The organism is Flavobacterium sp. P21, from assembly GCF_050632225.1.
Classification (GTDB): Bacteria; Bacteroidota; Bacteroidia; order Flavobacteriales; family Flavobacteriaceae; genus Flavobacterium.
Genome location: NZ_CP192585.1, coordinates 1557131 through 1612974, shown reverse-complemented (window position 1 = coordinate 1612974; position 55844 = coordinate 1557131). Strand labels below are relative to the sequence as shown.

Here is a 55844-nt window from a genome sequence, read left to right as displayed (position 1 = left end):
ATCAAAACACTATACTAAACTCTATCAATTCAACTAATTACTTTGCACTGCTTTTCTTTTATTACAATGCAATTTTATCTTATTTTTACCACAAAAACGCAGTAAAAAAATGCAGTAAAAATGATTATCAGTGACGTATATTAAACTCTAAAAATTTAACCTATAACCCCTAACCTAAAACTAATGTATTACATGAATAATAAAAATCTGATACCAATTTTTATATTATTGTTTTTCTTGTCCTGTAAAATTCAGGCACAAAGAGCTGATAAAAACGCAAAGGATAGTTTAATGCTGTACAATAAAATGCTTTCGGTAAAACAAATACAGCAGGATCTTAAAATACTCTTTGCTATAAACGAAAAAGCAAATTCCGGATTGTACCAATACCGTTCTAAAAAACAAGTAGACAGTATTTACAATACAACTATTAAAAGTATAAAAAAGCCTATAAGCGTTACGGAGTTTTACAAAATAATGCTCCATCTGGCAGATTTTGAGGGAAGTGTACACAATTATACTATTCCTGATCTCGACTTAATAAAATTTCTGAACAGGCAAAAATCTTTTTCCCTTATCCTCTTCTTTACATTGGCGGCCAAATTATCTTCGACGGTCAATCATCAGATATACCAGTAGGTTCAAGAATAAGAAGCATAAACGGGATAAGTGACGCAAAATTGATGCAATCTTTTTATAAATATTATACAGCTGATGGCTTTAACACTACAGAAAAATTATCGGCCAGCGTAAATAAATCGTTTGGAATAAACTATCTGTTAGAATATGGCCTTTCAAATGAATTCATTATAGAATACAATTCACCAAAATCGGAGTCTCTTGAAAAAAAGATACTTCCTGCAGTAACACTAAAGCAAAGAGAAGCGAACATTAAAAATAGATTTAGCGCTCCTGTTACTGATTTGATAGATTACAAAAAGCGACCTCCTTATAGTTTTAACATGCTTAATCCAACAACAGGTTTATTAAATCTAAGATGGTTTGGAATGGCATACGGATCAGACGATCCTAAGTTTAAAACGTATGTTCATTTTTTGGATAGTGTTTTTATAGGACTAGACAAAAACAAGGTTTCTAACCTGATCATTGATGTTAGAAATAATCCTGGCGGAAGTGACCCTAACTTTGAACAGCCTGTAATGTACCTCACAGATCAACCATTCAAGGAAAATGTAAAAGCTACCATAATCTTCGATCCTAACTTGTTGCCTTTTGAGAACTATTTCTGGGGCGTTTCAACATCAGAACGAATGGATAGTATTTCTAAAAAAACGGGAAAAGAATATCTAAAAGATGTGTATCCGGTTTTTAAAAACAATATAAGTTTACAAAACCCAAAATATAATCCGGTTTACTATCCCAAATCACCAAAGTTCAAAGGCAATCTTTATCTTTTGATTAATGAAAATGTCGCATCAGCCGCTTCACATTTTGCTTCCCTAGTAAAAGCATATGTTCCAAATGTTACCATAGTTGGTGTAGAGACTGTTGGCGGTTATTATCGTCACAACGGACACTCACCATTGGTCTATGAACTTCCCAATTCAAAGATAAAAACACAATTTTCAATCGTAAATCTGGTTCAGGATGCTCCCAAAAAGGAAAATCAGCCAGAAGGTCACGGTATTATGCCAGATCATGAAGTGTGGCCATCTTTGGATGATTTTTTCCAACAAAAGGATACACAAATGAACTATACCCTTAAACTTATACAAATGAAATAATTTGGATTTTCATACTTTTAACTAATAGAAAGCTCCAGATTTCTCTGGAGCTTTTTTTGTTTTAAAATTCTCGACCTTACTTCACTCGCATTCCAAAAAGAATAAAATGCAATTAATCTTTCTTCTATCGATAAAAATTTAGAAAACCTCAAAACTGCACAAGTATGTGACAGTAATGAGGCCCGCTAAAAACTATATGTTAGTAGATTCAAATTGCTTAAGGTCTCTGGTGTTTTTTTGCACTGCAAGAGCAGAAAACAATCCCAACACGAAAGACATTCCGAAAAACCCTTTTTCACTGAGCAGTAAATCGGCATTCCATAATCCTATTATCAGCAATACTATTGAAGCAATCGTGCTAAACCAGCTTATACTATAATACAAATCGGTTACAGGAATACCTTCCAACCTGTCTCGCACACTTTTTTGTACTGATATTACAGAGAAAAGCCCGAAAAGGAGAATAGTAAAATAATACCCTTTTTCGTTGTAAGCCATTGCCGAATTATAAAGTCCAATACAATACGACGTCATACCTATGATTAACGTCATCCATGATGCCCCCACAAAAGCGACACTTGGTTTTAGAGCAATTCCTCCATTATTTAATCTTGTGTTTTTTAATTCCAAACTGTTGTTTGTTTCATTTGTTTTTAGCGGTTCCATAATTTTTATGTTTTTTATAATTATGAAGCAAATGTCTGAATGAATTAGAAGTTGCAAAAATCAATTTATATAAAAAACTGATGATATAAAAATTCATTTTATTATTTTTACCTTAATAAAACTGTACTTATGAATGCACTGGAAGAAATATCAAATACAATGAATGAATTAGAAAAAAGGCATTCATACAATATTTATCCAGAAAAAACAAACGCAAAGACGCAGGAAATATCGAATTATTCAATTCTTTAAAAACTGACGATATAAACATCAAAAAAAGTGAATTAAAAGATAAAAAAAGCATCGATGCTTATCATGCTCTTCGAAAAAGACTTTATGACAACATGATTAACTTCATGGCTAATCAAAGTTTTGAAAATGATACTTCGCAAGAAAATGCAGTCCTTCGCCTTATTGTGGTAAGTCGCTTATTTTTTGAACATAAACTTATCAAAACCGCTTTTAAATGTTTGGCAAAAGCCGAAGAAATTGCACTAAACATTGAGCATTTTAGCCTCCTCAACGAAATTTATCTGACTCAGATACAATTTGCTCATTTTAAATTATCGGAGCCAATCGAAGAAATAATAACGAAATTTAAAGCCAATAAAAAGAAAGCGGAATATGAGGAACAGCTTAATTTAGGCTACGCTGTTTTACGCCGCGAACTTGCATCTATTCATCACGAAGGACGAATAGTCGATTTTCAGGGACTTATAAAAAATACCATCCAAACGCACGGAATATCATTAAAGCAAGGATTGACTTTTAAATCTTTGTATCAGATATTATTTATTGCCAATGAATATGCTTCTATAAACAACAACTTCTCACTGATACAGCCTTTTGTACTTAAAAGCTATCAATTCATCAGCAAAAAAACAGATCTCTTAGATCGTCATTTATACTATCATATTTACATTTTGTATTTTATAGCCAACTTTTATTTCCGTAACGGACAGTTTGCAGAGTCTCTAAATTACCTCCAATTGATGTTTACGGAACTTCAAAAGCAATCTGGCAAATATTATCAGCGTTTTTGTCTTCGCTATTTTTTGCTATTGGCTTTCAATGAAAATTATCTTGGACATTCGCAAAAAGCAATAGAAATTGCTGAAAAAGCACTTTCTTCAAGCAAAAAAGCAGATCCTAACGACAGCAATGATATTCATCTTATGCTTATCGTCTTTTATATACAGCAAGATGCGGGACGCAATGCCGCAAAAGAAATGGCAAAACTGAATCATACCGAAAATTGGTACGAAAAAAATGGGAATGGACTGGACAATAAAAAAGTGTCTTGTTGAAATTCTTCTGCATGCACAGCAAGAAAACACCGAACTGGCTTTATCCCGAATAAAAAGCTTTAAAAGGCGCTATAAAAAATATCTTTTAACCGTCAATGAAGAACGCGTTGTTCAATATCTTTTGCTTGTAGAACAATACGCAATGAAACCTGAAATTATAAAGACTGAAAAATTCCAAAAAACAATAGAAGATTTTATAATTACAGCACAAAATGGTCCAAAAGACATCCTGATCATGAGTTTTTTATCGTGGTTAGTTGCAAAAGCAAGAAAAACAACTATTTACGAAACAACCTTAAATCTTTTGGAAACATATTTTAAAATAGAAAAAAAATAGGACTTAAAAAAACTCCTTAAGAACCAGGAACTTTTGTAGTTTAAAGATATTAATTCAAGTAAATTTTGAGTTGAATATCATACATATATTTACCAAACTAAAAACAAAGCTTCAGAGGAAATCTGGAGCTTTGTTTTTCATTATATCTTCCTGACCCTTTTGCGGCCACAGATTACAAAGTCTGCGCTATCATTGTCTATATATCGGAGTGATCAGGAATTTTTTGATTATGCCGTAGGCTTATCAAATACCCACCCATCAACAACAAGATCCTGGATCGTTTCATTTGAGGCGATTCCCTGATCTAATGTTAATCTCTCCTGTGGTATTTTATTTTTTGTTGCATGTTTATGCAGGAAAAAAACAAGACCAAACTCAATGCAATACCAATTACAAATACCTTTAGGCCAAAAACAGGCGAGCACAAAAATTAGAATAAGGAGATAAACTGCATATTTCAATATTGGCGATTTTCGAGAAAGTTCTTGATGGAATTCAAAGCAGTCATTGCATCTTGAAACTCCTATCTCTATTTCTTGATACTTTAAACTTCTGTGGACAATATGATTGGTTCTTTCTTTTACTTTATAAAGTTTGATAAAATAGTAATTATTAATATTTCGCCCTTCGTTTTGAAAACAATAACCACATCTTTTTTCTTTTGGCTCAAAACGCTTTGAACTCTCATTGTAATTGTATTTATACAGCATCACTTTGTAGATTTATATTAAATTTCTTCAGGGTAAAATATTTTAGAAATTATGAACTGGAATAAAAATGCAATGAGACAACAAATAAAAAATGGGATTAATAACTCAACAGCATAATACGAACTTCTCGTGCTTATACATAATTCAAAAACTAAGGGAAATAAAACGACTAAAACTATTGACCTGACTACTCCTGCAATTGGTCGCTTTTTCAAATCAAAATAACCAACAATCCCCGCAACAATAGAGGCCAAGACATACCATTCATATAATTTTATGCCTAAAACGGGTCCTAAAATGGCCAAGCCAAATATGATGCTTCCAGTAATTTTTTGATTTTCGTTTTCTGAACTTTCTTCCTGAGCCGCTTCCACAAGCTCTCTTTTGTACTCTCTAATCACTTTGTTAACCAATTCTTCTGCAGTACTTTCATCATAGCCTGCAACAATCAATTTTATAATTTGATTCTCAACAGACAAATTATCTTTTAAATATGCTTCTTTGATTTCCTTTATTTGCTGATAACTGAGTTCTTTTTTCATTAACTAACTGGGGCCGTTATTAAGAATTAAATGATTGTAAATTTCTTTTAAGAAATGCCTTTTCAATGCTAATATATAAATTAGACAATAATATATCCAGGTTACCACTTTATTTTTTTGAATATCCTAGGAAATTGCTTAATAAAGGTAATGACGTATCAAATATGCTACTATAAAAAATTATTTGCTATTTTTAATCAGTATTTGATTTCAAAAACTAACCATCTAAACCACAAAAAATGAAAAAAACCTTGCTTTTATTGCTAATTGTTGTTTTATATTCCTTCACAACTCTCGGAGAAACAACAACCGTTTCAGGCAAAATCACAAATACAGAAAACAAAACAATTAGGATTAAAGGAGAATTATTTGACAAAGAAATCAAGCTAAAACCAGATGGCAGTTTTTTAGAGAATTTAGCATTAGAATCTGATCGTATTTATAAAATTGAAACCAGTAAAAATAGTTTTCAAATATACCTAACCAAAGATTCTAAATTAATAATTAATGCTGATGATGCAAACTTGGAATCAACTTTAAAGTTTACCGGCAAAGGAAGTGTAGAAAATCAATATCTAGCTCAAAAACAACTTATAACTTCGGCAAACCCATACGATGTACTTTATGCACTTAAAGAAAATGAATTCCTGAAAAAACTACAGGAAATGAAAGCTTCAGTCAATAATTTGTACCAAAAAACAAAATTTACTGATGCCACTTTCAAAGAAAAAGAAGCTAGAAGCATTTATTATCTGGAGCAGAAGAATTTGCTTTTTTACGAAAAAAGCCATGGATTTTATGGACACGACAATAATTTTAAAATTTCAGAAACATATCCAAAGATTGACGACAGAATTGATATGGACAATGATTCAGACTTTTTATTTTCAGAAGACTATCAACAAATAGTGCTAAACAGATTTTACGAAAACGTGGGAGATTTTGAAAATAATGCAATTCCAAAACTAAAAGCATTGAAAAGTCAAAGCATAAAAAATCGATTGATTGAAAATTCAACGTTCAATATCACCATAGAAAATCCTAATTATGAAAAAATATATCAGGAATTTTTATCGATTACAAACGATCCAATATTAAAAGAAAAGCTTACGGCCTTATACAATGCAACAAATGCTGTACAACCAGGAAAACCGTCTCCGAGATTTAATTATGAAAATCACAAAGGAGGAAAAACCGCTCTAGAAGATCTGAAGGGAAAATATATTTATATTGATCTTTGGGCAACGTGGTGCGGTCCTTGTGTTAAAGAAATTCCGTTTCTTCAGAAAGTCGAAGAACAATATAAAGGAAAAAATATTGAGTTTGTGACTATTTCAGTAGATGCGATGAAAGATCACGACAAATGGAGCAAATTTGTTACAGAAAAACAATTAGGAGGTATTCAGTTATTGGCTGATAACGAATTTAAATCAGAATTTATGAAAGCCTATGGGGTCGAGCAAATTCCTACTTTTATCCTTCTTGATCCTAATGGCAATATCGTTTCTGCACGAGCACCAAGACCATCTGATCCCAAACTAATTGAATTATTCAACAGCCTAAAAATTTAATTCTAGATATAAATTTACAAAATCATCAATAAAGCTTCAGAGCAATCTGAGGCTTTATTTTTTTGCATTAAATTGAATTCTCAAAAATTAACGAGAACATTGAGCAAATAAAGACAGTATTTTTAAAGCCGCAAGTATGATAAAAAAATGGTTTTTCCGGATATTCCATCTGAACTGCTTGATGAACCTCGGTCACTGGTATTGGCAAGAACAGCTTCTCTATTGCCTACCAAAATACGTGTTAAATCAGGATCGTAAGCAACATATCCTTCCATGGAAGATATGCAAGTGGAATAAAAATCAGATTGTTTATTGGCATTGTAACGTGCTGAAACTATATTCACAAGGCTTCTGATTTTATTATCTATTTCGATTGAACTGAAATAGGACAGCAAAACATAAAAACTTCTGTATTCTACATACGGAATTGCAAGCATATTTGGCGAAACACTTTGATTCAAATTAACGAGAATAGAGTCGACTTTCCCACTTAGTTTTTTATTCAATTGAAAAAGTGCATCTTCGGGAAAACAATCTTTGAAATCAAAAATATCGCTGATGTAATCAAATTTATTTTGGGATAAATTTTGATCAAAAAACAGCACCAAATCATCATTAAGAAACTGATAAACAAAGGACTGAATTTTCTCGGCATCATATTCTCTTTGAGGTGCAGGAAAACTATTTCGGGAATAATTTTTCTTCGAAAAAAGATTATACAAAATTCGGTTTGATACTACAAAATAGAGTTCCTCGCGATAATCTTTTAAAGCCAAAATCAAGTTATTGGCCACATTAACATCTATATCAGGATTTATTCTTTTCTCTACATTTACCTGTTTTTCTATTCGGATAATGTCTTCTGGTGAAAATAATAGAAGATTGCTTTTATCTATTTTTAATTCTTCAAATAATTCTATTATATTCATCTGTGCCTTTAATTTCTGAGGACAAACATAATCTTTTTAGCGCTTTTGCAAAAGATAAATTATTTTTTTAGTGACATTTACCTGTTAAAAAAAGTATTAGAACAAAAATAAATACAATCAGCAAACTCATCCCAGGATGCATTTCTTGTCCATCAGCTTCTTCCCTTGATTTCATTAAAATTGCTCTATTTTCGATCAGGATTTTACCTATATTTTCATTAAAAGCCACATAAAATGCCATTGATTTTATAACAGAACTAAAAAAAATGACATTTGTCTTTTTTTTATAATTTTGAACAATCAAACCCAATAAAACAATTATTTTTCTATCTAATTCAATCGTTGCAAAATGAGATAGTAAATCATAAAAAGTTCTGTATTTAATATAAACGATATTGGAAAACTCATTCTTAGTAGAAACGTTTAAAAGATGAATAGCAAAATCAAGTTTAGAAAAAACAAGTAAATTCATTTTATAGACAACCTCTTCAGGAAGATATCTTTTTAAATCTAAAAGAAAATTAAGTTCCTCTAAATAGTGATACCATCCTTTAGAGAGTTTTAAACTGAAAAAAGATACAAGATCATCGGCTAAAAAGAGCGTAATAAAATGTTTAATTTTTTCATCGGAAACCGTCAAATTATAATTTGAAAAAAATTTCTGGAGAAATCACTATATGAAAAAAATTGAAGAGAATACGATTTGACATCACAAACAATAATTCTTCTTTGTATTCTTTCAAAGCCAAAATTAAATTTTCGCTCGTTTTTGAATCTATTTCTGGATTTATCTTTTTTTCGAAGTTTATTTTTTCTCTATTCGAATGTAATCTTCAGAAGCAAATTCCAAAATTTTATCTCTTTCTAAATCCAATAAAGAAAACAATTGAATGATATTCATTTTGTAAAAAATTAATTACAGCAATGATAAAAAAATATTATTGATAATTAATATCGTATTAAATAAATTGTAAATTGCTAATTCATAAAAATCCGATTTTAAGAAATGAATGTAATTATAAACCAACTGTTTGAAATTGAAAAAAAGCGCTAGAACAAAACTTCAGTGGTTTTGAGCGCAATCTGAAAAGAATTTACAGCGAATTGGAAGAACAAGGATATAAAATCATAAATCCGATTGGGACAAATTATGACGAAAGAGACAGCTCTATTGACGCCAATATTCTTAATTCAAATTCCAAGAAAATAACCAAAGTCATAAGACCTACCATTTACAAAACAGAAAACGACACACTGCAACTGGTTCAAAAAGCAGTAGTTATAGTAGAATAATATAGCATTATGAAGAATATCAATATCGGGATTGATTTAGGAACGACGAATTCAGGAATTGCAAAATATGACAATGGAAAAATCAATATTTACAAAAATCCTGTTGGGTTCAAAGACACAATTCCATCAGTAGTTTCATTTCGAAAAGGACGCATTCAAATTGGTGAAAAAGCAAGAGAACACAGTGCCGTAAATGCCGAAAATGTTTTTTCTTCTTTTAAACGAAAAATGGGTTCTGACGAACTCTATTTCATCAAAGATTTGGATAAAAACATCAGTCCGATTGAACTGTCTTCAATGGTTTTAAAAGAACTTATCAATTTCGCTCAAGGCGAAAGTTTAAAATCTGCAGTGATTACAATTCCGGCTTCATTTGATACCATTCAATCTAATGCGACCAAAAAAGCAGGTTATCAAGCTGGCTTTGAAGAAATCGTTTTGCTTCAAGAACCAATTGCGGCTTGTTTAGCCTATTCGAATTCCTTAAATCTTGAAATCACGTCAGATCAAAAATGGCTGGTTTACGATTTTGGAGGCGGAACATTTGACATTGCGTTGGTAAACATCAACGAACGAGATCTCAAAGTATTTGATCACAAAGGCAATAATTTCTTGGGAGGCGTCGATTTAGACACCTTATTTGTGGAGAAAATTATATGCCCGAAAATCGAAAAAGCAACTCAAGAAAATAATCTTTGGTCAAAAATAATTTCCAAAGAAAATTCGGTCTACAACAAACTTTTTTTGAGCTTCTCTACAAAGCAGAAGAAGCAAAAAAAGAACTTTCGATAAAAGAAACTTCAAGTATTGAAATTGATTTTGACGAGCTTTCAATTTCGCTGGATATTGACATCAGCCGAAAAGAGTTTGAATCGATCGTGCGACCAAAATTTGAAGAATCATTTCATTTGGTTGAAAAATTAATTTCAGAAAATCACCTGAAATTCTCAGACATAGAGCGAATTATACTTGTTGGTGGCACCACTTATATTCCTTACATACGCCAGCAATTGCAGGAACGAACTCAAATTAATATCGAAACGAATTTAGATCCTACAACCGCCGTAATGATTGGCGCCGCATATTATGCGGGTTCAAAACCTTCTGAATTAATCGAAGAAGAAATTGCACAAGAACCTAAAGCCGAAGAAAACAATATTGAAGTTGAAATCGTTTATGAGCCACATTCTAAAGATTCTGAGGAACTAATTGTCGCTCTTTTAGGAGAATCGTTTGATGGCTATTACAGAATTACCCGCGCAGATGGAGGTTTTGATACTGGCCTTTTGAAAGCAAATAAAAAAATTGCCGAATTTGTTCCGTTACTTGAAAAAGCGACCAATCAATTCACGCTATTTTTATTTGACAATCAGCAAAAACAAATATTCAGCAATCCGAATATTCAAATTACGAACGGCTTATACAGCATTCAAGGACAACCAATCCCGAACGACATTTGTTTGGAATTAGACGAGGAAACTGGAAAAAGTCATATGGAAGTTATCTTTAAGAAAAATGACATTCTGCCCTTAAAGAAAACCATTTACAAAACCTGTTCTAAAAACATTCTACGAAATTCGGACCAAAAACTGATCATAAATGTCGTTGAAGGCAACGCTGGAAGCATGGTGGGAAGCAATCTTTCGATTGGTTATATTGAAATATGCGGAACTGATTTTGATCAAGATCTTTTGAAAGGAATGGATATCGAATTGAATTTTAAAGTTTCAGAATCACGAGATCTTAGTATTGATGTTTACATTGGAGCTCTTGATTTAGAAATAAATGAAGTATTCAATCCGCATCAAAGAAAAATTTCGGTTGAGAAATTATTGTCCGAAATAAAAAATGCTTTAGACACAATTCTAGAAGAAATAAGACGCGAAGAGCAAGAAGAAAATTATGAATATTTAGCCAAATTAAAAAGATCTCAAGAATCATTGACGATCCTTTATAACGAGGCATTAGAAAATAAAGATGATGCTGTAACAGACAAAAAGTATCAAATTGATGAATTGAAAAAAATCTACATTCAGGAATTTGACGATCTTGTTCGCCACAAGCATGTATTATTGGAACTTGAAGAGTACAACAGCATAAAAGACACTTTTTCTTTTTATCTTGAAAAAGGTACACCGCGCCAAAAAGAAGAATATGAAAAGATCATAAAAAATGAAAAGGAATTTCTTCAATCAAACAATAAATATTTGATTCGAAAAAGAAAAAAGAATTGGACAATCTTTTGGAGAATATCTATGTCAACCAGGATGAAAGCTACATCAATTATTTCTACAGTATGCGATTTGAAGATCCAAGCGCTTTCAAAGATAGTTCGAAGCACAGCAAATTGATCGAACTTGGAGCACGAGCAATTGACAATGCCAACTTGCCTGAATTAAAATCAATTTGTCATCAATTGTATAATTTACTGATTGTAAAACCAAAAAGAAAAGACGACTTCAATACATTTGACGGAAATCTTGGAATTAAATAATTTGCCTAATCAAAAAGATGCAAATTTTTAACCTTCATCACAAAAGCTCTAGAGAAATCTGGAGCTTTTGTGATTTTTGCTATTTAATGAAATCACAAATAAAAAAAAACACGTAAAAATATTCTTTCAAAATAAAAATAATTTCATTTTATTGAAAAAATTTTCATTTTGCTAAAAACGCCCTACCCCCACTCTTAAGCACAAAACAACCCATTATTAATCAAATAAATATAACCACATTAACTTAGATAATTCAAGAATCCTAATTCCAAAAAATGATTTTATTTAAAAATAATTCAAAAAAATCTCTTCAAATTCTTTGTGTATTCCAAAAATAGTTGCACTTTTGCACCCGCAATAACAAAGCAGGTCCGTTCGTCTATCGGTTAGGACGCCAGGTTTTCATCCTGGTAAGGGGGTTCGATTCCCCCACGGACTACTTAATAAAGCTTCAGAGAAATCTGAAGCTTTTTTTATTTCTACATTATACTAAATGCGTTTTCAGCACGTTAAATAGCATGAAAAAACCACTATCAACTTCAAAACAAGACCTTAATAATTTAATAATGCGTTTTCTTTACAACTGAGTTTATATTTAGTAAATGTTTTCATAAATTTGCAATCTGATTACAAAACCTACTATTTCCAATCTAAAATTATGATTTTCACATAATTCACGAAAAGTCTTTATCAAAACTATATTACAACAACAATTAAAATCCACAATGTTCACAAAAAACAAACCCCAAATTTTATTTCTTACCCTTTTAAGCTTATTTTTTTCCATCACTTCATTTTCTCAAAAAAGCCTTTATGGCGGAATTGAAATTGGCCGAAGAGCAATAAAAGCTTCTGTTGTAGATGTAAACAACATCAGAAAAGCAGATTACAAAATCCTTTACTTCGCAACTGACAGACTTGATTTTGCCGCACATATTGCTGAAAAAGGCGAACTTCCACAAGAAGACATCAACAAAATCAGCGTCACGGTTGTTGATCAATTGAAAAAAATCAAAACAGAATTCAAACTTCTTGAAGAAAACATCTTCATCGTAGCGGCTCCAGTTTTTGCACAAGCTCGAAATGTTGAGGTTTTAAGAAGCAAAATCACTACGCTTACAAACAAAAATCTTGATGTATTAAACGTAAACGAAGAAGCAAAAACACTTGTAAAAGGCGCTATGCCTCCAGTTGACTTTGCCAATGCGTTTTTACTTGATATTGGTGCTCAAACTACAAAAGGCGGTTACATTGACGAACAAGACGACAAATTAGAGTTCGTTCCGTTAGAACTTGATTTCGGGACAATGACACTTACTGATGCTGTAAAAAAGACGGTTGTAAACCCGAACCAAGCAAATGATATGACAACGTATCAAGAAAAAGCATTTGACTTCAACCCAATTTTGCGCAAAAAAGTAAAAGCATTGTTGGACGCAAATCCTCCATTGGCTAAAAAAGACAAAATTTACTTGTCTGGCGGCGCTGTATGGGCTTTTGCAACATTATATTATAATGATGAGACAAAAGATCATTACATCTCTTTAACTTTAGAAGACGTAATCAACTATGACGCTATCCTAAAAAACAATTTCGTAAAATTCACCAACCTTGCAAAAACAAATAAAGAAATTGCAAGAGTTTTGAGTACTTACGACCAGCAATATCTTATTTCGGCAAACAACATATTACAAACTTGCCTTGAAAGCATTCCGAATTTACAATCAAAGAAAGTCTATTTTGTAAAAGAAGGACAAGTAATCTGGCTGATTTCATATATTGCAGATCGTTCTAAAAAAGTAAATACTAATTTTTAAGAAATTAGGACAAATAAGAAAACCACTTCTAGCAAGTGGTTTTTTTTGCCTTATGCCCTCATGAAAACATAAACGTATTTTTCACTTTCTGGAAAAGAAATTTATCCAACAATTTTCTGAAAACAGAACCCTAAAGATCATTCTACTTTTATTACATTTGAGACTACAACCCCAAATAAACCAACATGAAAAAAATGCTATTAGCACTATCCTTATTTTTATCTTTATTAGGATGCCAAAACAAAGCCGAAAATCAAATAAACGAAGAAAAAGCGACAGAAACTAAAGAAGAAATCAACATGGCGCCAGCTTCAAATGAAGATGAGTTTTTCTACATCAAACTCAATACAATTTACGGTGAAAATGGCTTAGAAGATTATGCTAAAAACGCAAGCGAAGTTTCTGGGAAAATAATCAAACAACTGAATGGGCCAGATGGAAGCGAATACTATTTATTAAAATTACACCTGACTTTAGAATATAGAGAACTGGACAAAAAACCGCTTTTAAAAACCGACTATCTTATTGTTGGTGGAAGATTTCAAGAACAACCTTTAAAACCTGGAGCAAACAAAACTGTAGTGAACGTAGCAATAGTGAAAGATCAAACCTTAATAAACGACAGCGAACTTGATTTTAAGAAAGCTATTTTCGCTGGTTATGGAGAAGCTACAGAAATTAAGATTTAAAAACTCAAAAAAAGCCCGAAAAACTTTTCTTGGCAACAAAATCAACCAACATTCAAAAGCTTGTTTAACCCTTCTTTTTCGAACAAAATTCGGCCGACTTTAATATCCGACCAACCTTTTTTCAATTTATAAGTAAAAGTCGGGATATTATCAATCAATTCACAATCCAGATAATAGGTCGAAACAGTCTCGTTTGTCATATCTTTCAATTCTTGAATATGTGTTGAAATCAGAAAATATGAATTTGAATAAAGACTAACGCCATTAATGGTTCTGGTACAAATTTCGAGTGCATCTTCAACATTAGTTCCACTAAAAAGTTCATCAAAAACAACAAAGCATCTTTTTCCGTCGGCGACTTTCAAGACAACATCTTTGACATTAATAACTTCCGTCATAAAGTGGCTGTAGCCATTCAAAATATCGTCGCGTTTGTTTATTCCGACTGAAAAATCAGTGCAAAATGGGATTTCCGCGACGAGAAGCCGGAATCCCAAATCCTAAATTCCCCAAATAAACACACAAACTCACCGATTTAAGAAATGTCGATTTGCCTGACATGTTTGGGCCATTCAACAGAATTACATTATTGATCGCCCTAAAACTGTTTTTAACAGGATTCTCCACTAACGGATGGTAAAAATCATTTATTACTAAGCCTTTTTCCGTCAATAAAGGAAAGACAAATTCACGGTCAATTATAGTTTTGCTTATAGACAAATACGATTCAAACAAAAACAAATCTTCCCAAAAACATTCAATTCTCCCTTCTTCTTTTAAAACCGAAATTTTAGCCAGCATATTTTTGACATGCTTGGTTTTCAGCTGTTTCTCCCTAATGATATGTTCGAATTTTTTAAGCTCAAAAAAGGAAAGAAATGACAGAATTCTATTTAAATCTTTTCTGTATGATTTTGGAAAATGAATAAGGTTAAGCCTAGAAAAACACACCGATTCCAATCTATGAAAAAACAAAATCATCTGATGGATTTTATTGTGAGTCAGAATCTCATCGGCAGTTGGGCCAAAAAACAAAAATCGCTTCCAATTCAACTCTTCTTCTTTAAAATTGTTCAGGAAATAATGCACTTCATTCAAATACAAAACAGTATATGAATAGCTTTTTAAAACCTCTTTATTATGAATAAAACCTTTAAGAATATTTTGCCTCTCATTAGCATGAGCTTGCGTTGGCAATGGCGTTTCTAACAGATGAAGAATCTTTTTTCGAGTAAAGCTATTCAATGAAGAATCGAAAATCGGCAATACTTCTTCCTTTATATTTAAATCTTGAATATTATTCATACTTAAAATGTTCGAGTTTATCTTCAACAAATACCTGATTTCAAAATTTAAGTTTTGTTTAAGCTAAAGTAATAAAATACTTTAAAAAAACGTTGTTCTAAAAGTTAATAAACTTACAAAATATTGTTATTTTTAACAAATAAAACACACCATATCCATTTATAAACGACCAACTGCACAATTAACAAAGTCAGTTTGCAAAAAAGCACCAAAAAACAAAACTCCATCAAACATTAAACAAAATATCAAAAAATTGAAGCTTATTTCAAATTGTGAATATCTATTTCTGAATTTGGCTTCTATTTTCATGGTAAAATCTATCTTTGGCATCCTTAAAAATTACAAAGAATATGAGCGCAACTTGGTACGAATGCAAAGTAAAATATAGAAAAACTGACGAAACGGGCGGACAAAAAGTTTTAACCGAACCGTATTTGGTGGATGCAATTTCTTATACAGAAGCCGAAAAAAGAATCAATGAAGAAATGGCCGCTTATATTAGTGAAGAATTCAAAATCACCAATATAAAAGTGGCAAATTTTGCCGAAATTCACCCGTTTGAAAACGCTGATCGTTGGTTCAAATCAAAAGTCTCTTTAATTGCTTATGACGAAGAAAGCGGCAAAGAAAGAAAATCAAACATGTACATGCTTGTTCAGGCAAATGACGTGAGAGAAGCCTATGACAACACGCTTCATGTAATGAAAAACAGCATGGGCGAATATTCGATTCCGGCTATTTCTGAATCGCCAATTATGGATGTTTTTCCTTATTTCAGCGGTGAAGAAGAAGAAACTGAAATGCTTGAAAGATTCAATGCTTTGAAAGCTTCAAAACCAGCAAAACTAGATGAGGAAATCATTGACCACATGGAATTTGAAACCGCAATAGAAGAATAAATTCATTTAAAGCTCCTGAGAAATCTGGAGCTTTTTTATTTCTAAACAGCAACATTTCCTTCATTTTCAAATCAAAATAAATCCTATATTCGTGATGCTTTTATTTAACTGATAGAAAACCACATATAACCTAAACCAAAAACTTCATGACTAAAAAAACACTTATTTTAATTGCGTTTATCATTTTAAAATTTGTTTTGCAGTACGTTTTGTTAAGTCCAGAATATGATTTGCAACGCGATGAATATTTACATCTGGATCAGGCGCATCATTTGGCTTGGGGTTACTTATCAGTTCCTCCGGTGACTTCTTGGTTCTCATACATCATATTTTTGCTAGGAAATTCTGTTTTTTGGGTCAAGTTCTTCCCTGCTCTTTTTGGCGCCTTGACGCTAATAATTGTGTGGAAAACAGTCGAAATCTTAAAAGGGAATCTATATGCCCTGATTTTAGGAGCAACTTGCATTTTGCTGTCATCGTTGTTGCGACTAAATATGCTTTTTCAGCCAAATTCATTAGATATTTTATGCTGGACTGCTTTTTATTTTACCGTCATTCAATACATCATAACCGAAAAACCAAAATGGCTTTTTGTTGGCGCTATAATTTTTGCTTTCGGATTTCTGAATAAATACAACATTCTTTTTTTATTAATCGGTTTTTTGCCGGCACTTTTGCTTTCAAAACAAAGAAAAATACTTGCCGAAAAAAATTCTATTTTGCAATGATTTCAGGCTTGATTTTGGTTTTTCCGAATCTTTTATGGCAATTCAACAACCATTTCCCGATTGTGCATCACATGAAGGAATTGGCCGAAACACAACTTGTAAACGTTGACCGTATTGGATTTTTAAAAGAACAACTATTATTTTTCCTTGGAGGCATTTTAGTTATACTTTCCTCCTTTTATGCTTTGCTCTTTTACAAGCCTTTTGCAAAATTCCGATTCTTTTTTGCTTCGATAATTTTTACGCTTTTGGTCTTTATTTATTTCAAAGCCAAAGCCTATTATGCCATTGGTTTGTATCCAATTTATATTGCGTTTGGTGCTGTGTTTTTAGGCGAAATTTCGAAAGATGGATGGAAACGCTTTTTACAGCCGGTTTTTCTTTTAATTCCGATTTTGCTTTTTTTCCCGATTTACAATGTTGCATTTCCGAATAAAAGTCCTGAGGAAATCACTGCAAATCCCGAAAAATATAAAAAACTAGGAATGTTGCGATGGGAAGATGGAAAAGACCACCAACTACCTCAAGATTTTGCCGATATGCTGGGCTGGAAAGAACTTGCCCACAAAACCGATTCGGTTTATGCCTTATTTCCAAAATCTGAAAACACTTTGGTGCTTTGCGATAATTACGGCCAAGCTGGAGCGATTAATTATTATACCCAAAAGGGAATTAAAGCCGTTTCTTTCAACGCCGATTATGTCAATTGGTTTAATTTGGATGTATATTATACAAACCTCATCAGAGTTAAAGAATTTGATGAAAACAACACTGAAATTGCCGAAACTAGTCCGTTTTTTGAAAAAGGATCTATTGGCGGCGAAATCACCAACAAATTTGCTCGCGAATACAGAACTACAATTTTTGTTTTTACCAAAGCGAAAATCAACATCAACAAAAGATTAGAACAGGAAATCAAAGAAGAAAAAAATTACGACAAATAAGCTGATGATTGATTTCAAAAATATCGAATATTTAAAGTCTGGAAATAAAATACAAACCGAAGCTTATGAAACCTTGACAAAAAACAAGGTTTTAGAAAGTTTGGCAGAATTTGACCCGATTTTAGTGGGCACGATTCCAATAAATATTGCTATTGAAAACAGCGATTTGGATATTGTTTGTTATTGGCAAAATAAGAGTCATTTTATTGAAAGAATAACTTCTCTTTTTAAAAATAAAACCAATTTCAAACTCAGCGAAACGTTTATAAATCAAGAAGAATCTGTAATTGGAAGCTTTATTTTGGATGATTTCGAAATTGAAATCTTCGGACAAAACATTCCGACTCAAAATCAAAACGGATACAGGCATATGATTATAGAACATCAAATTCTGCAATCACGAGACGAAAATTTCAGGAAAGAAATCATAAAACTCAAACAAAACGGCTACAAAACTGAACCTGCTTTTGGCAAATTATTAGGCTTAGAAAAAGATCCATATGCAGAATTATTGAATTATAAAATCTGATTTCACGACCAAAACCACATAAATCACTTATTAACAAATAGTTGCTTCAAATTTAACTTTAGGAAAATATTTCACTTATTTCTTTGATAAACTGTATTTACTGCTTATCTTTGCACCCGAAACATCGCGGGATAGAGCAGTAGGCGACTCGTCGGGCTCATAACCCGAAGGTCACAGGTTCGAGTCCTGTTCCCGCTACTACATGGGATAAAGAAGAGAAATTCTTCTTTATCCCTTTTTTATTTGCCTCTAATTCCTTGTTTATAAAGTAAATTGTCTGTACAACTTCATTAACTCTTGTGGTTCGAAACTGATTTTCAAGTATTGTGAAATTTTCAGGATAGATCGAACTTATTAGCTGTCTTGATTCCGTCCATTTATTGTTTTCGTAGTAATCATGAAGCTTCAAAAGGTTCTCTACTCCTATTCTCAATAACTCTTCAATATCTTTGGTTTCTTCACCAATGACAGATAATTTCTGTTCCAAGCGATAAATCGCATCACTGTACTCCGACTTCATATCTCTATAATCACTTGCATCAATTTGATTGGCAGATAGCAGATTTCTAATGTGAGAGAGTCTTTTATCATAATCTGCGATCTGATTCATAACTCTGGTTTTTTCTTCAAACGAATCCTTCGTTTGATCTCTATAACATTCCGCCAAAACTGTTGTATAGATATTTTTAAGCTCCTTTAATGGAACATATCTCTTAAGATTATCTATAACTATAGCATTTGCTTTTTCCGCATTCATTCTAAATTTACATCCATTGCTACAATGATAATATGGATAATATTTAGTTCTTCCTCTAGAAATACTTCCCGTTAATATTTTTCCACAATCTGGACAAATAAAAAAACCTCTAAGTGGAAATGGTTTTGTCGTAACTGATTTTGGAAGATATTTTTTTGATCTACCATCTAAAACATCCTGTACTTTATAAAAAAGCATTTCAGATATTAATGCTTCGTGCTGTCCTTGTACATAAATCTTGTTTTCGTCTTTGTATTTTGGTACAACTATTTTACCGCAGTACAGCGGATTTCTAATACTTCTCCAAAAATTATTTCTACTTGTTTTCAGCCCTTTTTCTTTGGCCATGTAAAATATCTGATCTGTATTGTAAATTCCCTTTGATAGTTCTTCAAATGCCCATTTTAAAATCGAAGCTTCTGGCTCGTCAAAAGCGATATATTTCACTCCATTTTCTTTTATCCTGTTCACATATCCAACAGGAGCAAATCCCATATATCTTCCTTCTTTTCTGGCTCTACGCATTCCATGAAAAGTATTTAAAGCTCTTCTGTCATTTTCAACTTCAGGAGCCGCTAGGTAAAATGCAAGCATCATTTTATTCTCAGGGATCGAAAGATCCAAAGGCTGTTCGATTGCCTGAGGCTCTACTCCTAGTTTTCTTAATATATTAATCATCTGATAGGCATCGCCAGCATTTCTGCTAAACCGATCCCATTTGGTAAACAGCACTAAGTCAGTCTTGTTTTTATACTTTTTTATATTGGCTAAAAACAATCGCCATTTTGGTCTATTAAAGGTCTTTGCCGAATGATCTTCATAAATAACATTTCTAATTTCAATTGAATTAATATCACAGTATTTCCTAAGCATCTCCTCTTGGTTTCTTTGTGAATATCCTTTTTCTGCCTGTTCGTCTGTACTTACTCTCACATAAAGGTCTGCTGTCTTTTTCATCTTTGTCATTTAAAAAGTTTGAAACTGTAACACTAGCGAGCATTCTTAAAAATTCCAAGATTTTACCTGCTTGTTCTAATGTCACATCTAATTTTTCTTCTCTTAGCATTTTCAAGGCTTGCTCTGCCGTTAATTTTCCTTTCTCATTTTTCTGCACGTTTTCCATTTGTCACAATCTCTCCATTAAAAAAAGACCCTTTTGGGTCTTTTTGTTATACATCATTTATCTTTTTCAAAGATAAACTGTAATGAAGAATTTACCCCAGTCAAAATATAACCATCAACTTGAATATCAGAAAACTAAATTCTATTTTTCATTTAACAAAAGTGATCTTGATTTGTCTAAAAATTCAGCTTCTTCCATGGGTAATAGTTCAATTGCTATTTCAAGAATTTGAATAATATTGATTTTTGAAATTCCTAAAGTATCAGATTCAAAATCTTCGTCAAGCGCATGCACGCAGAGTTTAATCATATTAGAAATTGCAAAAAATAAGTCTTTATAATCAAGAACAGTAAAGCAGACTATAAAACGATCTTTATCATATTTTTCAGGCTTTAGAGTCGTGAAAGTTTTTATTGCCAACTCCTTTAATTCTTCTTCTATTTTTACATCAGTCGTTTTCATAATCATTCATTTTTTTGAGTTAGAATTTCATTCTGATTTTCTGATTTAACTAAAAGTAATTTCTGAATTTCATCGAGTACTTCCAATTCTGCTTTTGGGAACATTTGCAAGGCAAGTTCCATAACCGATCCAATATCCATTTCACGATCATCTAATGCATCACTATGTACAATGTGCAAGCACATTCTAATAAGGTTGACCCCTAGTCTTATCATGTCGGAATATCCTGAAACTTTAATTTCTAAAATATCACCATCATAAATACTTTCTGCTGGTCTTAGCATTTTAAAATGATACGAAGCAAAATGCTTCAACTCTTCCAGTGTTTCAATTTTATCACCTGTCATGGCTCTTGGAGTTTAAGTTGTATATTTTCTAAACGGTTTAGTTCAGATTCAACCAATTCACTTGCTCTTTCTTGAAAAAGATTACATCTTCTCTCGAGAATTTCAGTGTTTAAAAAATCAGAAGTTTTCAATGTTGCCCATCTAAGTTTATTGGGATGTGCTTTTAAAAGATCGAATAACTTTTTATCCTCTTTTGTAGTTTGGGGAAATATTTCAGATGTTATTGGCGTGAATACCTCGCAAATTTCAAAAAGGTAAGCTGTCGCAAAGTGATTAGGTTGATAGCTAAGAAATAAATCAATTAGCCCTAGACAAATCTGTTCAACTGAAGTATGAAGCATAGATTCCTGAATAATTTGTGCATTGCTACGATCTACTTGGCTTTCATTTTTTAAGTAGACCTCTGCAATCTTTTTTCTATTATTCCAATGGGAACGCATAGAATCTAAGTTTCGTTTTGGCTGTCCAGCAAAAGCAACACTTGGAGGAAAATTTACATGTTCAAATACAATTTGGCTCTTAGTTAAAACTTCATGAAAGAAGTGCAATTTAGAAGGAGCTAAATGTCTTAATGATGTTGCTTTATGAAGCAGTAACGTAACTGTATAGCGACCTCCTGTTTTTTCCCGTACTATATCAGCAATATCAGCAGTTGCATTGTCTATAATTTCATTGGTTATAACCAACAAATAAAAATGAGTGTGTTCTTTCTGATTCGATACGGATTCCTGAAAAGGATTTTGGACTACCTGAATTTGTTTCTTCTCTCCAAAGCAGTAAATACCACTTGTGTTAATCTTTTGGATGACAATCTCACTAATTAATTGTAACCCTTCATTGTCAATTGCTTTCATAATTTTACTTTTTTAATTAATACTTGTCTGAAAAATTGTATTTTTGTTTAATACACAGCAAGTAAGCAATAGATTGTACCGTACTGAACTAACGGAAATTGTGAATTACCAGAGCGGACTTGTTTTTTACCAAAATCTATTTTTAAATATTATTTTAAATATCTTTGAGCTATGAACACAGCAACAAAACCAAAACATATCGGTAGAAATATCAGCCGAATTAGAGAGCTTAGAGGTATGAAACAAGAGGCTTTAGCAATTGCTATTGGTGTAAGTCAACAGTCTGTTTCTAACATTGAAAGCAGTGAGATTGTTGATGAGGAAAAACTTGTTGAAGTTGCAAAAGCACTTGGTGTAAGTGTTGAGGCAATTAAGAATTTTACTGAAGAAAATGTGATTAATTATTTTAATAACTTTTACGATAATAGCGCAAGTAATGGTCAAGGTGCTTTTGGCCCAGTTTTCAACTTTAATCCTTTGGAAAAATTGATTGAATCTTACGAAGAAAACAAAAAGTTATACGAACGTTTGGTTCAGGCAGAAAAGGACAAAGTTGAATATTTAGAGAAATTACTAAAAGGAAAATAGACTTTCCAAAAAGAGATATTAATTCACAAGAGACTTTTTTAAGGTCTCTTTTTTATTTTTGGGTATTTCCGATTTTTGAGTATTTTGATAATTCATTACCAAAGGAGAAAAAGCAAGCCAATGTATTTGGGCATAGTCAAAAAAGTGCGCATAATGACAAGCCTCGTTCCTCGTCCTGTCACCCTTCGGGACTTATAGCACTTCTTTTGCCTACTTGCCCAATTTTTAGACTGCTTTCTTTTTTCCTTTTCTTTTGGAAAGTGATTTTATTGCTCGACTTTTAAAAATTTGGAGCTTTTTAGGTAAGCCACTGAAAGTATTATTCCTATAAAAAAAGAACTTTTAGATGCTATCTGATAATATTCAATTTGATTTAGTTTATCAAATAAGAATAAGGAAATCCAAGCTATCAATGGAAGTACCACTATTAAACAACTTAAAAAATAATAGAATTTAATATCTGTTATTGTTTCAATTTTGCTTTCTTTTTCTGAATTCTTTACCATACTTTTTATTAGAAGTGCAATTCCAAAATTCGGCATCATAAATGCCAGCATAAGTTTAATTATTCTCTTCATAGTTTAAGTTTTTACAGCTCGATAACTTCGTCTAAATTGTTGTTTAAAAAATTATCTATTTGATTATTTGTTTTATTTGCTAAAAATTCATCTTCTTTTTTACCGAGTAATAGATTAGTTTCATAAACTAAAGTATCAATCTGTAAATCATTTTTAGCTGATTTTTTGAATTCATTGATTTTATTCTTTTTAATTTGAATTTCAAGATTGATTTGAACATTTAATTCAGACAAATGATTACTGAATTCAATTTCATTTGCTTCGTTTTCTGCCTTTAATTTTACAGTTTCTTGTTTTATTTGTGCAATTAAGACATAGTTTTTAAGAAATTCTAATCCGTACAGAGCAATTTTATTTGAATTATTAGCATCTAAGTTAAATTTAGCTTCAATTTCTTTTTGAATTAAATTGATAATCCCTTCTTTATTAAAATGAGATATTTTAAAATTTTCTAAGTTTTGTTTTATAATTATTTTGGCATCGTCTGATAGATCATATTTTTCCAAAAATGAATCTATCATTTGTTCAGATTCGTCACGACTTGGAATTTTTTCATATAATTTTAATATTTCCGAAATCATTCCAGTCATATTACTTAAATTAAGATTCTGCTCTCTATTTATTTCCATAAAATATTAAAAATTTCGTTCAGTTACTTCTAATAATCTTTGATCGAGTTTAATCTCTAATACGTTTTTCGCCACTCGCGATAAACTAGCTATTTTTAAAATTTGAACTAATACTATCTTTTAATTCATTTTCATTACTTAATAAAGTATTAATCTTATGCGAATTCTGCAAAATTTCTATTTTTAGCTCTGATTTTTTTGACACATTCATTAAGTAAAGCTTGATGTACATTTATTCTTTCGCTTTCAATTTGCATGTCATTTAAGTTGTACATGTATTCATTGCGAAGATCAATTGTTTTATAATCCCACTGATTATGCATTTTGTAAAATATATTAACAGATGTTCCAAGAGATAGTAAAATTGTCAATCGACTAGGCATTTTAGGTTCATTTAGCGGCGCAAAATCATAATCATTTTGATAGTAACTTACATTAGATGAGTAAAGACTTTGTAAAGCTTTCGAATCATCTACTATCTTTTTTAGATCATATATTTCTATTTCCAATTCTCTTAATTCCAGAGATATTTCGACATTTAAGTCTTTGATTGGCTTGATTCTCTCCAAATTGAAAACCAAATTAAAGTCTTTTTTTATTTCATTTTCAAAAACTGTACGAAAGCTATTTGTAAACAATTTTGTTGCAGGAATAAGATAGTCTTTTAAGTTTTTATGAATCTCTAAAAGACGCATTACATCGAGTCTTATTTTTTTGAATCATTCCAGAAACTTGCCTTCATTATTTCAATTTCATAATCTAAATTCGAAATTGTAATTTTTGCATCTTGATTTGTTTTAGAAATCGAAATTAGGGTATCTATTCCTATATCAATGGCGGCGTTTTTAAGTGCTCCTTTTTTGCCATTCATATTATTAAGATGATTTTCTGCCGAATTCGAAAGTTTATCATAAGTGGCTTTATGTGACGAAAAAAAGGTTTGACAAGTAGCTTCTATTTTGTAAAAATCACTATTTAAATTATTTAGAATATCTTCAAAATCCATCCACTTAACAGAGTCGAAAGAGAATAGATCTGGATGTGTTTTTTTACATTTTCTCCATAGATATCTACTAGCATATCCATTAAATCTTCACGTAGATACTTTAAAATATTTCGAATTTTTTCAAATTCGTTAAATAACGATTGAAGTTCTATTTTGATCGATTCATAACTATTTATTAAACCTTTATAGTTGTAATAAATTTTTCTGGCTTCTCTAAACTTTTCGTCAACTTTTGAAGCACCTGTTATCGAAAAAACTTCAACTACTTTTATTTTTTTATGTTCCTCTTCTATTTTGTAAACTGAATCTAGAAAACTTTTTTCTTCAATCTTTTCTAATCCCTTTTCAAGTAAGGCAAAAGATTCAGTAATATTTTCAAAATGTTTTTCATTATTATCTAGATTTAATGGAATAGGAACTATATTGATCTCATTAGGATTAATATATTTTGTGATTCCATCATTTTCATAAAACCTATTTAATAAAGATTCTTGAAAACTTAAATGTAAAGAATTTTGTAAGTAAAAATCTTTGAAGATTTCTTTTAATTCTCGGTTCTCAATAATCTTAAGTACTGGATTCTTGTGGTTTAAGTTATCTATAAAACTTCTTATTGTAATAGTGGAATTGCTTCTTGATAAATCAATTTCGACTGATTTGATTTCTTCAAACAATCTTTCCTTAATCTGATTTTCCATAATTTAAATTTAAAGCGTTGGAGAATGTTTGCCTTTTCCAGAACCATTAGGGTGTCTTGAGCATGAATTACCAGTTAAAGATGATATTGTTGAGGATGATGTACCGCAATATTTACAACTGTATTTAGTTTTCTCGGAACCTTCATAAAGTTTATGTTTTCCTTTTCCTGAACCAAGTGGATGACGGGAGCATGAATTTCCTGTCAAGCTTGATATACTTGAACTTTTAGTACCACAGTATTCACAATAAAAATTAGGCATATTTATTTAGTTTGGTTAATAATACATCAAAACTAAATAGATATGTTTTAAGAAAAATACCACTTCCGTAATGTGGTATTTCTGTGCGATAAAATAGGTATTCTAGGTGATAATCGAAGTTTATATAAACAGTAGAATTCTTACTGTGGTACCGTTTTGAGAAAAACGAATGTCAATAGGATTTGTGTTTTTTGGTCGCAAGATCTGAATTCGCTCTTTGGTAATTTGAATTCCTTTAGAGACATGCGTTTTAGAGTTGGTTTTATTTCCATTCCCATTATCTGAAATTATAATCTCTAATAGATTTTTATCAAGTAAAGCAAATTCAATTTTAAAGCTTGGTTGTTGGTTTTTGTTATCAAATGCATGTTTGAAAATGTTTTCGACAAAAGGTTGTAAGAACATAGTAGGAATTTCAGTCTCGTGGAGATTAATTTTTTCATCTATATTAATTTGATGTTGAATTTTTTCTCAAAACGTTGCTTTTCAATTGTAATGTAGGATTCTAAGTATTTTATTTCATCTTCAATTGAAATAGTTAATTTATCTGAGTTTTCTAATGTCTGACGCATTAAACTTGCAAATTCACTAATATATATTGTTGAATGGTAGACGTCTTTCGCAAAAACATATTCTTGTATGGCATTCATGGCATTGAACGTAAAGTGAGGATTCATTTGACTTAATAATGTTTCTAATCTAGATTTTGCGATTAAATTTTCGACGTGAGCTTTCTGTCTTACTCTTTTTTGATCCTCACAATGATTATAATAATAACAATGCTTATTATTATTAATAATAAAATTAAGAACCAAGTCTGCCTGCCAAAATGGAGGGTTAATTATAATAGATAAAATATTATGAATTGATTTTATTCCAGTGTTTAAATCTAAAACTTCAATTTCTAAATTATATTGATCACTTGGTAAATAAGATAAATAAATGCTTGGTTTTACTGAATATGGACTCCAGTTTCTACCTTTTTTTAATCGGTATCTGAATTTTAGTTTATTAGGGAAGGAATGTCCTTTAGGAATAAAATCCAGTGCAATTGTATTGTGTTTGTAATCACAGATCAGCTGATTTGAGTTGTAAGTAAACCAATTGTAGTTCTCTTGTTTAAGTGGTATCGAATTAATGCTGATTGCTCTTATTTCGATTTTAGAAACAGTTTGCTTTTTTGCAGTAAGTCTTTTTAAATCAATAGTATAAAAACCTTTTTTGTTCCCAGCCATAATTCATCATCAAAAATATGTGACGAAGTTATCGCGCAATCATTTAAACCTTGTTCTTTGTCGAACAGTTGAACGATATTCTCTTTGTATATATTGATTCCCTTTTCTGTACCAATAAGAATAAAATCTTTATACGATTCTAAAAAAGTGATTGTATTACCAATAATCTGTTTCTTTGAAATGCTCTTTAAAATTTTAAAGTTTTTAGTATTATCAATTATATAAATAGAATCAAATTCTGAAGCTATAATTAGATTTCTTTTGTCTTTTTGTGTAATAAATTTTAATTTTTCTTCTTTCCATATTTTACTATTTAAAAGAGATTTGAATTCATTATTTTCATGAACAAATAAACCTTTAAAAACAGAAATTAAATAAGTTTTATTATTTGTATTTACAATGCCAACGATGTCTAAAGGCGTATTTTTATCAAATTCTGAAAAGTGTCTGCTTTTTAGATGGTAAACGTCATCATAAACACGGACTCCACCATAAGGTATGGTTTCTATGAATTTATTGTCAGTAGTAAAACCTATTTTATAACTGTGAATAGGAAGATAATGGAGTATTTGACCTTCAAAATTAAGTTCGAAAATGCCAATATTACTAGTAACCCATAAAGATTTTTGATGTTTTACAATTTCATAAAACTCAATTTCAGATGCCGGAGTATTGTAGTTTAACTCGTAAAAACCATCTTTATGGGTTGGAAGTTTCGTCGCAGATTTAATAAATGCCAATTCGAATTTCTTAAAATCAGATTTGATAATTGATTTTAAAATTACTTTTTCACCATTTATAAAAGATAATCCATTTTGATGAAGTATAATCTTCTGGTTATTCACATTCTCAAAATCTGCGATCGATAGATCGTTGAACACGTTATATGCTATTGTGTTGTCAAGTAAAACTTCATAAATACCTTTGTCTTTTGAACCAACGTAAAGAATATTTTTTTGTTATTGTAAACAACATTTAATAAATTTCTTGAATCTATCCCGTATTGTTCTGAGATGTTCTCTAATTGACTGCCCTTAATAGTGTATAAACCACCACTCAAGTCAAAAACACCCCAAGCGGCGAGCATAAATAGTGTTGTTGTTGTCTTTCACAAAATCCCAAACTACAGATTTTCCAAATGATTGAGGTATTGTTTTTTTAGCTAAAATATCTTCAATCTTAAAGCGATCAAGAAATCCTTTGTTACCGCTTAAAAGAATATTGTCATAAAATCCCAAACCGTAGACATTTTTATAATCTAAAATGTGTTCTATAGTTGGAATACCGTTTTCATGAACCACTTTAAATAACCCCTCATTGGACGTAGAAAAATAAACTTGATCGTGATAAACAAAGAAATCTGTAGTGATAAAAACTTCAAAATGGGGTTTTATACCTTTCGGAACTATAACTTTATTGGTTTTGATGTTAATAATTGCAATACCAAGTTCCGTACCTACATAAATATTATTTTTAAATGATAATAGTTTTCGGGTTCGGTCAAGTGGTAAACCATTTTTATGATTGAAAATAGTAAAAATTTTGCCGTCAAATTTATACACGCCACCGCCATAACTTGCAAACCACATAGCTCCATTAGCATCTTGTGTAATGTCCCAACAGCTTTTGTTTGTAATAGAAATGGGAAATGAAAGATTTGTAAAAGAACCATTTTCCATTTTAGAAATGCCATTTTCAGTACCAATCCATAAGTCAGAATTTTTGTCTAGGAAAAGTGACCGAACAGCATTGTTTGGTAAACCATCAGCAGTCGAATAGTTTTTTGAAGGTCTATTTTGTGTCCAGGAATAATTGGAAAATAAAAGTAGAAAATAAAGAATATATTTAATTCGCAATTGCATTCATCAAATTAGTTTTATTATAAAATTTGTCTGAAACCTTAATTTGGTAATCGTTTTTCATAATTAAAACTGATTTTTTACTGTTAAAAGACTTTACAAAGTTCTTATTTATGATTGCACTTCCACTGACTTTTAAAAAAATATCATTCGGAAGTAGTTCAGACATTTTGTTTAGAGCTTTTGAAGCGACGATATTATCATTAGGAGTAGTAATTTTACATTTTCCATCACCATTTCCTGTTTCACAGTAAAGAATTTCTGAAATTATAACTATTTTAAAACCATCGTTATCTGGAAAAGCAATTGATTTAGTTCCTTTTTCCATGTTTTCTTTTAAAATAGCAATTCTGTTTTTAGAATTTTCAGCACTATCCCTATTCTCAAAATTTTCGATGATAGATTTTATATTTAAAGGATTAATAGGCTTCATTAAATAATTTAACGCGCCGCAGTCAATTGCTTTTATAAATTGATTCGAATGTCCCGTTACAAATACAATTTCGAAAACAATTTTAGAATAATGATTTATTAAATCAAATCCGTTTTTTTCAGGCATATCAATGTCTAAAAAAACTAAATCTGGTTTGTTTTTTTCGATAGAAAAAATTGCATTGTCAACAGATTCACAATCATCTAATATTTCGATTTTATTTGAAAAATATTCCTCACAGTAGTCTTTAATTAGTTTTCTGGATTTAAAATCATCATCAACAATAATTGCTTTAATTTTCATTTTATTTCCTGTTGTTACAGTGGTTAAATCGTTTAGTTTTATTTTGAAGAGCTTAATGATTTTTATTTAAAATACTTAGAAGTTCATTATTAAGAAACATTTTTGGTTCTTGATAAGTAAAAGAATAAAATAATTATTGGATGTGCAAATAAAAATGCAAACTAATTTACAGTATTTACAAACCATTTCCCCAGTAAGTTGAAGAGAATTGCAATTATATAGACGTGAATATTTGGGTCTTTATATTTGCGTAAACAGATAGGTAGTTTTTAATAATCTTCTAGCTATTAGTTTTTTTTAATTAGAATTACTGTTTTAAATAATTGTAGTTCTTTAAAAGAGCAGATTGCCACGTTCCTGCAATCGGCCAGATGAACGGTTGTATCACAACCGATTTCTGGCCGCCCTATTACTCGGAACTCGTGGGCAGTGAAATTAAAAGTTTAGATCATTCAGAAAATAATAAAATCTGGTACCTAGTGGAATAGGTTATTACTTTTTTAATAATTATTTTTACCAAATGAATAAAAATACAACCATTTTTATTTAAACAATTCATTCAGAATATTCTACAATGTCTACAAACAAACATCAACTAATCAGATACAACAAATTAGACAGATGCTTCCAAAACTTTGGTAAAGAATATACTATTGATAACCTTTTGGAAGCAGTCAATGAAGCTATACTTGATCACGATGTTAATAGTTCTGGAGTCCAACTACGAACATTAAGAAAAGATATTGCTTATATGCGTTCTACGATAGGTTACGATGCTCCAATTGAAACCTATAAAAGTTCAAATGGAACCAATTACTATCGTTATGACAATAAGAATTTTTCAATAAACAAAAGTCCAATTAATGAAACGGAAGCAGAACAGTTAAAAAAAGCCATTTCTGTTCTACAACGATTTGAAGGAAGTCCAGAATTTGAATGGGTAAATGAAATTGCTCCGTTACTGAATGATAAATTTGGTTTAAAAAGTCAAGAAAAAAGTAATGTCTTTAGAATCTAATATTGATTATAAAGGGTACGATTACATTACTCCTTTATTTAATGCCATCGTGAACAAAATAGTTGTCAAAATAAATTACGCACCATTTGGTAAACAACCTTATAACATATTGTTTCACCCCTATTTTTTAAAACAATACAACAACCGTTGGTTTGTTTTAGGTTACAATGAATTTAATGAAAACGCACATTGGAATTTAGCCTTAGACAGAATAAACGGAGAAATTATAACTACATCCAACAAATATAAAACGGATACAACCGACTGGGAAGAATATTTTGAAGAGATTATTGGAGTTTCAAAACCTATTGGTGATGAAGTAACAGAAGTTAAGTTAGTTTTTGATAAAGAACAAGCTCCATATATTCAAACCAAACCTGTTCACAGTACACAAAGAAATAAAATACTAGACGATGGGGCTTTGGAAATTCGCATTAACGTAATTATCAATTATGAATTAGAAACAAGGATTCTTTCCTTTGGTGAAAAAGTAAAAGTAGTTGCTCCTCAAACTTTAGTGGAATGTATTTCAAAGAGAATAAAATTGCTAAATGATAGATATTAATTCACTGTGTACCTATAATGCACACTACTAAAATATCTTTGCAGAGTAGAAATCAAAATAAGAGTATGACCGAAAATAATAGTAATATAATTCAAAATATTTCAAATCAAATATGGAATTCTTTCACTACAATTAGTAGTGATGTATCTCCAAATGATTATCATGTTATCCTATTTTTATTATCACTTCACACCCATAAAGTAGAAATTGGTGGTATGAATAATTCCACCGGTATGATTACTAATTTTAAAAATTATAGCCAAACGGGAAACTTTAAATTTAGTACTAAAAATCAAAATGCAACTCTCCTTTTTAATACATACATCCCTATAGTTGAAAAAATAGGTATTGAAAATATAGGAATTTTTATAGAAAACCTTAAACTTTATAACTTCAGCTCAATTTTAAGGGATTATTCCAAAATTTTTGAATTGCTTCTAAAAAAATGTATCAAATCTTCTGAAAAAAGAGCTGATTATAGTTTACCTGTAGAGATTAATTTACTTATTTCTAAGCTAAATTCTCTTCCGTTAAATAGTGAAATATATAACCCTTTTGCAGGTTATGCGTCCTTTGGATTATTTGAAGGAGCAAAAACACTTCATTATTTGGAGATAATTCCTCAACTTATATAGGCCAAGAAAAAGTCCAAACTACATGGGCAATAGGATATTTAAGATTATTAGCACAAGGACATTCAAAAAAACATCAACTAGAAATTGGAGATTCAATTTATGATTGGAATCCCAAAAAATGAATTTTGATTTGGTAATAGCGACCCCTCCTTTAGGTTTGAAATTAACACCTCCTATTTATGGTAAATTTGGGAGAATCAACAACGCAGAACACTTCTTTATTGAAAAAGGTATCGAAAGTTTAAAAACAAATGGTGTTTTGATAGCTGTAATTTCTAATAATAAACTGACTAGTACAGGCTCCGAAAAAATTTGCGTGAATATATCATTGAAAATGATATTTTAGAAATGGTAATATCTGTACCAAGTGAGCTTTTAATTGAGACTAACATTCCATTATCAATATTAGTAATCAATAAAAATAAAAAAGATAAGGGAATAGTCTATATGGTTGACGCTAGCAATTACGTAACTATAATAAAAAAGGAAAAGCAATTAGCATACAAGGAATTAATCTTATTAATTAAATCCAAAGCTTGTAATGATTCGCAAGTATTTATTTCAAATGAGGAAATCATTAACAATGATTTTTCCTTAACCCCTTCTAGATATCTTGGTTTAAATCAAGTTATTGAATTGGAGTCTACTCATCAATTAATGAAATTTGGATATCTAGCCCCTACGGTTTCAAGGAATAGAACAAAAAAACCAGAAACCGGTAAGTTTGTTAGAATTCGTGACTTAAAAGATAGTAATCTGGAATATTCTCTTACCCTAGAAACTATCCAAGACAGTGAAATACCAAATAACGCTCAAAAAATTGAGGAGTCTTGTTTGCTTATTACATTACGTGGGAAAAATATAAAACCAACTTACTTTAAATTTGAAGAAGAGCCGATTTATATATCTAATGATATTGTAGCTCTTAAAGTGGAAGAGTCAATCATAGATATCGAATATTTAATCAATGAATTGTATTCAGAATATTTTTTAAAACAAATTGAATCATATAGAACAGGAATCGCCATTCCTATTCTTAAAAAAAGTGATTTGTTAAATAGTAATATTATTGTTCCAAGCCTAGAAGAGCAAAAAGCAAAAATTAAAGGAGTCAAAGAAGCTTTTATTCAGTCGCAAAAGAAAGAACTTGAATTAAAGCAAGAACTTTTAGGTTTCAAAGACGAGTCTTTCCGTGAATTTGCTTCAATAAAACATAGCTTTAGACAATACTTAAACGCTTTACAGTCAAATGTAGCTGGAACAAAAAAATTTATTACAAATAATGAAGGTAATAGCATATCACTTGATATGGTGTATAGTAAAAATCTGAACAAGACTTTTGGAGAACATCTGTCTAGTTTAGAAGGAACCATACAATCTATGGCAAAAATGCTATCCTCTTTTGAGGACACCAAGGAGAGTAGTTCAGCTTCTAGGGTAAATTTAGCTACATTAATAACTGAAGCACAAAATAGGTTTAAAAACACAGACGTTTTCACATTTGAAGAAGTCAATATAGATACCGATTCTTTCACAATGTTTGATGATAGGGTGTTGGATCCAATAGTGTCTTTCAATGAAGACGATTTCTACAGGCTTTATTCTAATATTGTATCGAATGCAATGGATCACGGTTTCAAAGACAATACTAAAAAATACAGTATTAGAACTGCCATATCATTCGATGATAAAGAAAAAAATGTGTTTTAGAAATTTCCAATAATGGAGTGCCGATGCCTAATAATTTTACACTTAAACACCTAACGACAAGAGGCGAAAAAACTACTGACAGTAAGGGAACGGGTATGGGCGGAGCAGACATAAAAGCGATCTTACATAAATACAACGGAACACTAGATATTAGTAAACAGGAAGAGGAATTGTTTTCGGTTACCTATATCATGAAACTTCCGTATCAATATGAATTTACCCTATAAATTAAATAATTAGGGATAAACATCAAATTTTTAATATTATGAATATAAATGTTTTATGGATTGATGATGATTATAAAACCCAAGAGGATTTTATTTCATTTGCAGAACAATACGGAATTGATATTCATCCCTTCGAATCTCATGAAGAAGGAATGGTTTCATTGGAAGCAAAACCTAATTTTTATCACGTGACTATCTTAGATGCTAAAGTTAAAAACAAAAAAGACGATACTGTTACAGATTTAACTGGACTAGCGAGCATCAAGGGATCGTTTAATAGAAATGAATAAGGATCAATATTTACCTTTCTTTATTTTTACGGGACAGCCTGATTATATTTCAAATGAAATGTTTATGCAATCATTCGGGAAATTTTATACCAAAGGAGAGGATAATCAAAAACTATTGGACGATATTATTGCGGCATGTGGCGATCAACCCGAAATTCAAGCTCGAAAATCTTTCCCTGAAGTCTTTAAGGCTTTTGATAAAAACATATTATCAACTACTAGTAAAAAACTATTGGTAGATATTATCCAAAATATCGAAAATAAAAACTTTGCAAAGAAGAATTTAACCACACAAAGAGATTTATTAGAAGCTATTTTTAAATCTTTAAATAACCCCATTCCCTGCATTCCTAGTAGTCTTTTTACTCCTGCAATGAATAATAAACCAAATTTAGAATGGTGTACAATGTTTTTAGAAGATAGGGAAAGGAGAGACGGAAATGGACAATCATTTAAATTGAATAAAAATATTAGTCGCTCCATTAAATCTGCCATTAGAAAAGTAAAAGAATCAACCAATGAGTTTTCACATTTACAGGAAGAAGATATTGTAAAATATCCTTTTCTATCCAATAGTTTTCTACTTTTCGAAATATTAATTTGGTTACCCGAATTCGTGCAAGAACATTATGAAAACTACATTTAGTAATGCACTAAACCCGCACTCCTAACCCCTATCTTTGAATTCAAAATAAAAAACTAAACAAACCCTATGATAACAGGCGACTTAAAATCTCAAATAGACAAAATCTGGAGCGACTTCTGGACTGGTGGAATATCTAACCCACTAACCGTAATCGAACAATTTACCTATTTGATTTTCTTAAAACAATTAGACGATAAACAACTGCTAATAGAAAAACGTGCCAATATGTTGGGCGTTACTACCGACAAACCTATTTATACTCCTGAACAAAAAGAACTACGCTGGAGCAGTTTCAAAGACAAAGATCCAGAAGTAATGTACAATCTGTTCACTCGTCCACAACATCATTTGAATGACGTTACTGTTTTCGATTTTATGAAAACTCTAGGGAAAGACGGCGGTGCCTTTACAGAGTATATTAAAGGAGCGACCTTTATGATACCAACGGCTAAACTATTAGACCGTGTGGTACAACAAATTGATAAATTACCGCTGGACAATCGTGATACCAAAGGCGATTTATACGAATACATGTTAGGCAAAATTGCCGAAGCAGGAACCAACGGACAATTCCGAACCCCACGACACATCATCCGTATGATGGTCGAAATGATGCAACCAAAAAAGACGATACTATTTGTGACCCATCATTGGGAACGGCAGGTTTTTTGGTGTCCGCTTCGCAATACATACACGAACGCGAACAAGATTGGTTTATGGAACAAGATTTCAGAGAACATTTCAATACTAAAATGTTCAACGGAATTGAAATTGATCCATCGATGATGCGAATAGCTTCGATGAATTTGCAATTACACGGTATCGAACATCCGCAATTATTGGGTAATTCCGCTTTAAGCGAAAGCAATACCATTACAAGTCAATACTCTTTAGTATTAGCCAATCCTCCGTTTAAAGGTGCGTTAGATTATGATGAAGTAGAAAGCAGTTTGTTGAATGTAACCAAAACCAAGAAAACCGAATTACTATTTCTGGCCTTGATTTTGCGAATGCTAAAACTAGGCGGACGCGCCGCCGTAATTATTCCCGATGGTGTTTTGTTTGGTAGCTCAGGCGCACACAAAAACATCCGTAAAGAATTGGTCGAAAACCAACAGTTACAAGCCGTAATTTCGATGCCAAGTGGTGTTTTCAAACCCTACGCTGGAGTAAGCACAGCAATTTTAGTATTTACCAAAACCAACTCAGGAGGTACGGATAATGTTTGGTTCTATGATATGCAAGCCGATGGATTCAGTTTAGACGACAAACGCAATCCATTAATTACCGAAGAACAATTAGAAGAATCCTTTAACAATCCAGAGAAAGTTGCAGAAGCCTTGAATGGAAAATCGGATATCGCTTCTATACTTTCAGAATGGACAACCATCAACGAACAATCTACTACGGACAACCATCAAGATAGAACTCAAAAGTCCTTCTTAGTACCAAAAGCTGATATCGTTGCCAATGATTACGACTTGAGCATTAACCGCTATAAAGAAGTCGTATATGACGAAGTCGTTTACGAAAAACCTGCAATGCTAATTGCCGACATCAAAGCCATTGATGTAAAAAGACAACAAGCTATTCTTGAATTAGAAAAAATGTTAGGATAAAATTGCAGAGAGGAAGGGATTCGAAACCATAAACTCAGGGTTATGAATCCTGTGCCTTTTGTAAGTTTGTGACCTTGACTGGATTCAAACCTGTAACCTTCTAAATAATAAAGGAATGTATTGACCGCGGAGGGGTTCGAACCGTGAACCCTAAAGTAAAAAATGTAAAAGCAGAAGGATTCGAACCTTCGACCGCCTGCTTAGAAGGCAGGCGACAGTTTCAGAAATACTAGAAGGTTTTTAAAACCTTGTAGGTATAAAAACAAATATAATATAAAATTTAGATTGAAAAAAATAGTGGGGATAATGGAGAAAATAGCTTTTAAAGAAATATTTAATTTTCAAAAGAAGTCAAAAATAAAAGCAGGTGATGGATTTAAAATTGGTGAAGGTAAATATCCATTTTATACTTCGAGTAATGTATTAACTAAATCTTTAAATGATTTTTTGTTTGAAAATGAAAGTTTAATTTTTGGAACAGGTGGATTAGCCAGCATTCATTATTGCAACGAAAATTTTGCCGTTTCTACAGATTGTTTTGTCACTCAACCTAAAAACAATAAACAAACATTTACAAAATTTATTTATTACTACTTAAGTGGTAATATGCATATTTTAGAAAATGGTTTCAAAGGTGCTGGCTTAAAACATATTTCTAAAGATTATTTAGAAAATATTGAAATCCCACTCCCCCACTCGCAACCCAACAAAAAATAGCCTCCATTCTCGACAAAGCCGATGAATTGCGCCAATACAACCAACAACTCATCGAGAAATACGATAAGCTTACGCAAAGTTTGTTTTTGGATATGTTTGGGGATCCTGTGAGGAATGAAAAGGGTTGGAAAATAGAAGTTTTAAAAAATGTATGTCATAAAATAACTGATGGAACGCATTTCTCACCTGAACCATTAAATGAAGGTTTTCCATATGTAACTGCTAAACATGTAAAGTCATTTGGATTAGACTTTTATTCAAAACCAACATATATTAGTGAAGAAGCACATAATGAAATTTATAAAAGATGTACTCCTGAATTTGGAGATGTATTATACATTAAAGATGGTGCTACAACGGGTATTGCTTGTTTAAATATTTTTAATGAACCAATTAGCCTTCTGTCGAGCTTAGCATTATTGAAGCCAAACTATAAAATTATTAATAACTATTATTTGTCATATTGGTTAAACAATCCTAAAGTTAAAATAAAACTATTGAACGAATTTATGTCTGGAGCCGCAATCCAAAGATATACATTAACCAAAATAAATTCTTTTCAATTAATCATTCCACCAATCGCCCTCCAAAACCAGTTCGCCGAGCGAGTACAAATGATAGAATCTCAAAAACAACAAGCGCAAGAAGCCTTAGCAAAAAGCGAGCAATTATTTCAAGCTTTGTTACAGCAGGCATTTAAGGGAGAGTTGAATTAGAATAAATAATTTTATGAAAACTATCACAACATTTTATTCCATTATAAAAACCAAAATAGAACTATCAAAGGAATTTAGAAAACAATATGGTAAAATACTTTCTCCTGATTTTAATTTATTTGATTTTTGGTACATTGACGAAAATAAAGTTTCTGAAGTAATAGCCCATTTTCTAAATCCAAAAGAGACACACAATCAGAATGATACTTTTTTAAAACTATTTATCAATCATTTTGATTTAGATTTTAAATACACCGATACTGATAACATTGAAGTAGAATGTGAACACATAACGCACAACAAAAGGCGTATCGATATTGTTATTCGTAAAAACCAATGGGAGCAAATCATTGGTATTGAAAACAAAATTTACATCTGGACTGCGGATCAAATTAATCAAATCAAAGATTATATCGACTATTTAGAAAAAGTAACTAAAGATAATTATTGCTTGTTGTATCTAAGTCCTGCAAGCAAAATAATCTCAGAAACAAGTTTATCTAAAGTAGATTTTGAAAACTACACCAATCTAAATAAGCTAAAAACTATTAGTTATGAAGATCACATAATAGAACTAGTTCATCTCTTTGCTCTTCATTGTGAATCAGATCGCGTGCGCTACTTTTTATTAGAATTTGAAAAAAATTAAAAAGTCAATTTATTGGAGAAAAATATATGGATGAAACTAAAATGATTGCCGAGTATATATTGGAAAGTCAAGATAATCTAGAAACAAGTTTAAAGTTAGTAATGAGTTTGCAACAAGTAAAAGAACAACTTAAAGAAAAGTTTGAATTGCAGTTAGAACAAGTCGCGACTGAATTAGGTATACAATTTGAAAGAGAAAAAATGCGTTTTTTCCCAAGCAATTGGTCTAAACACACTATTGCCCTTAGTTACGAATCAGGTGCCATACTCTACGGTATCAACAGAAATGAAGTTCTAGAAACTAAAGAGCCATCACCCGAAATTCAAGAATTTTTTAAAGAACAATTCCAAACATCTTATTGGTGGCCAATGCACAAGGATTTTTATAGTAACATTAATAACAATTCTGAATTTTGGTTAGATATTAATTCTGGAAAAGCAAAAGCAAGAATTAAAGAATTTGTCAAGATTGTGAATGATAATTGTAATACTACAAACTACTAAGTAGCAAAGTATGGCATACGATACAACCACCTATTTAGAACCCTTTTGGGCAAAAAGTGCTGACTTTGTTAGAGGTCGTGATCCACTAGGAATTCAAAACAGTTCAATTTCGGTTTACTCCTTGTTGCTACCAGGAATGACCAATCTAACTTTGAGACTAAGATATTATGGGTTTTATGTATGGTTGTTAGACGAATATCATAACCTCCCTGAAAGTAGTGAGTTTAAAACGAGTGTTAGAGGGCAATATAATTTTATACGAAGAGCCGAACTGATTCTTTCGTATTGTATGGTAAATAAGTATCCTTCAGAACAGAGTGTGGTAGGAAGCAATTTTGCTATCAAATATATCACAGACTTAAACACACAAAACTATTATGATATTGCGCTAGGGGCTGATAAATTTGAAAACACGATCAAACATTCAGTATATTGGGATTATACATCGGGCGCTTTTGGTCAGTATTATAGTGGTTCCTTAATGGCTTTGCAATTAGTAGATGCCAAAACGGGTGGTTATTTTGAACGAACCAAGAAAGGGCAAAAGCTAGCGGATTCTTACCGCAATTCTATTCAAGACAACACTGCCATAACCTTGTTTTTAGAGAGAATAAACGAAGGTAAATTGTATCGAGAAGATATAGATACTTTGGCTGACTTTGCTCTAAATAGAGATTTATGCAATAGTACTGAAGAAGTATTTTACTCTGAAATGCTCTTGGATTATGATGGATTAAAATATAAAAAAACGAACGGAGTTCCCTCTAATCAAAGAAAAGACACGGTCTTACTTTTCTTAAATTACATAGCGACAAACAAAGACAAGGAGGCTTGGAAAGCTTTTCCGATGTTTTTATATACTTCTTTTTAGAAAATCACTCGACGATAACCAATGAAACGCATTTGGGTTGGTATTATTATTTTCTAAACGAGTTAGTACACTTTAGTTTAGAAACTATTTTTTGGGCCATGTTGGTCCAAATGGAAAACAAACCACAATCAGTCTCAGTTTTTATTGAAGCTATTACGGAATTAGTAGTTGAGAATGAACAAGAAACTTTTGATCTAAAGCTATTAACTGTATCTCAAGTAATTGAAAAAATCGGAAATAGTGAAGACACACCAACAGAGTATATAAAACACATCAATAACAATGTTAAAGGAGATCTTAATATTTCGGGGCTTTCTAAAGGCTTATTTTTACTTTTAAAAGTATATCACGATAGTATTCCCGTTACCGAAAAAATAGAGCAGTATGCAACAGATTATGCTTTATTTGATAAAAATGGGAATGCCCTAAACGTTTTCAAAGAATTTATTACCTCTAGCAAAGAGATGCTTTTTCCAGATTTTATAAGAACCATAATAAAGGCTATCATAAACGACCATACCGCAATTGCCTATCGAAAAATGGGGAATGGCGAAAAGAACTTATTGAAATTTATTATCGAAGACAATTATTTAATTCACATTGAAACAATGACTCCCAATTTTACGAGTCCAAGGATAAAAACACTTTACAATTTCTTAATCGATTTAGGTTTAATTACTATTGAAAGTGATTTAAGCACTAAAGCAAATCAATTAATTTCGACTGCAGTATGATAGAGAAAAAACTATTTCACGAAATTAAAAAAAGTGCAGATTTTCATTCAGTCGTGATGACTACTTTTTCCTTTGATTTCCATCATTTTGAAACACAGGTTTTAAAACAAATCAAGCAAAAAGGAATCACGAATGTAAACTTATTAGTGGATGATAAAATGCTAGACGAAAGCATTGGTTTGACTACTGGTAATTTAAAAAGTTTGAATTCGAGTTATAGTGTAAGTGGAATAGCATCAACAGGAGTGTTCCATCCTAAAATGGCCTTTTTTGTTGGAGAAAAAGAAATTATGCTTATTCAAGGTTCCGGAAATATAACTGCTGGAGGTCATGGCAAAAATCACGAACTTTTTTCTGTACTCTATGCCACAGAAGAAGATAAAACACAATTACCCTTATTAATAGAAGCTTGGAATTATTTGAAATCCAATACCGTAAAAATAAAAGGTTTTTCAAAAGACAAACTAAATTGGTTAGAAGAGAATACGACTTTACTACAAAAAGGAACAACTGACGAACACTTATTTCATAAAATAACAGACAACGTTGAGGTTGCCCTTTTATATAATGAAGAAAACAGTATTTACAAGCAACTGATCAACCTTATTCCAAAGGATTCAATCACAAAAATCAAAATAGTTAGCCCTTTTTATGATGAAAATGGTGCTTTACTCCTATCTATGTCGAATCACTTTGATAAATCTATTATGGAAGTGTATTTACAAGACAAAAAAGGCATTCATCCACACAAAATGGAGAAGCAAAAAAATATTAATTTTTATTCCTGGGACGCAACCGAGAGAGCTGAATTAAAATTTAAAAAATACGATAGAAAATTACATGCTAAACTATTTATTTTTGAATCTAAAGATTGGACTTATTGTTTAATAGGAAGTCCGAACGCCTCTATAAAAGCTTTTGGTCAAGAAAACTATACCGGTGCTAATGATGAATTCGCAGTTTTATACAAGTACAAAGAGAATGACATTCTTAAAGAAATTGGCATTTTTACCATAAAACAAAAACTGACACCTTCAAAACCAATAGAAGCAGAAGTACAAAAAGAAGAGGAAATTGAAAAAAGAAGAGTCAAAAAAATTGTCATACTCGGGGCAGACAAAGAAGGAAATAAAATAACATTATTTCTACAAAATTACGATAGTCATAAACAAGTAAATCTAAAATTATTCAACAGCTGGGGAACAGTGATTGAAAATAAAATGATCTCCAAAATAGCTGATAAAATATATTTTGAAGTCAATAATACAATCAGCAATAATGCTTTGTATTTACAGCTTTTTGACGAAAAGGAGGATATTATTTCGAACAAACAGTTACTCAATAATGTATCTGAATTATGGAATACAAACCCTTCGCCCGATAATCGAAAATTAATTAGACTAACAAGTATGATTGAATCGGGAGATTTCAAACTCTTTGAAGTAATGGAATATTTCAATATGATTCATAGCAACTCTTCCTTTTCAAAAAAGAAACGACTACTTCTGGCTATTCAGATGATGAAAAAAGAAACTAAAAATTTAGATTATGCATTAAGTTATGAAGATGCAATTGCTTTAGATTCAAATTCAAAAGAGCATCAATTAATTTTAAAACAACACCATACTGTCAAGATTTGGGATTCGTTTGAAAAATACCTTAAAGACTATGCAAGAGAATTTGAAGAAGACAATGAGGATGATGAGGAAGAAGCGGATGCTACATCAAGTAGAGATAGAAAAGACATTACAGCTAGAGATAAAAAACAAGAATATTATCCTTCCAGAAATGTTCTTGAAAAAAGACGGGAAGTTGTGTACAAATTCATTACAAACTATCTAAAAGCGCTTTATAAATTTGAAAATCATAAAGACAAAAAACTTGGTTTAGTGGATTTAGCAATGCTTTTAATAGTATTAAAACATCTATTTGAAGTTACCAATCGTAAATTTACAATTAAGAACGAAACAGAAACAGCGCAAGAACAATACTATATTTATCACATACCAGGCAATTTATTTGAAATAGGAAGTTTTTCTGGGGCGATTCTCAATGTTCTGGGTGAATTTATAAACGTAGCACTTCAATCAAACTGGGATGATGCTAAAGATGAATATACAGTAAAAAAACTAGCGCATTATAAAAACATCAGTTGTATTAATTCTTTATTGTCTATTGCGATTATCAAACTAAATTATAAAGAAGATAGTCGTTTCTACGATTGGTTTGAGGTAACAGCATTAAATATATTGAAGATTTTTGGCATCCCAAATGAAGCCTTTGAAAAAGAAATTGAGAATCTAATAACTGCATCTTACATTCTAGATATTTCAAGTGAATCTATTAGTGAGATAATCAGAGCGTGGATAAAAAAACATAATGACCAATTTATCCCAGCACATTATTTCAACAACAATAACAGTGGTATCTGCATAATTTGTAAATTTATTCCTAACCAAGACAATCCGAAATTTTTGAAATTGTCAAGACCTGGTTTCAACTATGACGAAAAAGAACATGATTTCTTAAATGAGAATTTATTCAATATAGCTACTAATAGTTGGATTAAATCAAAACAAAAAAATGGATTATAAAAATGTCTTACAACAAATTCAGGAAATACAACTAGAAACTTTTTGTACATTAGATAGATTTTTAAGTGAAGGTACCGTATTGTTACCAAGACACAGAAGAGGATTATATTGGCTTTGGTCACGTTTAGATTACGACTTATTAAGCTTAGCTAGAGATAATCATAAAAGTGAAGTTCCAATTATAAAATTAATAGCACAAAGATCAAAGCTGAGCTATATTAGTACAGTTGAACATAATGGTTTCAAAATAATATACAATGGTATCGGCGGGTACAAAAGTAATCCTCCAGCATTTGGTTTAAGAGAAAGAATACTTCAAGAACTAAACTGTATGGATCACAGAACAGGGACTTTAAATATTCTAAAACGTTTTGATAATCAAGAAGATTGGGCAATAAGTTTTTTTGATTTTGATGATAATAACAATAAAGCAATTTTTGGTTTCTTGTATGAAGAAGATGCCTATTCAAAGTACGCTTCTGATATTGAAAAACTTTGGCGTTTAGAATTTGGTCACCCTATATTGTGTAGAAACTAAAAAATTAATATGGCAATATTATATCCTTCTTTAGAGACTATTATAAATGGTAAAGTTAAACCTGAACCTGGAGAGCTTCATTTATTAAAATATTTGATTAATAATCTAGATAATTCTTTCGAAGTATATTTTAATCCCATGTTGAATGGAGATAGACCAGATGTCGTCATTTTAAGAAAAGGGTTTGGAGTTCTAATCATAGAAGTGAAAGATTATAATTTAGATAGTTATAGATTAGATGAAAGAAAAAATTGGGTTGTAAAACATAATAATGCTCGAATAAAATCCCCAATAAATCAGGCTTTAAAATACAAAGAAAACCTCTTCAATCTTCATATACCGCTACTCTTAGAGAAACAAATTCTTAATTTCAGATTCTTAAATATAGTTTCCTGTGCCATTTACTTCCACAATGCAAGCGAACAAGAAATAAATGATTTATTAGTTTCACCCTATGAACACGATGTGAAATACAAAAGTTTTCTAAAGTACAACATCAATTTTATAGGTCGAGATAATTTGAATGAACTCGATTTTGAAACATTACTAAAAAAAATTAAGTTAAAATCTAGTAGTACTCAAGCGTTATTTTCAGATGAGTTATACGATAGCTTTAAAAGATTTTTAAGCCCTCCAAGACATTTAATTGAAGATGGGAAAAACATTCCTTATAGTCGCAGACAAATTGAAATTATTCATAGTCAAACAAGAGAACAGCGAATTAAAGGAGTTGTTGGCTCAGGCAAGACAACTATTTTGGCAGACTAGGGCAGTTCAAGCTTATAAAAGAACAAAAGGTAAAATTCTAATTCTAACCTACAACATTACATTAAAGAATTATATTCATGACAAAATAAGTCAGGTACGTGAAGAGTTTCCGTGGGAGAACTTTATCATTCTTAACTACCATAATTTTATAAATACAGAATTAAATAATTTAGGTCTAGAATTCGAGTTTCCAGAAAATTTCAATGAATTTACTATAGAAGAAAAAGGGGTTTATTTTGAAACCAACTATTATTCTAACAAAAAACTTTTTGAAGAGAATCGTGATAATTTAATGCAGTTCGAAGCTATTTTCATTGATGAAATTCAAGATTATAAAAGACCATGGATGGACATCATTAAGGATTGTTTTTTAGCTAAAGGTGGAGAATATGTCCTCTTTGGAGATGTAAAACAAAACATTTACAACAATCAAACTTCTGGAAAAGATGTTGTAACAAATGTAATGGGTGTTGTAAACTTAAAAGATTGCTATAGATCTGATTATAAGATCAAAGACTTAGCAATAAAATTTCAAGAAACAATTTTCAAAGACAAATACGAGATCGATGATTTTAATAAAATAGATAATTCCCTTGAAATTCAATTTGAGAAAAATTTGCAGGGACATCTTAATTATATGTTCTTAGAAAATACCGATAATGTTTCAACTCTCTACACAATTATATATGAAAATATTATCAATAAAAAATTCATTCCAAATGACATAACTATTTTAAGTCACTCCATATCACTCTTAAAAAAATTTGATTCCTATTATAGATATTCATGTTATGAAAATACAAATACCATGTTTGAAACTTCAGAAATGGTTTGTAATATGGCACTGAATGATATTAAAAGAGTAAATACTGATACTTTTTCCAATTGGTTAAAAGAAGCTATTATATTAATAAAAAGAAACAATGATTATGACACTACTAAAGCATTTGCTGAATTAAGTATTCTTTTTACATTATATGATTTGGTTATTGCCTACCCAAATAGATTTGACCCAATTTTTGATTGGTATTGTCAAAAATATAATACCAACCTATCAGGTTTTTTAACTTTAATTTCGAATAATCAAAATAGTTATGATGCATTTAAAATGTATAGAAACACTATAGTAACAAACGAAAAAATAAAAAATTTGAGAAATAATAAAAAACTCCATTTTTATATGAATAGAGGAACTGTAAAATTGTCTACTATTCATAGTTTTAAAGGATGGGAAAGCGACATCGTATTTTTAATTATCGAAAAAAATCATTCCAATGTAGAATCTACATTCGACGAAATTCTATATACTGGATTAACGCGAACTAAAAAAAATCTTGTCATTATAAACTTTGGAAACCTGCAATACAATGAAAACCTAAAAAATATAATAAATTCGATCAACTCATAGATTGAAAAGCATATACTCACTAAAAATTATATTTTAATTAATTTTAAAAAGAAATAAATTGATACATTTTAATATCGTTTTTGTAGATAAAGTAGTATTTTAGTCCATCAAAATAAACCAATGCAAAGCAATTTTACTTTTCTTCAGTCAGAATTCCCTGAAATCTATCGCGAAATTCAAGAAGCTGAAAAACATACCTTCACTGCACCTCGTTATGCGGCGTTACTATGTAGAAGCACTTTAGAGAAAACTTTGTTTTGGTTGTATAAAAATGATGAAGATTTAGAACTGCCTTATGATACAAAATTAGGTGCCCTACTCCATCATCAAAGTTTCAAAAACATACTCAAGCCATCTATGTTGATGGAATTGGATATTGTTCGCTTAAATGGAAACAATGCAAGCACACGGCAAAACCGTGAAAGCTTTAGAAGCCTTACATTCACTAAAAAACAGTTTTCGCTTTCTTTCTTTTTTGAGTAAGTATTACAGCGAAAGCAATCCCGATATTCCAGAATTTGATGAAAGAGTAATTCCGTATGGAGATACGAAAGATAAAAACACCAAACAACTGCAAGAGCTAGTTGAGAAACTAGAACAAGAACGTACTGAAGCGCAGAAAGCTCTAAAACAACAAGAAAAATTAGCGGAACAAAACGAAGCCTTACGCAAACAGCTAGAAGAAAAATTACAGTTGGTATCGGCTCGTAAAGAAGAGCGTTTACAAGAAATTCAGTTAGATCGAGCCATTCCAGAACTTACTTCCGAACAAGAAACAAGAGAGAAATTAATCGATTTGTTATTGCGTGAAGCAGGTTGGGATAATTTACGCCAAGGCAGAGAAATAGAATTTGAAGTAAGCGGAATGCCACTTACAACAAACCCATCTGGAAAAGGACTTGTCGATTATGTTTTATGGGGTGATAACGGTTTGCCTTTAGCAATAGTCGAAGCCAAAAGTACGATTCACAGCGCTTCAAAAGGAAAACATCAAGCTAGTTTATACGCCGATTGCGTAGAAAAAGTACCGGACAACGTCCTGTTATTTTTTACAGCAATGGTTTTGAAACCCATATTTGGGATGACACTTTTTATCCTTCAAGACTCGTACAAGGTTTTTATACCAAAGAAGAATTACAAGTCCTGATGGAAAGACGATTGGCTCGTAAAGACCTAAGGGAATTTGTAGTCAATAAAGCTATTGCAGGAAGGTATTACCAACTCGAAGCCATTCAAAGAGTTGCAGAACATTTGGTAACTACCAATCAAAATAAACTAAAAGGTACAAGCCGAAAAGCCTTGTTAGTAATGGCAACAGGAAGCGGTAAAACCAGAACTGCTGCCGCAATGGTTGACTTGTTCACCAAATGCAATTGGGCTAAACGAATCTTGTTTTTAGCGGACAGAAATGCATTGGTAACCCAAGCTAAAAATGCCTTCAAAGAACACTTACCACATTTATCGGCTATTGATTTGACCAAGGAAAAAGAAGACAATGGTACACGTGTAGTGTTTTCGACCTACCCCAGCATTCTTAATAAAATTGATAACCTCAAAAATGATGATGAACGTTTTTATGGCGTGGGACATTTTGATGTCATTATCATTGACGAAGCCCACCGTTCCGTTTATCAAAAATACCAATCTATTTTTAGCTACTTTGATGCGCTTCTTATCGGATTAACTGCAACCCCTAAAAAAGAGATTGACAAGAATACCTATGGTTTGTTTGAAATAGAAGATGACAACCCGACGTACGCTTACGAACTCAATAAAGCGGTAGCGGACAACTATCTAAAACCACCAAAGGCGTTCAAAGTACCTTTAAAATTTCCACGAGAAGGAATTATTTACGATGATCTTTCAGAACAGGATAAAACTCGTTTTAGAGACCTTTTTGGAGTTCAATTTGGTGATGAGAATGAAGTTTTTAATGTGGATAAAAGCAAAATCAATACTTGGCTATACAATAGTGATACTATTGATAAAGTGTTAGATTATTTAATGACTAACGGCCAGAAAATTGCTGGTGGTGACAAATTAGGGAAAACAATTTTGTTTGCTAAAAACCACAAACACGCGACTTTTATAGAAGAGCGTTTCAATAAAAACTATCCTCAATATGGTGGTGGATTCCTAAGAGTAATTGACAATTACGAAGACAAAGCACAGGATCTATTAGAGAAATTCTGCTTTGATAAAGGCCATGAAAAAGAGCCTCAAATTGCCGTTTCGGTTGATATGATGGATACGGGTGTGGATGCGCCAAGAGTATTGAATCTAGTCTTTTTCAAAGAAGTTAAATCATATTCTAAGTACTGGCAAATGATTGGCCGTGGCACTCGATTATGTCCTGATATTTTTGCACCGGGAGAAGATAAAGAGTATTTCTTAATCTTTGATTTCTGCGGTAATTTTGAATACTTTGGAGAAAATCCAGATGGAGAAATTCAAAAAACAACACTATCTCTATCTCAACAAACATTCAATACGAAACTTGAAATTGTAATGGCAATTCGCCAATTACAAAATCCAACGGACGAGCAAGAAAAAATTCAAATGCAATATGTGGATGAACTACATCAATTAATAGAAAAGCTAGACGATAGTCGTTTTGAAGTTCGCAAACATTGGCGTTATGTTGTAGAATATAAAAATAGAGCACGTTGGAATAATCTAACCCAAGGAGATATTTTAAATATTCAAACCAATCTATCCCATTTAATAGATAATAATCAAGACAAAGACGAATTCGCAAAACGATTTGACTTGTTGACATACAAACTACAACTGGCGTTAATAACAGGAAACAAATCCCAAGTCAATCATATTACTAATATTCACGAAATTGTAAATCTCTTATTTACAAAAAGAAATATTCCTGCCGTACAAGCAAAAATAAATACAATCCAAAAACTCCAAAAAGAACAATTCTGGAGTACAGTGAATATTCTAAATGTAGAAGAAATTCGTCAAGAATTAAGAGATTTAGTGCAATTCCTAAAAGATGAGAAAAAACTAGATCCAATTTACACTTCTTTTACAGATGAATTAGATTTGGATAAAGTAGAAGAAGTCGATTTGTTAGCTTCCTACACTTCCTTACAAAGCTATAAAGACCGAGTAGAAGCTTTTATCAAAAAAACAGATCGCATCTAGTAATTGATAAATTGTATAAAAACTTACCTATCACAACAAACGAATTAGAAGTGTTAGAAGCCTTTTTATTAAAAGAAACTTTAGAAAGCAAAGACCGATTTGTTAAGGAATATGGCGAACAACCTTTGGGTAAATTTGTTCGAAATATTATTGGCATGGATATCGATGTAGCTAATAAATTATTTGCTGATTTTATTAGCCAAGGAAATCTGAATGCCAACCAAATTACATTCATCCACAAAATCATTCAGTATTTGAATCATAAAGGAGTTATTGAAAAGCACCTATTAACACAAGCGCCTTTCAATGAAAACAATGATCAAGGTATTTTCGGAATCTTCCCCGAAGAAGATAAAGTAATGAGAGTCATTCAGGTAATTAACCAAGTGAATGAAAATGCAATGTTTGCTTAATAATTATCTAGTCCATCAAAAGTATCTTCCTTATACATTTATCTGAAACACCAAAATTCATTATTTACTGCATTTCTGCATTGTACAGAATATATAATAGTACAATTTTAGTATGAACAAGTAAAAAAATAGTAGGTTCAGACTTTATTCACAAGTATGCACTTACAATGCACACGTCTCTATCATCTTTGCAGGAGTAAACTTTAAAACTGTAAATGATGTCAAAAAACTATGTCCAATTGATTAGTAAAATTAACCAACGAAGCAACCCTGATTTGGTTCAAATGAAAGCTTTGTATGCAGAAGAAAATGCAACATCTAAGCTTTTTGAAAACAAAAAATTACCAAATACTGAGGTATATATCTATGTCCAAAAGGCTATGAAAGGTGTGGCACCAGAATATACAACAAATAGCAAAACAGCCGCTAATCAAGTAGAGGCACATCTAAGAAAAAGTCATGGAAATGATGTTCATTTTGAACGACAAGGTTCAGTAATGACCAATACTCACATACTTAAAGACAATGATATCGATTTAGTTCAAATTACAAACAAGTCAAAAGGTGTTGATCATGATCGTCTAAAAAGTTCTTTAGCAAATCCAAAGTTATTAGATCCAATAGAATTTAAAAACTTAAAAAAACATTCAGATGATTTTAGGCAATATGAAGGAAATCAAATAATCGATCTGAAGAATATTAGGAGACAATCCGAAGATATTTTAAGTTCTACATATAAAGAGATTGATATTGACAAAGATAATTCAATTTATGTATTAGTTACTTCCCTAAACGTGATGTAGATGTTGTTACTGCGACGTATTACAAGGGTATTGATTATATGAAAACAAATCGTGATCATAGAAGAGGTATTCAGATTTACAATAAAAAAACAAATAAGCTTTCCGATGTTGATTACCCTTTCTGGAGTATAAAACGAATTAATGAAAGAAGTATTCTAACTAATGGAAGATTGAAAAACATGATTCGCTTTCTAAAAAATGTGAAATATGATTGTGATAATATTGACAATAAAGGCGCAATAAGAAGTTTTCACATTAATGCGATTTGCTATAATATTGGCATTGAAAAATATCAATACTCACATTTCCTCGACCTTGTCTCTATAATAAATGAAGAACTAATTCGAATTTTAAATGATAAATCTTATCGTAATAATATTAAATCAGTTGATGGTACCGAAATCATTTTTGAGAAGGATTGCGACAAAAAAATGCAAGAAATAAGTTTTTTGCAAAGTGAAATTAATCAGATAGTAAACGATTTAAGATTTAATAATCAAAATTTTATATAATGAAGAAAATACAAAATCACCTCTTAGAATTGGCAGTAATTAATATTAGAATATTTACTTATTTCAGTTATGTTTTAAATTTTTTGACCGCAACAATAGTTATATTCTGGCTATTAAAAAAATCCATCCCAAAATTTGAAAACATTGACTTAGAAGCATTGGTTACTATAGTTTCATTTTCTGCTGTTACTTTGAACCAGTTAAATAGAAAACTTTTTGAGAAAACGGAATATTCTCCGGCTGATGTACTAGCTCTAGGTTATGTTAATAATTTCCTTGTTCCGGTGATAACTCAATTGAAAGAAGATGGTATACAAAATCCAAGTGTATGTATTTTTAAGCCAAGTAAAATAAATGAACTAGAATCAAGTAACATTGATATTATAAAAGCTGAACTGAGAAACAAAAAATATTCATTAGAAGAAATAAAATTAAATCTCAAACAAGCTAGAGCACGAGATATATTGGCGATTCAAAAAAGTGAAAACAAACAAGTTTATTTTGATTTCCCTAATACATTATTATCCCTAATAAGTTATATTGATTATAAAGCTGAATCTAAAGCTAACAGATCGTCTGATAAAATAAAAGCTGAATTAGGAATAAATCTAATTTCTGAATTTTATAAAAAAGTTGAAGAATTAGCTAAAGAAAAAAGAATATTTAAAAACATAAAATTTTGTTCCGCTGACCTAAATTTATTCTAAATATCTATCTACCATTTTATAGCTGATCTCTGCATTTTATCCAAGAATTATAATATAACATCAATAAATTATTGATGTTATATTAAGATATAAAACTAGATAATTTATTATTTAACTAATTTGTAAATACAATTAAATCATTAATTTAATTGTATTTACAAAATCTCTTTTATATGAAAACTATTGAGCTTTCAAGAAATCAATTATATGACTTAGTTTGGTCGACTCCACTTTCTAAATTAATCAAGCAATATGCTATTTCAAATGAAGGTATAAAAAAATATGCAGGCTATTTGAAATACCCATACCCGAAAGTGGCTATTGGATGAAATTAAAATTCAATAAAAAAGTCAAAAAAGAAAAATTTAATCCAATTTTTGGCGGAGTGGATAAAATTATTTTTCAAATAAGAGAAGAAGGTAATCCAATCAATTTTGATCAAACACCCCTAACAATAAGAACTAAAGAAATCGAGAAATATGCGAAAGCTCCATTATTAGTTCCAGATAAAATTACAAAACCAGACATTTTAACTATCCAAACAAAAGACTATTGGAAAGGTAAAATCAAATTTTCTTCATATCGAGAAAATAATATAATACTATATCCTATTAGAGTTGAGAAAAACAACCGAGATAGAGCATTATGCTTTATGGATTCTTTAACGAAATTGCTAAGATTTAGAGGTCACACGATATCAAAACAATATGGTGACACATGTGCATTGATAGATGGGATTTTTATCGAAATGGACTTACGTGAAGCATCAAAAAGAGTTCCAAGAAAACCGCCATACAGTGGTACCGAATTAGAATATATTGGTGAATTCATTTTTAAAATTGGGAAATATTCCGGAGAACGCGAATGGAGAGATGGAAAGACAAAAATAGAATCCAATTTAGCAAAAATTGTCGCAAAATTAGAACTTATTGCCCAAAGTGAAAAGGAATGGAAAGAACGTTCAAGAATCGCGACTTTAAAAAGAGAAGAAGAAGAATTACGTATTGCAAATATTAAAAAGAAAAAAACGAAGAAATAGAAAAGTTCAATAAACTGGTTACTTTGTCAGAGCAATACAATAAGACACTCATTATTAGACAATATATTGAAGCAGAAAAACATAAATCAATAGATAATAACACTTTAAACATTGAAAAGCAAGAATGGTTAAAATGGGCTTCTGATAAAGCAGACTGGTTAGATCCCTTAATCAACAAGCCTGATAATATATTAGACCAATAATTTTTTATTTAAGATCTACCCAATCCTCCTAAATCAACCATGAAATGGTTCGAGAATTGTATCGTCAGGGCTACTAAGTAAAGCTTCAGAGAAATCTGGAGCTTTTTTTTGTTTATTTTAGATTTAGAAAATAGTATCTGATTCAAATTGTGGGTGCGAAGTCAGAGACATTCGCACAGCGTTTCCTAAGAACTCTTCGAAGAGCAGGGCTTCTTTTGTTTTAACTATCTTTGTTAATATCATTTTTGCGTTCACGAGCGAGACGCTCGCGCCAGCAGGGGGAAGTTCTTTAAATAATTAATTATGAGATCTAATTATTTATTTTTTCTTAATGACAAGTTCAGCATTATGCTATCCACAAAAAACAAATTTAATGAAGAAAAAAATTCCATACAGCGAGTTTAAGGAAATCCTAACTAAAAATGATGAACAAATTTTAGGATTTATAACAGATGTAAATCGAAAATTGAAAAAAAGTCAAATCTATTACGCATTTGATAATTTAGATGTTTTTATTGAAACATCTAATTCCAACGTAGATCTAACACTTTACGGTGATAATCATGTAACAAATGAAAGTGAAATATATCTTTTTAATTCTGAAGAATCTTTTTGGAATCACTTAATGAGAAAAACTTCAAGGAAATTAATACCCCTTATTTTAAGTATCGTAAGATTTTTAAGAATCCAACTTTATTTAGAGAAGTTTTTATAAAGGAACTATTTTTAAATCTAAAATTAGAAATACCAGAAAAGATCTCAGAAACTAATTTAGATGAGTTTAATAAAGCATTATATAATTTTGGATATGACAGAACTAAAAACTTTTTATATATACATCTCATTATATTTTGTGGAGAATTTTTAAATGAAATTGAGAATAATAAAGGTAGATGGACGACATACACAAGTTCGCATTACCCATTATTGAACATTCCTGAATTTATAATGGCTGATAATCTTTCGACCAAAATTTCTATAAATCATTTTTTGGGTAAAGATTTAAACGAGGCGATTGATAAAAACCAAGTGAATAATATTTACATATATAAGATCGAAGATTTGTTCGAATTTAATTCTGATTGGCAAAAATTCAGATCTAAAGTGATTATCAAAAAAAATGAGATTAAATAAAATCGATGAAAGAAAGAAAATGCTGACGTCGAATATTACTTTGATGACAATAGTTAAAATTTTACGATCTAAGCCATTTCGATAATTGAACATGCCCCAATAGTTAGACACTATTTAGGGCATGTTCAATTATCAGGCTTTTATTTTCTAATAATCTACATTGAATTTGAATTACTAGATCATTACATTTTAAAATATTACTTTAGGATGCTAATGCAAAAATTGCATAATAATCAGTAATAATGCGGTTAGATATTTGAATGCTTCCCGCTACTAAGACAAAAGCTTCAGATTTCTCTGAAGCTTTTTTTATGCTTTCGTTAGAACTTTTATGCACGTCACAATTTGAAAGTGCATTACTCCAAATTACTATTTTTCTTCCAGTTCTGTTTCGGTATGCATGACACACGCCCATTTGTTATTTTCTTTAATCCAAGTAGAAGTGCAGGCGGCCTTTATAGGCTCTTTTTGACTTTGACCTACTATCTCAAAATCTAGACCATACCCTATTACAGCTGTATTTTCGGCAATTAGCTTTTCTTTTACATCATAGATGTTCAGTACTTTTATTTTATTAGTCTGTCCAGAGTCAAACATATTTTTGAAATCAGCCTCACTGATACTTTGAACACCATTTTTTCCGGCAACTATACAGGGAAAAAACGTTAGATTTCTTACTGTTTCATAATCATCACTTTCAACTCCGTGCCAATATTTTTTTCCAATTCAATGATTTGTCCTTCCATATTATCTCGTTGTTAATTAGACATTTTACAAATTTCAAATTAATATTGAAATAAAGCGACTCTTTTAACATAGATTTAATTTTCATAAGAGCTATCTTATTCAAGTCAAATAGATTTGAGAACATCCTATCTTGGGATATTACATTCAACCAAATCTTTCTCATAAATCTGGTTTTGGGCCTTTTGAAATTATAGACCTCATCAATCCCGGAAACCACCTTTGCAACCAAACAGCCAGCTTTCCGTGACCTGTGAAAACGTAATTTCTCTTTCGTTTTAAAACAGCCTTTACCATTACTTTTGCGGCTTTATCAGTAGGCCACATTAAATTTGACGGACGCGGATCTGGCTCTTCAGGATGCCAAACTCCGTCATTGTCAATTCGGGCAATTTCCGAAACTACAAAACCTGGATGCATTGTAGTACAACTCACACCTGTGCCCTTTAATTCAACCTGCAAAGTCAGACCTATAGAATTTACAGCCGCTTTTGAAGCACCGTATGCGCCTACATTAGGATTAGGAAGATATGCTTGCTACACTTCCAACTAAACCAATTCGGCCATTGTTTTTCTTTAAATGCGGCAATGCATATTTTACTGTTAGGGCTAAACCTGTAACATTGCCTTGCAATTGTCTGTTCCAATCTTTGGCTGTTAGTTTTTCGATACTTCCAAAAACACCAAAACCGGCATTAGCAACAACTATATCCAAACGCCCCAAATCTTTAATGATTTGTTGGACTGCATTTTCAATAGAGGTTTCTTCCATTATATCACACGGAATCACCAGTGCTTCTCCACCTGAATATCTAATCTGATCAGCAACTTTATCTAATAGTTCTTTGCGCCTTGAAGAGAGAACTACTTTATATCCTAATCTTGCCCATTCAAGAGCCATTGATTTTCCAATGCCAGATGAAGCACCTGTTATCCATACTATGCCTTCTTTTACATTTGTCATTTTTAATCATTTTAGTTTAGATAGTTTCTTTTCGTTATAATATAGAATGCCCAATCCCAAATTACTAATCTACTGGCGCAATCGTTTTTTTATTTGATTTCTTGCGCAGGCTTTATTAAATTATCTTTTATTTTTGCATAAATATCAAGACTTATAAACTTACCATTTTTAATTTCACAGTCTTTCATCGTCCCTTCGTACTGAAAGTCAAGTTTAGCCATTACATTTTTACAATTCTTATTTTCTGACTCAACAAATCCTTCAATTCTATTAATTCCTAAACTGTCAAACCCATAATTACAAATTAACGGTATTGCTTC

71 protein-coding genes, 3 tRNA genes and 2 pseudogenes (1 of these 76 cut by a window edge) are annotated in these 55844 nt (G+C 31.1%); 47 read left to right on the top strand and 29 right to left on the bottom strand.

Annotated elements, in window-relative coordinates:
• The first annotated feature begins 192 nt into the window (after positions 1 to 192).
• Together ACQ9BO_RS07935 and ACQ9BO_RS07930 are read left to right on the top strand one after the other, a co-directional pair.
• The gene (locus ACQ9BO_RS07935; protein WP_431244279.1) at positions 193 to 639 is read left to right on the top strand and encodes a hypothetical protein; all 447 of its coding nucleotides are present in this window, start codon (positions 193 to 195) and stop codon (positions 637 to 639) included.
• Between the two features lie 44 nt (positions 640 to 683).
• The gene (locus ACQ9BO_RS07930; RefSeq protein WP_431245087.1) at positions 684 to 1745 is read left to right on the top strand and encodes a S41 family peptidase; all 1062 of its coding nucleotides are present in this window, start codon (positions 684 to 686) and stop codon (positions 1743 to 1745) included.
• Between the two features lie 192 nt (positions 1746 to 1937).
• Here ACQ9BO_RS07930 and yiaA read toward each other — a convergent pair whose 3' ends face one another.
• A complete protein-coding gene (yiaA, locus tag ACQ9BO_RS07925) occupies positions 1938 to 2411 on the bottom strand; it encodes an inner membrane protein YiaA (protein WP_431244278.1) in 474 nt (157 codons plus the stop codon).
• 356 nt (positions 2412 to 2767) lie between these two features.
• On the opposite strand from yiaA, the gene ACQ9BO_RS07920 reads away from it, so the two are divergent.
• The gene (locus ACQ9BO_RS07920; protein WP_431244277.1) at positions 2768 to 3718 is read left to right on the top strand and encodes a hypothetical protein; all 951 of its coding nucleotides are present in this window, start codon (positions 2768 to 2770) and stop codon (positions 3716 to 3718) included.
• Positions 3687 to 4055, top strand: a complete 369-nt coding sequence (locus tag ACQ9BO_RS07915; RefSeq protein ID WP_431244276.1) for a hypothetical protein — start codon at positions 3687 to 3689, stop codon at positions 4053 to 4055. Before ACQ9BO_RS07920 ends, ACQ9BO_RS07915 begins: the two co-directional genes overlap by 32 nt.
• A gap of 227 nt (positions 4056 to 4282) precedes the next feature.
• Here the strand turns inward: ACQ9BO_RS07915 and ACQ9BO_RS07910 are convergent, their stop codons facing one another.
• Together ACQ9BO_RS07910 and ACQ9BO_RS07905 are read right to left on the bottom strand one after the other, a co-directional pair.
• Positions 4283 to 4768, bottom strand: coding sequence for a hypothetical protein (locus ACQ9BO_RS07910; protein WP_431244275.1), 486 nt, complete (start codon positions 4766 to 4768; stop codon positions 4283 to 4285).
• Between the two features lie 14 nt (positions 4769 to 4782).
• The gene (locus ACQ9BO_RS07905; RefSeq protein ID WP_431244274.1) at positions 4783 to 5307 is read right to left on the bottom strand and encodes a hypothetical protein; all 525 of its coding nucleotides are present in this window, start codon (positions 5305 to 5307) and stop codon (positions 4783 to 4785) included.
• Positions 5308 to 5546: 239 nt separating this feature from the next.
• Between ACQ9BO_RS07905 and ACQ9BO_RS07900 the strand changes: the two genes are divergently transcribed.
• A complete protein-coding gene (locus tag ACQ9BO_RS07900; RefSeq protein WP_431244273.1) occupies positions 5547 to 6878 on the top strand; it encodes a TlpA family protein disulfide reductase in 1332 nt (443 codons plus the stop codon).
• A 122-nt stretch (positions 6879 to 7000) separates the two neighbouring features.
• Here the strand turns inward: ACQ9BO_RS07900 and ACQ9BO_RS07895 are convergent, their stop codons facing one another.
• Both ACQ9BO_RS07895 and ACQ9BO_RS07890 read right to left on the bottom strand, forming a co-directional pair.
• Entirely contained in the window at positions 7001 to 7807 is an 807-nt protein-coding gene (locus tag ACQ9BO_RS07895) for a hypothetical protein (protein ID WP_431244272.1), read from the bottom strand.
• Positions 7808 to 7874: 67 nt separating this feature from the next.
• On the bottom strand, positions 7875 to 8447 hold the full coding sequence (locus ACQ9BO_RS07890) for a hypothetical protein (protein ID WP_431244271.1): 573 nt from the start codon (positions 8445 to 8447) through the stop codon (positions 7875 to 7877).
• A gap of 464 nt (positions 8448 to 8911) precedes the next feature.
• Between ACQ9BO_RS07890 and ACQ9BO_RS07885 the strand changes: the two genes are divergently transcribed.
• The 7 genes from ACQ9BO_RS07885 (at position 8912) to ACQ9BO_RS07855 (ending at position 14100) form a co-directional block, all read left to right on the top strand.
• Positions 8912 to 9100, top strand: a complete 189-nt coding sequence (locus ACQ9BO_RS07885; RefSeq protein WP_431244270.1) for a hypothetical protein — start codon at positions 8912 to 8914, stop codon at positions 9098 to 9100.
• Positions 9101 to 9109: 9 nt separating this feature from the next.
• Positions 9110 to 9892 (top strand): Hsp70 family protein, encoded by a 783-nt coding sequence (locus tag ACQ9BO_RS07880; RefSeq protein WP_431244269.1) that lies wholly within the window; start codon positions 9110 to 9112, stop codon positions 9890 to 9892.
• Positions 9796 to 11451, top strand: a complete 1656-nt coding sequence (locus ACQ9BO_RS07875; protein WP_431244268.1) for an Hsp70 family protein — start codon at positions 9796 to 9798, stop codon at positions 11449 to 11451. Before ACQ9BO_RS07880 ends, ACQ9BO_RS07875 begins: the two co-directional genes overlap by 97 nt.
• A complete protein-coding gene (locus tag ACQ9BO_RS07870) occupies positions 11448 to 11594 on the top strand; it encodes a hypothetical protein (protein WP_431244267.1) in 147 nt (48 codons plus the stop codon). The genes ACQ9BO_RS07875 and ACQ9BO_RS07870 overlap by 4 nt, the downstream gene beginning before the upstream one ends.
• Positions 11595 to 11962: 368 nt before the next feature.
• A tRNA-Glu gene (locus tag ACQ9BO_RS07865) sits at positions 11963 to 12033 on the top strand.
• 286 nt (positions 12034 to 12319) lie between these two features.
• Entirely contained in the window at positions 12320 to 13411 is a 1092-nt protein-coding gene (locus ACQ9BO_RS07860) for an exopolyphosphatase (RefSeq protein WP_431244266.1), read from the top strand.
• A gap of 185 nt (positions 13412 to 13596) precedes the next feature.
• On the top strand, positions 13597 to 14100 hold the full coding sequence (locus ACQ9BO_RS07855; RefSeq protein ID WP_431244265.1) for a hypothetical protein: 504 nt from the start codon (positions 13597 to 13599) through the stop codon (positions 14098 to 14100).
• Between the two features lie 41 nt (positions 14101 to 14141).
• On the opposite strand, the gene ACQ9BO_RS07850 is transcribed toward ACQ9BO_RS07855, so the two are convergent.
• On the bottom strand, positions 14142 to 14519 hold the full coding sequence (locus ACQ9BO_RS07850; RefSeq protein WP_431244264.1) for a MutS-related protein: 378 nt from the start codon (positions 14517 to 14519) through the stop codon (positions 14142 to 14144).
• Positions 14520 to 14553: 34 nt separating this feature from the next.
• Entirely contained in the window at positions 14554 to 15405 is an 852-nt protein-coding gene (locus ACQ9BO_RS07845) for a MutS-related protein (RefSeq protein ID WP_431244263.1), read from the bottom strand.
• A 350-nt stretch (positions 15406 to 15755) separates the two neighbouring features.
• Here ACQ9BO_RS07845 and ACQ9BO_RS07840 point away from each other — a divergent pair, with 350 nt between their 5' ends.
• The 4 genes and pseudogenes from ACQ9BO_RS07840 (at position 15756) to ACQ9BO_RS07825 (ending at position 18703) form a co-directional block, all read left to right on the top strand.
• Positions 15756 to 16304 (top strand): DUF4494 domain-containing protein, encoded by a 549-nt coding sequence (locus ACQ9BO_RS07840; protein ID WP_431244262.1) that lies wholly within the window; start codon positions 15756 to 15758, stop codon positions 16302 to 16304.
• 146 nt (positions 16305 to 16450) lie between these two features.
• Positions 16451 to 17976 (top strand): annotated as a pseudogene (locus tag ACQ9BO_RS07835) (glycosyltransferase family 39 protein).
• 4 nt (positions 17977 to 17980) lie between these two features.
• Positions 17981 to 18505 carry a DUF4269 domain-containing protein gene (locus tag ACQ9BO_RS07830; protein ID WP_431244261.1) on the top strand — a complete coding sequence of 175 codons (525 nt, stop codon included), beginning with the start codon at positions 17981 to 17983 and terminating at the stop codon, positions 18503 to 18505.
• 125 nt (positions 18506 to 18630) lie between these two features.
• A tRNA-Met gene (locus ACQ9BO_RS07825) sits at positions 18631 to 18703 on the top strand.
• Here ACQ9BO_RS07825 and ACQ9BO_RS07820 read toward each other — a convergent pair.
• The 5 genes from ACQ9BO_RS07820 to ACQ9BO_RS07800 all read right to left on the bottom strand — a co-directional run bounded on the left by ACQ9BO_RS07820 (position 18663) and on the right by ACQ9BO_RS07800 (position 22048).
• Positions 18663 to 20219, bottom strand: coding sequence for a recombinase family protein (locus ACQ9BO_RS07820; protein WP_431245086.1), 1557 nt, complete (start codon positions 20217 to 20219; stop codon positions 18663 to 18665). The genes ACQ9BO_RS07825 and ACQ9BO_RS07820 overlap by 41 nt on opposite strands.
• Complete coding sequence (locus tag ACQ9BO_RS07815) at positions 20128 to 20385, bottom strand: hypothetical protein (RefSeq protein ID WP_431244260.1); 258 nt, start codon at positions 20383 to 20385, stop codon at positions 20128 to 20130. The genes ACQ9BO_RS07820 and ACQ9BO_RS07815 overlap by 92 nt, the downstream gene beginning before the upstream one ends.
• Before the next feature lie 141 nt (positions 20386 to 20526).
• On the bottom strand, positions 20527 to 20847 hold the full coding sequence (locus ACQ9BO_RS07810) for a hypothetical protein (protein WP_431244259.1): 321 nt from the start codon (positions 20845 to 20847) through the stop codon (positions 20527 to 20529).
• A gap of 2 nt (positions 20848 to 20849) precedes the next feature.
• Positions 20850 to 21194, bottom strand: coding sequence for a hypothetical protein (locus ACQ9BO_RS07805; protein WP_431244258.1), 345 nt, complete (start codon positions 21192 to 21194; stop codon positions 20850 to 20852).
• Positions 21191 to 22048 (bottom strand): hypothetical protein, encoded by an 858-nt coding sequence (locus ACQ9BO_RS07800; protein WP_431244257.1) that lies wholly within the window; start codon positions 22046 to 22048, stop codon positions 21191 to 21193. The genes ACQ9BO_RS07805 and ACQ9BO_RS07800 overlap by 4 nt, the downstream gene beginning before the upstream one ends.
• A gap of 171 nt (positions 22049 to 22219) precedes the next feature.
• Between ACQ9BO_RS07800 and ACQ9BO_RS07795 the strand changes: the two genes are divergently transcribed.
• Positions 22220 to 22636, top strand: coding sequence for a helix-turn-helix domain-containing protein (locus tag ACQ9BO_RS07795; RefSeq protein ID WP_431244256.1), 417 nt, complete (start codon positions 22220 to 22222; stop codon positions 22634 to 22636).
• A gap of 266 nt (positions 22637 to 22902) precedes the next feature.
• Here the strand turns inward: ACQ9BO_RS07795 and ACQ9BO_RS07790 are convergent, their stop codons facing one another.
• From ACQ9BO_RS07790 to ACQ9BO_RS07735, 12 genes are all read right to left on the bottom strand, one after another.
• Complete coding sequence (locus tag ACQ9BO_RS07790) at positions 22903 to 23214, bottom strand: hypothetical protein (protein WP_431244255.1); 312 nt, start codon at positions 23212 to 23214, stop codon at positions 22903 to 22905.
• 11 nt (positions 23215 to 23225) lie between these two features.
• On the bottom strand, positions 23226 to 23843 hold the full coding sequence (locus ACQ9BO_RS07785; protein ID WP_431244254.1) for a hypothetical protein: 618 nt from the start codon (positions 23841 to 23843) through the stop codon (positions 23226 to 23228).
• Between the two features lie 155 nt (positions 23844 to 23998).
• Positions 23999 to 24538 carry a hypothetical protein gene (locus ACQ9BO_RS07780; protein ID WP_431244253.1) on the bottom strand — a complete coding sequence of 180 codons (540 nt, stop codon included), beginning with the start codon at positions 24536 to 24538 and terminating at the stop codon, positions 23999 to 24001.
• 11 nt (positions 24539 to 24549) lie between these two features.
• A complete protein-coding gene (locus ACQ9BO_RS07775; RefSeq protein WP_431244252.1) occupies positions 24550 to 24849 on the bottom strand; it encodes a hypothetical protein in 300 nt (99 codons plus the stop codon).
• Positions 24828 to 25547, bottom strand: coding sequence for a hypothetical protein (locus ACQ9BO_RS07770; protein WP_431244251.1), 720 nt, complete (start codon positions 25545 to 25547; stop codon positions 24828 to 24830). Before ACQ9BO_RS07770 ends, ACQ9BO_RS07775 begins: the two co-directional genes overlap by 22 nt.
• Before the next feature lie 9 nt (positions 25548 to 25556).
• A complete protein-coding gene (locus tag ACQ9BO_RS07765) occupies positions 25557 to 25754 on the bottom strand; it encodes a hypothetical protein (RefSeq protein ID WP_431244250.1) in 198 nt (65 codons plus the stop codon).
• A gap of 174 nt (positions 25755 to 25928) precedes the next feature.
• A complete protein-coding gene (locus ACQ9BO_RS07760) occupies positions 25929 to 26213 on the bottom strand; it encodes a hypothetical protein (RefSeq protein ID WP_431244249.1) in 285 nt (94 codons plus the stop codon).
• Between the two features lie 38 nt (positions 26214 to 26251).
• The gene (locus tag ACQ9BO_RS07755; RefSeq protein WP_431244248.1) at positions 26252 to 27043 is read right to left on the bottom strand and encodes a histidine kinase; all 792 of its coding nucleotides are present in this window, start codon (positions 27041 to 27043) and stop codon (positions 26252 to 26254) included.
• Positions 27004 to 27888 carry a hypothetical protein gene (locus tag ACQ9BO_RS07750; protein ID WP_431244247.1) on the bottom strand — a complete coding sequence of 295 codons (885 nt, stop codon included), beginning with the start codon at positions 27886 to 27888 and terminating at the stop codon, positions 27004 to 27006. The genes ACQ9BO_RS07755 and ACQ9BO_RS07750 overlap by 40 nt, the downstream gene beginning before the upstream one ends.
• Positions 27889 to 27932: 44 nt before the next feature.
• On the bottom strand, positions 27933 to 28130 hold the full coding sequence (locus ACQ9BO_RS07745; RefSeq protein WP_431244246.1) for a hypothetical protein: 198 nt from the start codon (positions 28128 to 28130) through the stop codon (positions 27933 to 27935).
• Complete coding sequence (locus ACQ9BO_RS07740) at positions 28105 to 28905, bottom strand: two-component regulator propeller domain-containing protein (RefSeq protein ID WP_431244245.1); 801 nt, start codon at positions 28903 to 28905, stop codon at positions 28105 to 28107. The genes ACQ9BO_RS07745 and ACQ9BO_RS07740 overlap by 26 nt, the downstream gene beginning before the upstream one ends.
• Complete coding sequence (locus tag ACQ9BO_RS07735; protein WP_431244244.1) at positions 28889 to 29638, bottom strand: LytR/AlgR family response regulator transcription factor; 750 nt, start codon at positions 29636 to 29638, stop codon at positions 28889 to 28891. The genes ACQ9BO_RS07740 and ACQ9BO_RS07735 overlap by 17 nt, the downstream gene beginning before the upstream one ends.
• 574 nt (positions 29639 to 30212) lie before the next feature.
• Between ACQ9BO_RS07735 and ACQ9BO_RS07730 the strand changes: the two genes are divergently transcribed.
• The 9 genes and pseudogenes from ACQ9BO_RS07730 (at position 30213) to ACQ9BO_RS07690 (ending at position 36348) form a co-directional block, all read left to right on the top strand.
• Entirely contained in the window at positions 30213 to 30656 is a 444-nt protein-coding gene (locus ACQ9BO_RS07730; protein ID WP_431244243.1) for a hypothetical protein, read from the top strand.
• The gene (locus ACQ9BO_RS07725; RefSeq protein WP_431244242.1) at positions 30640 to 31221 is read left to right on the top strand and encodes a WYL domain-containing protein; all 582 of its coding nucleotides are present in this window, start codon (positions 30640 to 30642) and stop codon (positions 31219 to 31221) included. The genes ACQ9BO_RS07730 and ACQ9BO_RS07725 overlap by 17 nt, the downstream gene beginning before the upstream one ends.
• A gap of 65 nt (positions 31222 to 31286) precedes the next feature.
• Positions 31287 to 31856: a hypothetical protein gene (locus ACQ9BO_RS07720; protein ID WP_431244241.1), complete on the top strand. Its 570-nt coding sequence runs from the start codon at positions 31287 to 31289 to the stop codon at positions 31854 to 31856.
• Between the two features lie 118 nt (positions 31857 to 31974).
• Positions 31975 to 32202: a hypothetical protein gene (locus ACQ9BO_RS07715; protein ID WP_431244240.1), complete on the top strand. Its 228-nt coding sequence runs from the start codon at positions 31975 to 31977 to the stop codon at positions 32200 to 32202.
• Complete coding sequence (locus tag ACQ9BO_RS07710; protein WP_431244239.1) at positions 32169 to 33566, top strand: N-6 DNA methylase; 1398 nt, start codon at positions 32169 to 32171, stop codon at positions 33564 to 33566. Before ACQ9BO_RS07715 ends, ACQ9BO_RS07710 begins: the two co-directional genes overlap by 34 nt.
• A 23-nt stretch (positions 33567 to 33589) precedes the next feature.
• On the top strand, positions 33590 to 33793 hold the full coding sequence (locus ACQ9BO_RS07705) for a hypothetical protein (protein WP_431244238.1): 204 nt from the start codon (positions 33590 to 33592) through the stop codon (positions 33791 to 33793).
• 38 nt (positions 33794 to 33831) lie between these two features.
• Positions 33832 to 34083, top strand: coding sequence for a hypothetical protein (locus ACQ9BO_RS07700; protein ID WP_431244237.1), 252 nt, complete (start codon positions 33832 to 33834; stop codon positions 34081 to 34083).
• A complete protein-coding gene (locus ACQ9BO_RS07695) occupies positions 34076 to 34729 on the top strand; it encodes a hypothetical protein (protein WP_431244236.1) in 654 nt (217 codons plus the stop codon). Before ACQ9BO_RS07700 ends, ACQ9BO_RS07695 begins: the two co-directional genes overlap by 8 nt.
• A 66-nt stretch (positions 34730 to 34795) precedes the next feature.
• Positions 34796 to 36348, top strand: a pseudogene (locus ACQ9BO_RS07690) (N-6 DNA methylase).
• 165 nt (positions 36349 to 36513) lie between these two features.
• Here the strand turns inward: ACQ9BO_RS07690 and ACQ9BO_RS07685 are convergent.
• A tRNA-Ser gene (locus ACQ9BO_RS07685) sits at positions 36514 to 36590 on the bottom strand.
• A gap of 64 nt (positions 36591 to 36654) precedes the next feature.
• On the opposite strand from ACQ9BO_RS07685, the gene ACQ9BO_RS07680 reads away from it, so the two are divergent.
• The 21 genes from ACQ9BO_RS07680 (at position 36655) to ACQ9BO_RS07580 (ending at position 53816) form a co-directional block, all read left to right on the top strand.
• On the top strand, positions 36655 to 37065 hold the full coding sequence (locus tag ACQ9BO_RS07680; RefSeq protein WP_431244235.1) for a restriction endonuclease subunit S: 411 nt from the start codon (positions 36655 to 36657) through the stop codon (positions 37063 to 37065).
• A 26-nt stretch (positions 37066 to 37091) separates the two neighbouring features.
• Positions 37092 to 37781 carry a restriction endonuclease subunit S gene (locus ACQ9BO_RS07675; RefSeq protein WP_431244234.1) on the top strand — a complete coding sequence of 230 codons (690 nt, stop codon included), beginning with the start codon at positions 37092 to 37094 and terminating at the stop codon, positions 37779 to 37781.
• 13 nt (positions 37782 to 37794) lie between these two features.
• Positions 37795 to 38430: a PD-(D/E)XK nuclease family protein gene (locus ACQ9BO_RS07670; protein WP_431244233.1), complete on the top strand. Its 636-nt coding sequence runs from the start codon at positions 37795 to 37797 to the stop codon at positions 38428 to 38430.
• Positions 38431 to 38456: 26 nt separating this feature from the next.
• Positions 38457 to 38933, top strand: a complete 477-nt coding sequence (locus ACQ9BO_RS07665; RefSeq protein WP_431244232.1) for a hypothetical protein — start codon at positions 38457 to 38459, stop codon at positions 38931 to 38933.
• A 10-nt stretch (positions 38934 to 38943) separates the two neighbouring features.
• Positions 38944 to 39804, top strand: a complete 861-nt coding sequence (locus ACQ9BO_RS07660; RefSeq protein ID WP_431244231.1) for a hypothetical protein — start codon at positions 38944 to 38946, stop codon at positions 39802 to 39804.
• Positions 39765 to 40538 carry a hypothetical protein gene (locus ACQ9BO_RS07655; RefSeq protein WP_431244230.1) on the top strand — a complete coding sequence of 258 codons (774 nt, stop codon included), beginning with the start codon at positions 39765 to 39767 and terminating at the stop codon, positions 40536 to 40538. The genes ACQ9BO_RS07660 and ACQ9BO_RS07655 overlap by 40 nt, the downstream gene beginning before the upstream one ends.
• Complete coding sequence (locus ACQ9BO_RS07650) at positions 40535 to 43132, top strand: hypothetical protein (RefSeq protein ID WP_431244229.1); 2598 nt, start codon at positions 40535 to 40537, stop codon at positions 43130 to 43132. The genes ACQ9BO_RS07655 and ACQ9BO_RS07650 overlap by 4 nt, the downstream gene beginning before the upstream one ends.
• Positions 43122 to 43670 (top strand): hypothetical protein, encoded by a 549-nt coding sequence (locus ACQ9BO_RS07645; RefSeq protein ID WP_431244228.1) that lies wholly within the window; start codon positions 43122 to 43124, stop codon positions 43668 to 43670. The genes ACQ9BO_RS07650 and ACQ9BO_RS07645 overlap by 11 nt, the downstream gene beginning before the upstream one ends.
• Before the next feature lie 9 nt (positions 43671 to 43679).
• Complete coding sequence (locus ACQ9BO_RS07640) at positions 43680 to 44438, top strand: nuclease-related domain-containing protein (RefSeq protein WP_431244227.1); 759 nt, start codon at positions 43680 to 43682, stop codon at positions 44436 to 44438.
• Positions 44356 to 45846 carry an ATP-binding domain-containing protein gene (locus ACQ9BO_RS07635; RefSeq protein WP_431244226.1) on the top strand — a complete coding sequence of 497 codons (1491 nt, stop codon included), beginning with the start codon at positions 44356 to 44358 and terminating at the stop codon, positions 45844 to 45846. The genes ACQ9BO_RS07640 and ACQ9BO_RS07635 overlap by 83 nt, the downstream gene beginning before the upstream one ends.
• 120 nt (positions 45847 to 45966) lie before the next feature.
• Positions 45967 to 46329 (top strand): DUF4145 domain-containing protein, encoded by a 363-nt coding sequence (locus ACQ9BO_RS07630; protein WP_431244225.1) that lies wholly within the window; start codon positions 45967 to 45969, stop codon positions 46327 to 46329.
• Positions 46322 to 46993, top strand: coding sequence for a hypothetical protein (locus tag ACQ9BO_RS07625; RefSeq protein ID WP_431244224.1), 672 nt, complete (start codon positions 46322 to 46324; stop codon positions 46991 to 46993). The genes ACQ9BO_RS07630 and ACQ9BO_RS07625 overlap by 8 nt, the downstream gene beginning before the upstream one ends.
• Before the next feature lie 11 nt (positions 46994 to 47004).
• Entirely contained in the window at positions 47005 to 49005 is a 2001-nt protein-coding gene (locus tag ACQ9BO_RS07620) for a DEAD/DEAH box helicase family protein (protein WP_431244223.1), read from the top strand.
• Between the two features lie 11 nt (positions 49006 to 49016).
• A complete protein-coding gene (locus ACQ9BO_RS07615) occupies positions 49017 to 49418 on the top strand; it encodes a type I restriction-modification enzyme R subunit C-terminal domain-containing protein (protein ID WP_431244222.1) in 402 nt (133 codons plus the stop codon).
• A 218-nt stretch (positions 49419 to 49636) separates the two neighbouring features.
• Positions 49637 to 50221 (top strand): hypothetical protein, encoded by a 585-nt coding sequence (locus ACQ9BO_RS07610; RefSeq protein ID WP_431244221.1) that lies wholly within the window; start codon positions 49637 to 49639, stop codon positions 50219 to 50221.
• A gap of 38 nt (positions 50222 to 50259) precedes the next feature.
• Positions 50260 to 50733 (top strand): hypothetical protein, encoded by a 474-nt coding sequence (locus ACQ9BO_RS07605; RefSeq protein ID WP_431244220.1) that lies wholly within the window; start codon positions 50260 to 50262, stop codon positions 50731 to 50733.
• Positions 50733 to 51440 (top strand): STING domain-containing protein, encoded by a 708-nt coding sequence (locus ACQ9BO_RS07600; protein ID WP_431244219.1) that lies wholly within the window; start codon positions 50733 to 50735, stop codon positions 51438 to 51440. Before ACQ9BO_RS07605 ends, ACQ9BO_RS07600 begins: the two co-directional genes overlap by 1 nt.
• A 173-nt stretch (positions 51441 to 51613) precedes the next feature.
• Positions 51614 to 51769 carry a hypothetical protein gene (locus ACQ9BO_RS07595; protein WP_431244218.1) on the top strand — a complete coding sequence of 52 codons (156 nt, stop codon included), beginning with the start codon at positions 51614 to 51616 and terminating at the stop codon, positions 51767 to 51769.
• Entirely contained in the window at positions 51766 to 52479 is a 714-nt protein-coding gene (locus ACQ9BO_RS07590; RefSeq protein ID WP_431244217.1) for a hypothetical protein, read from the top strand. The genes ACQ9BO_RS07595 and ACQ9BO_RS07590 overlap by 4 nt, the downstream gene beginning before the upstream one ends.
• Before the next feature lie 23 nt (positions 52480 to 52502).
• Positions 52503 to 52682 carry a hypothetical protein gene (locus ACQ9BO_RS07585; RefSeq protein WP_431244216.1) on the top strand — a complete coding sequence of 60 codons (180 nt, stop codon included), beginning with the start codon at positions 52503 to 52505 and terminating at the stop codon, positions 52680 to 52682.
• 612 nt (positions 52683 to 53294) lie between these two features.
• On the top strand, positions 53295 to 53816 hold the full coding sequence (locus tag ACQ9BO_RS07580; protein WP_431244215.1) for a hypothetical protein: 522 nt from the start codon (positions 53295 to 53297) through the stop codon (positions 53814 to 53816).
• A gap of 369 nt (positions 53817 to 54185) precedes the next feature.
• Here the strand turns inward: ACQ9BO_RS07580 and ACQ9BO_RS07575 are convergent, their stop codons facing one another.
• From ACQ9BO_RS07575 to ACQ9BO_RS07560, 4 genes are all read right to left on the bottom strand, one after another.
• Positions 54186 to 54413 (bottom strand): hypothetical protein, encoded by a 228-nt coding sequence (locus ACQ9BO_RS07575; protein WP_431244214.1) that lies wholly within the window; start codon positions 54411 to 54413, stop codon positions 54186 to 54188.
• 309 nt (positions 54414 to 54722) lie between these two features.
• Positions 54723 to 54995 (bottom strand): hypothetical protein, encoded by a 273-nt coding sequence (locus ACQ9BO_RS07570; RefSeq protein ID WP_431244213.1) that lies wholly within the window; start codon positions 54993 to 54995, stop codon positions 54723 to 54725.
• An 85-nt stretch (positions 54996 to 55080) separates the two neighbouring features.
• Positions 55081 to 55524 carry an SDR family NAD(P)-dependent oxidoreductase gene (locus tag ACQ9BO_RS07565; protein WP_431244212.1) on the bottom strand — a complete coding sequence of 148 codons (444 nt, stop codon included), beginning with the start codon at positions 55522 to 55524 and terminating at the stop codon, positions 55081 to 55083.
• Between the two features lie 89 nt (positions 55525 to 55613).
• Positions 55614 to 55844, bottom strand: the 3' end of a protein-coding gene (locus ACQ9BO_RS07560) for a GNAT family N-acetyltransferase (RefSeq protein ID WP_431244211.1). It continues 354 nt past the right edge of the window; 231 of the gene's 585 nt are visible here — the last part of the coding sequence; its start codon lies beyond the right edge, outside the window — the gene reads right to left on this strand; the stop codon is at positions 55614 to 55616.

Bases quoted from the DNA above. Each gene is read 5' to 3' on its own strand.
- ACQ9BO_RS07935 (WP_431244279.1), top strand. From the start codon at position 193: ATGAATAATAAAAATCTGATACCAATTTTTATATTATTGTTTTTCTTG.
- ACQ9BO_RS07930 (WP_431245087.1), top strand. From the start codon at position 684: ATGCAATCTTTTTATAAATATTATACAGCTGATGGCTTTAACACTACA.
- yiaA (WP_431244278.1), bottom strand. From the start codon at position 2,411: ATGGAACCGCTAAAAACAAATGAAACAAACAACAGTTTGGAATTAAAA.
- ACQ9BO_RS07920 (WP_431244277.1), top strand. From the start codon at position 2,768: ATGGCTAATCAAAGTTTTGAAAATGATACTTCGCAAGAAAATGCAGTC.
- ACQ9BO_RS07915 (WP_431244276.1), top strand. From the start codon at position 3,687: ATGGACTGGACAATAAAAAAGTGTCTTGTTGAAATTCTTCTGCATGCA.
- ACQ9BO_RS07905 (WP_431244274.1), bottom strand. From the start codon at position 5,307: ATGAAAAAAGAACTCAGTTATCAGCAAATAAAGGAAATCAAAGAAGCA.
- ACQ9BO_RS07900 (WP_431244273.1), top strand. From the start codon at position 5,547: ATGAAAAAAACCTTGCTTTTATTGCTAATTGTTGTTTTATATTCCTTC.
- ACQ9BO_RS07895 (WP_431244272.1), bottom strand. From the start codon at position 7,807: ATGAATATAATAGAATTATTTGAAGAATTAAAAATAGATAAAAGCAAT.
- ACQ9BO_RS07880 (WP_431244269.1), top strand. From the start codon at position 9,110: ATGAAGAATATCAATATCGGGATTGATTTAGGAACGACGAATTCAGGA.
- ACQ9BO_RS07860 (WP_431244266.1), top strand. From the start codon at position 12,320: ATGTTCACAAAAAACAAACCCCAAATTTTATTTCTTACCCTTTTAAGC.
- ACQ9BO_RS07855 (WP_431244265.1), top strand. From the start codon at position 13,597: ATGAAAAAAATGCTATTAGCACTATCCTTATTTTTATCTTTATTAGGA.
- ACQ9BO_RS07845 (WP_431244263.1), bottom strand. From the start codon at position 15,405: ATGAATAATATTCAAGATTTAAATATAAAGGAAGAAGTATTGCCGATT.
- ACQ9BO_RS07840 (WP_431244262.1), top strand. From the start codon at position 15,756: ATGAGCGCAACTTGGTACGAATGCAAAGTAAAATATAGAAAAACTGAC.
- ACQ9BO_RS07830 (WP_431244261.1), top strand. From the start codon at position 17,981: ATGATTGATTTCAAAAATATCGAATATTTAAAGTCTGGAAATAAAATA.
- ACQ9BO_RS07820 (WP_431245086.1), bottom strand. From the start codon at position 20,219: ATGAAAAAGACAGCAGACCTTTATGTGAGAGTAAGTACAGACGAACAG.
- ACQ9BO_RS07815 (WP_431244260.1), bottom strand. From the start codon at position 20,385: ATGGAAAACGTGCAGAAAAATGAGAAAGGAAAATTAACGGCAGAGCAA.
- ACQ9BO_RS07810 (WP_431244259.1), bottom strand. From the start codon at position 20,847: ATGAAAACGACTGATGTAAAAATAGAAGAAGAATTAAAGGAGTTGGCA.
- ACQ9BO_RS07805 (WP_431244258.1), bottom strand. From the start codon at position 21,194: ATGACAGGTGATAAAATTGAAACACTGGAAGAGTTGAAGCATTTTGCT.
- ACQ9BO_RS07800 (WP_431244257.1), bottom strand. From the start codon at position 22,048: ATGAAAGCAATTGACAATGAAGGGTTACAATTAATTAGTGAGATTGTC.
- ACQ9BO_RS07795 (WP_431244256.1), top strand. From the start codon at position 22,220: ATGAACACAGCAACAAAACCAAAACATATCGGTAGAAATATCAGCCGA.
- ACQ9BO_RS07790 (WP_431244255.1), bottom strand. From the start codon at position 23,214: ATGAAGAGAATAATTAAACTTATGCTGGCATTTATGATGCCGAATTTT.
- ACQ9BO_RS07785 (WP_431244254.1), bottom strand. From the start codon at position 23,843: ATGGAAATAAATAGAGAGCAGAATCTTAATTTAAGTAATATGACTGGA.
- ACQ9BO_RS07780 (WP_431244253.1), bottom strand. From the start codon at position 24,538: ATGCGTCTTTTAGAGATTCATAAAAACTTAAAAGACTATCTTATTCCT.
- ACQ9BO_RS07775 (WP_431244252.1), bottom strand. From the start codon at position 24,849: ATGGATTTTGAAGATATTCTAAATAATTTAAATAGTGATTTTTACAAA.
- ACQ9BO_RS07770 (WP_431244251.1), bottom strand. From the start codon at position 25,547: ATGGAAAATCAGATTAAGGAAAGATTGTTTGAAGAAATCAAATCAGTC.
- ACQ9BO_RS07760 (WP_431244249.1), bottom strand. From the start codon at position 26,213: ATGTTCTTACAACCTTTTGTCGAAAACATTTTCAAACATGCATTTGAT.
- ACQ9BO_RS07755 (WP_431244248.1), bottom strand. From the start codon at position 27,043: ATGGCTGGGAACAAAAAAGGTTTTTATACTATTGATTTAAAAAGACTT.
- ACQ9BO_RS07745 (WP_431244246.1), bottom strand. From the start codon at position 28,130: ATGCTCGCCGCTTGGGGTGTTTTTGACTTGAGTGGTGGTTTATACACT.
- ACQ9BO_RS07740 (WP_431244245.1), bottom strand. From the start codon at position 28,905: ATGCAATTGCGAATTAAATATATTCTTTATTTTCTACTTTTATTTTCC.
- ACQ9BO_RS07735 (WP_431244244.1), bottom strand. From the start codon at position 29,638: ATGAAAATTAAAGCAATTATTGTTGATGATGATTTTAAATCCAGAAAA.
- ACQ9BO_RS07730 (WP_431244243.1), top strand. From the start codon at position 30,213: ATGTCTACAAACAAACATCAACTAATCAGATACAACAAATTAGACAGA.
- ACQ9BO_RS07725 (WP_431244242.1), top strand. From the start codon at position 30,640: ATGTCTTTAGAATCTAATATTGATTATAAAGGGTACGATTACATTACT.
- ACQ9BO_RS07720 (WP_431244241.1), top strand. From the start codon at position 31,287: ATGACCGAAAATAATAGTAATATAATTCAAAATATTTCAAATCAAATA.
- ACQ9BO_RS07715 (WP_431244240.1), top strand. From the start codon at position 31,975: ATGAATTTTGATTTGGTAATAGCGACCCCTCCTTTAGGTTTGAAATTA.
- ACQ9BO_RS07705 (WP_431244238.1), top strand. From the start codon at position 33,590: ATGCCTAATAATTTTACACTTAAACACCTAACGACAAGAGGCGAAAAA.
- ACQ9BO_RS07700 (WP_431244237.1), top strand. From the start codon at position 33,832: ATGAATATAAATGTTTTATGGATTGATGATGATTATAAAACCCAAGAG.
- ACQ9BO_RS07695 (WP_431244236.1), top strand. From the start codon at position 34,076: ATGAATAAGGATCAATATTTACCTTTCTTTATTTTTACGGGACAGCCT.
- ACQ9BO_RS07680 (WP_431244235.1), top strand. From the start codon at position 36,655: ATGGAGAAAATAGCTTTTAAAGAAATATTTAATTTTCAAAAGAAGTCA.
- ACQ9BO_RS07670 (WP_431244233.1), top strand. From the start codon at position 37,795: ATGAAAACTATCACAACATTTTATTCCATTATAAAAACCAAAATAGAA.
- ACQ9BO_RS07665 (WP_431244232.1), top strand. From the start codon at position 38,457: ATGGATGAAACTAAAATGATTGCCGAGTATATATTGGAAAGTCAAGAT.
- ACQ9BO_RS07660 (WP_431244231.1), top strand. From the start codon at position 38,944: ATGGCATACGATACAACCACCTATTTAGAACCCTTTTGGGCAAAAAGT.
- ACQ9BO_RS07650 (WP_431244229.1), top strand. From the start codon at position 40,535: ATGATAGAGAAAAAACTATTTCACGAAATTAAAAAAAGTGCAGATTTT.
- ACQ9BO_RS07645 (WP_431244228.1), top strand. From the start codon at position 43,122: ATGGATTATAAAAATGTCTTACAACAAATTCAGGAAATACAACTAGAA.
- ACQ9BO_RS07640 (WP_431244227.1), top strand. From the start codon at position 43,680: ATGGCAATATTATATCCTTCTTTAGAGACTATTATAAATGGTAAAGTT.
- ACQ9BO_RS07630 (WP_431244225.1), top strand. From the start codon at position 45,967: ATGCAAAGCAATTTTACTTTTCTTCAGTCAGAATTCCCTGAAATCTAT.
- ACQ9BO_RS07610 (WP_431244221.1), top strand. From the start codon at position 49,637: ATGTCAAAAAACTATGTCCAATTGATTAGTAAAATTAACCAACGAAGC.
- ACQ9BO_RS07605 (WP_431244220.1), top strand. From the start codon at position 50,260: ATGAAAACAAATCGTGATCATAGAAGAGGTATTCAGATTTACAATAAA.
- ACQ9BO_RS07600 (WP_431244219.1), top strand. From the start codon at position 50,733: ATGAAGAAAATACAAAATCACCTCTTAGAATTGGCAGTAATTAATATT.
- ACQ9BO_RS07595 (WP_431244218.1), top strand. From the start codon at position 51,614: ATGAAAACTATTGAGCTTTCAAGAAATCAATTATATGACTTAGTTTGG.
- ACQ9BO_RS07590 (WP_431244217.1), top strand. From the start codon at position 51,766: ATGAAATTAAAATTCAATAAAAAAGTCAAAAAAGAAAAATTTAATCCA.
- ACQ9BO_RS07575 (WP_431244214.1), bottom strand. From the start codon at position 54,413: ATGTTTGACTCTGGACAGACTAATAAAATAAAAGTACTGAACATCTAT.
- ACQ9BO_RS07565 (WP_431244212.1), bottom strand. From the start codon at position 55,524: ATGACAAATGTAAAAGAAGGCATAGTATGGATAACAGGTGCTTCATCT.